The organism is bacterium, assembly GCA_036524115.1.
In the GTDB taxonomy this organism is placed as follows: Bacteria; JAUVQV01; JAUVQV01; order JAUVQV01; family DATDCY01; genus DATDCY01.
The window spans coordinates 1-57,671 of record DATDCY010000279.1 but is presented as its reverse complement, the minus strand read 5'-3'; the positions used below and the strand labels follow the sequence as shown (position 1 = coordinate 57,671).

Sequence of the window (57,671 nt, the reverse complement as noted above, 5' to 3'; positions counted from 1 at the left end):
CGCCAGCAGCGGCGCCTTCTCCAGGATGAGGCGGGCGCGCGGCGCGGTCGAAGCGGCGCGCAGCCGCCCCAGCGGCCACCAGTCCAGCAGCAGCAGGAGCAGCGGGAGGGTGACCAGCGTCGGCTTGGCCATGAGCCCGAGCGCGAAGGCGGCGGTCACCGCGACCAGCCGCCGCGGCGAGGGGCGGCGCACGTGTCGCGCGTACAGCAGGAGCGTGGCCGCGCCGAGGAGGCCGGCGAGGACGTCCTTGCGCTCGGCGACCCAGGCAACGGACTCGACGCGCAGCGGGTGCAGCGCGAAGAGCGCCGCGGCGAGCGTCCCAGGCCAGACGCGGCCCGTCAGGCGCGCCAGTGCAAGCGCCAGCAGCGCCGCGGCAAGGGCGTGAAGCCCGAGGCTCGTGGCGTGGTGGCCCGCCGGCCGCAGCCCGAAGAGCCAGACGTCGGTCAGGTGCGAGGCCCAGGTGAGCGGGTGCCAGTTGGCCGCATCGAAGCCGGTCAGTGCCCAGCGCGCGGCCGCGGCGCTCCAGCCGTCCCGCACGTGCGCATTCTCGGTCACGTAGGTCGGGTCGTCGAGGTTGATGAAACCGGCGTCGAGCAGCGGCAGGAACGCGGCCAGGGTCGCCGCGGCGAGCAGGGCAGCGACGGCACGAGCGCTCGACAGGGGCCGTCCGGGCGCCGTCGGGCGCGGCCGGGTCATCGGTGCGCCGCCTCCCGCAGTCGCTGCAGCACGGCGGCATCGCCGGGGAAGCGCTCGCGCGCCGCGCGCAGGGTCGCCACGGCGTCGGCCGCCCGGCCGAGCCGCTCGTAGGAGCGCGCGAGGTTGAGCCAGGCGCCGGGCGCCTCCGGCTTGAGCGCGACGGACCTCTCGAAGGCGGCGGCGGCCCGCGCGTGGTCGCCCTGCATGCCGCGCGCGACGCCGAGGTTCTCGTACGCCTCCGCGAAGTACGGGTTGAAACGGATCGCCTGGTCGAAGTCGCGGGCCGCCCCCGCAAGGTCCCCTTCGCGGCCGACGATCATGCCGAGGTTGTGCCAGGCCTGCGCGAAGTCGGGCTTGTCGACCAGCGCCAGTTCGAAGTGGCGCCTGGCGGCGGCCAGGTCGCCCGCGGCGAAGCGCAGGTTCCCCAGGCTCAAGTTCGCGAGCGGCGAGCCGGGGTCCTTCGCGACGGTGTCGCGCCAGAGCGTCTCCTCGTCGCGGTAGATCCCGGCCTGCCGCCAGGTGAGGGTCGCGAGGACGGCCAGCAGCAGTGTCGCCGCGGCGGCGGGCAGGCGCGGGTGGCCCGGCGCGCGGCGCTGGAGCAGCCAGGCGGCGCCGCCGACGAGCAGCGCGATCGGCCCCAGGCTGGCGAGGTACTGGAAGTGGTCGGCGACGAAGGAGTAGCGCATCGGGTAGAAGTTGACGAAGCCGAGAGCCGGAAGCAGCGTCCCGCCGAAGAAGAGGGCGGCCGCGAGGGGCCCGCGGCCGATGCGCCCGCGCAGGCGCCAGAGGGCGGCCACCAGGGCCGCCGCCGCGGCCGGGTAGAGGTACCACCACCACGCCGGGGCGGCCACCGGCCAGCGCGGGTAGATGAACGTGAGCGGATGGGGCCAGAGGAGCTTGCCCGCGTAGAACCAGACCGCGCGGCCGGCGATCAGCGTGCGCTGGAGGGCGGAGAGCGCCCACTCCGGTCCGTGGGTGCCGACCTTGTACTTCTCGAGCCAGGCCGTGTTCGCGCCGAGGAGCGCCCCGGCGAGGAAGAAGGGGACCAGGGGAAGCACGTCGCGCGGCGCGAGACGGCCGCGCTTCCACCACAGCGCGAGCAGGATCGCCGCGGGCAGGGTGCTCGTCACGCTCTTGGCGAGCAGCGCGCCGAGAAAGAGCAGGAAGGCGAGGGCGAAGAAGCGCCAGCGGCGGGCCGGCGGCGCTTCCTCCCGATCCGGCGGCGAGAAGCGCAGGTAGGCGAGGAAGGAGCCGAAATAGCAGAGTCCCGAGAGGACGTTCTTGCGCTCGGTGACCCAGGCGACGGACTCCACCTGCACGGGGTGCAGCGCGAAGACCGCCGCCGCGACCCAGGCCGCGGGCAGCGAGAGGCGCCGGAGCGCCAGCCAGGCGAGCACCGCGGCGGCTGCGTGGATCAGGACGTTGACGGCGTGATAGCCGGCGGGCGCGAGCCCCCAGAGGCGCTTCTCGACCCAGAAGGTCGTGAAGACGAGCGGGTAGTACTGGGGCGTGGAGCGGCGGTCAAGCCAGATGTCGGCGAGGCCCGCCGCCCCGTCGAGGTGCTCGTTCTTCGTGACGTAGAAGTCGTCATCCCAGATCCATCCGCCCTGGACGATGGCGGGCAGGTAGACACCGACGGCGAGGACGCCGAGCAGGACTCCGGCCAGCCAGCGGGATCCGCGCATGCCCCGGCTATGTAGCGGTCCGCCGGCGGGCTGTCAATGGCGGCACGAGCGCCGCGCGGTCGCCGTCATGGCGTGGGCAGGTCGGCGCGCAGATAGACGCCCTCCCGGAAGCCGGACAGGCGCGAGCTGGGGAACGAGGCGAGCAGCCGGTACCGGACCGGTCCGAACTGGACGACCGGGGCCATCATCGCCTGCTCGTCGGGGACCAGGTGGTTGAGGAACCACTCCGGTGCAACCGTCACCAGGTCGCGGCCGCGCACGAAGCGCGGCTGGCGGTGCGGCGGCAGGTAGCGCCGGTAGTACCCCACGAGCACCTCGGCGCGCGTGTCACCCATCGAAGCGAAGCGGAAGGGAGCCCCCGGGCTGCGCTCGTCCATGTAGCGCACGGCCTCGAGATAGTGGCCGCGGCCGTCGCGCGCGAAGACCCAGGTCTGCCAGGCGTTTGCGGCCACCCACGCCACGGCCAGGAGGACGAGGGCCGGCCGGACGTGCCTCCGGTCCCAGGAGCGCGCGATTTCAGTGCCGAGCAGCACGGACAGAAAACCGGCGGGAACGAGGTAGTAGCGGGGGAAGCGCAGCGACTGCTCGTTGAGGGCCGCGACGATCGCGGGACCGATCGCGCAGGCCCCGGCGTAGAGCAGCCAGCGCAGGTCCCGCGCCAGGGCCAGGCGGATGAGGGCCGCCAGGGTCGCGACGCCGAGCAGGACGGCAGCCGCCGTCTGGAGCGCGGGCAGGTCGCCGACCCCGAGCAGGTCGCCGGCGCGCCCGCGCAGGGCGTCCCAGAACGAGACGGCGACGCCCCCCGCATCCGAGACCTGGCGCAGCTCGAGCCAGTACCAGGTCGCGGCGAAGAGCGCCGGCACGCCCTGCAGCGCGACGAACCGGAGCGCGCCGCGCCAGCGTCTCTCCGGCAGCATCAGGACGGCGGCCGACCAGAGCGCCAGGCCGACGGCGGCCGAGAGGAACGTGGGATGCGCCAGGGCGCCGAGGATGCACGCCGCCCAGTACCCCGCCAGGGCGGCGACGGAGTGCCTCTCGAAGTATGTCTCGAGGCGCTCCCACGCCAGCAGCGCGAAGAAGCAGGCCAGGGCATAGCCGCGGGCCTCGGTCGAGTAGAGGATCATCACGTGCGAGAAGGCGAGAATCCCCGCGCACCACAGGGCGGCCCGCGGCGAGCGGCGCAGGCCCAGGCGCGCCGCCAGCAGCACGGCCCCGACGCCGGCGACCAGCGATGGGATGCGGTAACTCCACCACGCGCGGTCCGGCCCGAGCAGCCAGAGCCAGAGGGAAACGAGGTGGTGATTCGTCGCGCTGGGGAAGTTCGTGAAGACCTCCGCCGGGGAGCGGAAGGACGCGACACGCAGGAGCGACCAGAGTTCGTCGAACCACAGCTCGGTCCGGAGCCCCGGGAGGCGCAGGAGCGTCCCGACGGCCACGATCGCAAGCAGCAGCCAGGGCAGGGAGCGACTGAGCGGCCGCTTCTCCGGCATCGGGGTCAAGGTGCGTCGCCGATCACGGATGGATTCAAGGAGCCGGGACGCCCCCGTCGTCCCGGCGCGGAAAGGCCCGGCGCAGGAGCTGCTCGTATTCCCCCTTGCGCGCGATGAGGCCGGGATCGCGGCTGAAGGCCTCCCGCAGCTGCGCCGACGCCTCCTGCGCGATTCCGGCGGCCTCGAGCGCAGTCCCGAGGGCCAGGCGCCCCTCGGCGTAGGCGGCGTCCAGGCGCACCGCCTCGCGCAGCTGGACGAGCGCCTCCGCGCCCCGGCCCTTCCACGCCAGGGCGAGCCCGTAGTTCAGGCGCGCCTTGGGGTACTTCGGGTCCGCGAGCATCGCGGCCTGGAAATAGCCGTCGGCCTCCTGCACGCGGCCGGTCCGCGCCAGGATGATGCCGAGGCTCACCAGCGACTCCGGGCTGCGCGGCTGGAGCCCGAGGGCGCGCCGGTACTGCCGCTCCGCCCGCGCCAGGTCGCCCCGCTCGTACCAGGCCGTCGCGAGGCTGTTGACCACGATCCAGCTCGGCGGGGTGACGGCCAGCGCCCGTTCGTAGAGGGTGACGCTGTCGCGCCAGTACGACGCCTGGCGCCACGTCAGCGCCGCGCACCCGAGCAGGGCGGCCGCGACGGCCGGCGCCAGCAGCCTTCCGGCGGCCGGCGCCCGCCCCGGCAGCCCGCGGACGCCCCAGACCGCCGCGACGAACAGACCCGTCAGCGGGACGTAGGTGTAGCGGTCGGCCATTCCCTGCCCTCCGGCCTGGACGATGCCGATGACGGGCGCCAGCGTGACCAGGAACAGGCACCACCCCCAGGCCAGGTGCGGCGCGCGCCGGGCGCGCGCGAGGACGAGCGCCGTCACGGCCGCCAGCGCGACCGCCGCCGCGAGGGCCTTCCCGAAGTCGAGCCCCCCCATGGGGTGTGGATAGAACACCGCCAGGTCCCGCGGCAGGAGCGCCTGCAGCGCATAGCCGGCGGTGCTCACGGCCGCGTTCGCGACGCGCAGCCCCAGCGGGAGCCTCTCCATGGAGCGGATGGCCCCCGAGCCGGACTGGACGAGGTAGGTGACGATCGCGGCGGCGCCGGCGAGCGCAAACAGCGGCGCCTTCTCGAGGAGGAGGCGTGTGACGCGTTGCCCGCGCGGATTGCCCTGCGCCAGTCCCGCGAGGCGACCCAGGGGCCAGAAATCGAGCAGGAGGAAGACAAGGGGTGCCGTGACGGCCATCGGCTTGGCGAGCAGCGCGAGCGCGAGGAGTGCGAACGCCGGCACACCGCCGAAGGGCCGCGGCCGGCGCACCTGTCGCACGTAGGCGCCGGCGGCGAGCAGCCAGAAGAAGGTGCAGAGCAGCTCCTTGCGCTCGGACGTCCAGGCGACGGCCTCGACGTGGAGCGGGTGGAGGCCGAAGAGCGCGGCGACGACCGCGCTGGCCCGGGTCGCCCCCGTCAGCGAGCGCAGCCCGAGGAAGAGGAGCACGGCGTTGGCGGCGTGCAGTGCCAGGCTGGCCCCGTGGTGCCAGCGCGCGTCCATGCCGAAGGCCTGCACGTCCGCCATGTGCGAGAGCCACGTGAGCGGGTGCCAGTTGCCCGCGTGGGTGGTCGTGAACGCCCAGACGAGGCCCCGGGCGCTGAGGCCGTCCCTGACGAGGCTGCCGTCCCAGAGGTAGGCGTAATCGTCGAAGTTGACGAAACCGTTGCCGAGGACCGGCAGGTAGGCGAGCAGGATCGCGCCGGCGAGGCCGAGGCCGATCGCCGCCACGCGCCGCTTCGCGGTCATCTCCCGCTCACGACGCGCCGCCTCCGCGCCGCTCACCCCTGCGCGGAGCTCGGCGCAGGGGCGAGCGGCGCCTCGCCCTTCGCGCGCCCGCCCTCGTCCGCCCCCGCGGCCTTCACCCGCCGGCGCAGGCGGTTGATCGGCCCGTCGATCGCGCGGATGAACAGGAAGGAGAGGAGGAGGACGGCGGGAATCGCGACCAGGAGGTTCTGGAGGCCTCTCCCGCCGAACCCGTGGAACGGCCGGCCCACGACGGCGATCGAGGTGAGGAAGCCCGTCTGCCAGTGGAGCAGGTAGACCGGGTAGCTGAAGTCCCCGATGGCCTTGTCCCAGCGCGCCGAGGTGCCCGCGTACCCCTTGCCGTGGAAGAGGCTCAGCGTCAGGAGCAGGACGATGGCCAGGTTCACGTACAGTCCGTGGGTGAAGCCGAGCATCGTGTAGGACTTCTTCGCGCGCGCCAGGGCGGTGAAGAGCGTCATGTTGGCGAGCAGCGCGACCGTCAGCGCCTCCGGGCGCAGCAGCAGGCTCCTGCGGAAGAGCCCCTCGAACCTGCGCTCGCGCGCCACGAAGTACAGGAAGCTCCCCAGCGAGAACGGCAGCGAGCCCGCGAGGATGCTCGAGTAGGTCAGCGCCGGCAGGCTGCCCCTCTTCGCGAAGGCCAGCGCGCCCGCCGTGTACAGGACGCTGGCGGCCGCCCACGCGCCGGCGCGCCTCCTGGTGGCGCTGATCCCCAGGCAGATCAGCAGGTAGTAGGTGAGCTCCACGGTCAGCGCCCAGGTCGCGGGGGAGAGGCGGGGCAGCGAGTCCTTCTGGAAGACCAGGAAGACGTTGCGCAGGATCTCCCCGGCCGTGCGCGGCAGATAGATCGCCCGGTGGAAGCGGGTGAGCGCGCCCTCGCCGAAGACGAGGATCAGGACGACGGTGAGCGCGATGGCCGCCCAGTACGGCGGGAAGATCCGCAGGAAGCGGTTGACGAGGTACCGCCAGCGCCCCGGGAGGGTGTAGCCGTAGGTCTCGTGCATGATCATCGTCATGAGGAACCCGCTGAGCAGGTAGAAGCCGAAGACGGCGTAGATCCCGTTGAAGAACAGGCCGTAGAGATGGGTGGTGACGACCAGCAGCGCGAGGAGCGTGCGGTAGATTCCAAACATTATCGGTATATTTTATCACGATGTGCGTCAGTCATTGCGCTGCCCCTGCGGCTCGCGAGGCTTGAGGGTCGTCCCGGGCGGTGCCACAATGGGCGCATCGGGCGCACGGCAGATCCGGACGGGGCAACGAGGGAGGGACGTGGGATGAAGAGAGCCATGGTGATCCTCGCGGCGTGCCTCGCGCTGGCCGCCGCGCCGGCCGCCCGGGCCGCGGAGACCCTGCACTTCGTCGTCATGGCGCCGCTCGACGCCGAGAAGGAGCGGCCGAGGTACGAGGCGCTCGGCGAGTACCTGCGCTCGGTCAACCCCCTGCTCGGCGACATCAAGCTGCGCATCGCGAAGGACTACCCCGAGGCCGCGCGGCTGTTCAAGCAGGGCGACGTCGAGGGCATGTTCTCCGGCTCCTTCGTCGCCGCGGTCTTCATCGCCAAGGGGCTCGCGAAGCCGGTCGCCCGGCCGCTGGCCGCGAACGGCGGGTCCACCTATCACGCCTCCATCGTCGCGAAGGAGGGCACGAAGCCGTTCGGCGGGGTCGACGATCTCAGGGGCAGGCGCGTTGCGTTCACGCCGCTGGCCTCCGCGGGCGAGGTCTTCCTCCGCGGCCTGCTCGCGCCGGGGGACGCGCCCGAGAGCGTGTGGACGCCGGTGCCGGTGGCTTCGCACCAGGCGGCGCTGGAGGCGGTGGCCGCCGGGACGGCCGACTACGCGGTGGTCAAGAGCACGGTGTTCTCGCCGACGGAGCGCCCGGGCCTCGCGCTCGTCGGCTCCGGCGCCGAGGAGCACCCGGACAACACGTTCATCATGCCGCCGGTGGTGTTCGAGAAGGTCGGCGCGCTGATCGCGAAGGCCCTCCTCGGACTCGAGGCCGACACGGGCGAGAAGGCGGAGGCGGCGAGGCGCGCCTTCGGCTGCAAGGGCTTCGTCGCCACCACGGGGATGGACTTCGCCCCGACTTTCGCGGTGCTGCGGAAGGCGCGCGTGGACCCGAAGGCCTTCGACTTCAGCTTCTGACCCGCCGTAGCGACCGTGGAACAGAAGTCGGCCGGCGTCCGACGGGAACTCGACCGGATCGTCCAGGAGTGGGCGGCCCGGACGGCCTTCATCGGGGCCGCCATGTGCCTGGCGCTCGGCCCGCTCGATTTTTACGCCGTCCCGGGGCGCGCGCTGCGCTTCCTCGCCTACCGGTGCGCGGTCTCGGCCTGGCTCGTCGCCGTGGGGCTCTTCCTGCGACGGCCGCGGCCCCGGGCGACGGTCCGGGCGGCGATCCTCCTGGGAGTGCTGGCGTCCGTCGCCGTCCTCGAGGCGATGATCCTGGAGTTCGGCGGGCATGAGTCGCCGTACGTGATCGGCCTGGTGCTCGTGGCGGTCACGGTCCTGGGGCTGGTCCCGGCCGGCCCGGCGGTCGCCTCCGCGGTCGCCGGCGCCACGTTCGCCGCGTATGTGGGCCCGATGCTCTTCCCCGGCGCGCCGCTTCCCGGCGGCTCCACCGCCGTGGAGGTCGTCCTGTTCGCGGCGTTCCTCGGCGCGCTCGTCCTCGTGAACTGGCTGAACCGGCGGCGCATCGCGCAGGAGATCGCGCTACGGCACGACCTGACGCTCAGCCATGCGCGCCTGGAGGCGGAGGCCGCAGGACGCGCGCGGGCTGACGCCGAGCTGCGCGAGAGCCAGGGGCTGCTCGCGTCGATCGCCGCGGCGGTGCCGGACGCGATCGTGATGCTCGATCCGGAGGGACGGGTGCGCTACTGGAACACGGCGGCGGAGCGGATATTCGGTCACCCCGCGGCGGACGTGCTCGGGCGCGAGGCCATTGCGTTGCTCGTCCCCCCGGACAAGGCCGGGGACCTGGCCGCAGAGCACCGCGCATGGCTGGGCGGCGGGCGGGGCGTGCCCGCCGGACGGCGCCTCGTCACCCAGGGCAGGCGCAGCGACGGCGAGAGCTTCCCGATGGAGCTGGCGATGTCGGCCGTGGAGCGCGGCGGGCGGCTCTGGACGTGCGCCCTGCTGCGCGACGTGACGGATCGCACCCGCAACGAGGACCGCCTGCGCCTGTTCGCCGCGGCGGTGGAGGGCGCCGCGGAGGGCTTCTACATCGTCGGGCTCGACGGCCGGATCCTCTACGTCAACCCCGCGGGCCGCACGACGTGGGGCCCCGACCCCGGCGCGTACATCGGCAGGGGGGTGGCCGAGATGCACCAGTTCCCGGAGCGGGTCGCGAGCATGATCATGCCCGGGATCATGCGGGCCGGCTCCTGGGCCGGCGAGGTTACCGGGACGAAGGACGGGCAGCGCGCTGCCTTCTGGCTGACCGCCTCGCTCGTCCGCGACGACGCGGGCCGCCCCATCGCGATGGTCGGCATCACCACCGACCTCGCGGCGCAGCGCCGCCTCGAGGAGGAGCGGATCCGGGCGCAGAAGCTCGAGTCCATCGGCGTGCTCGCCGGCGGCCTGGCGCACGACTTCAACAACCTGCTCACGATCATCCTCGGGAACCTCGACCTGGCGCGGCTCTTCGCCGGGACGATTCCCGACGCGGCGGAGGCCCTCGACCACGCCTCGGAGGCGGCGCTGCGCGCGGGGGACCTCACGCGCCAGCTGATCACCTTCTCCAAGGGCGGGCACCCCGTCAAGCGCGTCGCCAGCATCGCGCGCACGCTGCGGGAGACCGTCTCGTTCGCGGCGACCGGGTCCAACGTCTCCTGCGTCTTCGATCTGCCGGAGGACCTTCCCGCGGTCGAGTTCGACGAGGGGCAGATGCGGCAGGTGATCCACAACCTCGTGCAGAACGCGCGCGAGGCGATGCCCGGCGGCGGGGAGCTGCGGGTGGGCGCGCGTGCCCTCCAGGTCGCCGAGGGCGGGATCGAGGGGCTCCCGGCCGGCCGCTACCTGCGCCTGGACTTCCACGACTGCGGCAGCGGCATCGAGCGCGACCACCTCTCCCGGATCTTCGATCCCTACTTCTCGACCAAGGAGATGGACACCGTGAAGGGCCGCGGGCTCGGTCTGGCCGTCAGCTTCTCGATCGTGCGCAACCACGGCGGGACGATGACCGCGGAGTCCAGCCCCGCCACGGGCACGACGGTCTCGGTCTACCTGCCGGAGTCTGCCCGCGAGCCGGACGAGGAAGAGGAGGAGGACGAGGAGCCGGCGCCGGAGGGCGCGGGCGGGCCGGGGGGGCAGTCCATTTCCGGGCCGGAGGAGCGCGCGCCGGAGGGGCCCGCGAAGGGGCGCGTGCTCGTGATGGACGACGAGCCGCTGGTCCTCGACATGGCGGGCGCGGTGCTCCGGCGCCTGGGTTACGCAGCGACGCTGGCGCGCTCGGGCGCAGAGGCCATCGTGCAGTACCAGATCGCGCTCGAGGCGGGGCGGTCGTTCGACGCCGTCGTGCTCGACCTGACGGTCCCCGGCGGCCTCGGCGGGCCCGAGGCGCTCGCGCGGCTGCGCGAGATCGACCCGGGGGTGCGCGCGGCGCTCTCGAGCGGGCACGTGGACCACCCCGCCGTCGCCGACTGGCCGGGGGCGGGCTTCGCCGCGTTCATCCCCAAGCCCTACACCATCAGGGCGTTCGAGGAGGCCCTCGCGCGGCTTCTCTGAATCGCGGCCGCCGCGGCCGCGCCGTCGCCGGTTACTTCTTCGGCGGGGCGGCCGGCTTCTTCGGCGCCGGGGGCGCCCCCTCGGCGGGGGGCTTGGGCGCCGTCGCGAGCCCGAGGCGCTGGCGCAGGCCGTCAGCCTCGAGCACGCCCGACTGGTAGCGCCCGTCCGCAAAGAGGTACGTCGGCGTCCCGGAGACCCCCTTCGACGAGAGCAGGGCGATGGTGTCGTCGACGAGCTTCGCCCCCGCCGCGCACTGGTTGTCGGACGTGTAGCCGTTCTCGAGCTCCTCGAAGCTCTTCTTGTCGCAGTACGCCGCGACGCACTGCTCGCGCGCGCCCTTGTGCATTGCCAGCGGGAAGAGCAGCACCTTCACCTGCACCTCGCCCTTGTCGGCCAGCTCCCTGAGGGCCGCACCGGCCCTCTTGCAGTACGGTCACTGGGGGTCGGTCACGAAGTAGACGACCGGCCCCTTCGTGCCGACCGTCATCGCGACCAGGCCCTCGACCTTCTTCATGTCCTCGGGGGAAAGGCTGTTGAGCGCGGAGAGCGTCTCCTCGGTGACGTCCCTGCCGTTCTTGACGTCGATGAGGTGGCCGGTGACGAAGAAGCCGCCGGCCGCGTCGACGTAGAGCGCGTTCGGTTTGCCCTGGAAGTAGACGATGACCTCGCACAGGCCCTTGGCGGGCGAGGGGGAGACCTTCCTGACCTCGATCCCCGGGCGCTTGAAGACCTCGAGAATATTGGCGTTCACCTGCTCGGCGGACGGGCACTGGGCGGCGGCCACGGCGGGCATGGCCAGGGCCGGCAGGAGCGCGATCAACGTGCGTCGCGCGGCGGGGCGAGTCTCAAGCATGGTCGGTTGCCTCCTTCGTTGTCGGAAAGACACTGCCCGTACCGTAGCACAGGCGCCAGGCGAAGACAAAGCGGAAGCGGGCCCTCACCCCCCGGGTTGCGGCACGTCGCCCCCGCCGATGACCTCGGACGGCTCGCCGTGGTCCCGCGGCGTGACGCGGTAGACGCCGACGGCTTCCTCCCTGCCCTTGACGGCGACCTGCACGGGGCCCTCGAGGACGACGTGCCCGAAGCCCCGGCCTGCGAGCAGCGGTCGCAGGCGTTCGAACGTGCCCGCCGCGATGAGGATCCGGGCGCGCAGCGGCTTCGTCAGCTCCTCGACGCGCGAGCAGAGGTTCACCTGGTCGCCGATGACGGTGTAGTCCATCTTCTTGCCCTCGGCGCCGATGTTGCCCACGAGCACGGTGCCGCTGGTCACCCCGATGCCGATCTCGAGCGGAGGCCGTCCCGCCGCGGTCCACGCGGCGTTGAGCCGGTCGAGCCGGGAGCACAGGTGCAGGGCGCAGCGCAGCGCGCGCTCGGCGTGGTCCTCCTGCGGCAGCGGCGCGCCCCAGAAGGCGAGGATGGTGTCCCCGATGAACTTGTCGAGGGTCCCCTCCCAGCGGAAGACGACCTCGGTCATGGCCCCGAGGTACTCGTTGAGCGTCGCGACGACGCGCTCGGGCGGGTGTTTCTCGGAGAAGCCGGTGAAGCCCCGGATGTCCGCGAAGAGGATGGACACCTCGCGGCGCTCCCCGCCGAGCCGCGCCATCGCCGGGTCCGCGATGAGCCGCTCGACGACGCGCTCGGTGACGTAGCTCGAGAACAGCCCCCGCATGCGGCGCGCAACCCGCCGCTGCGCCTGGAACTGGCGCGCGACGGTCGCGCCACCGGTGGCCAGGACGAGCGCGAGCGGATAGCACAGCGCCACGTCGACCCCGCGCAGGAAGAGCCCGGTGGCGCCGGCGGCGAGCGCCGCCGCCAGCGCGGCCAGGGCCAGCAGCGAGAGCGCGCCGCGGCGCCCGCGGCAGAGCAGGGGGACAGCGGCGCCCGCGGCGAGCACCACCAGGACGTTGAGGCCCGGGGAGGCCTCGCGGCGGAAGTCGCGGCGGAGGATGTTCGCCGCGACGGTGGCGCTGCGCTCCACGTCGGGCAGCTCGTCCGTGAACGGGGTCCCGACGAGGTCGTACGAGGCGATGCCGGTCGTGCCGACGAAGACGACCGCGCCCTCGAAGGCGCCGGGGTCCGTGTCGCCCTCGAGGACCGCCGTCGCCGCGTATCGCGGCAGCGACCCCTCGGGGCCGTAGTAGTTGACGGTGAGCCGCCCGCGCCGGTCGGCGGGGATCGTCGTGCCGCCCAACGAGACAGACCCGTCTCCGCGGATCCCCACCGCGCCGGCCGGCAGCCCCTCGGCGAGGCGCGCGGCCTGCAGGGCGAGCGACGGGACCAAGGCGCCGTCGTAGCGCAGGTAGAGGATCTCCCGGCGCGCCACGCCCCTGCCGTCGCGCTCGTAGCGCGCGTGACCCACCGACGCGGCCCGCGCGGCCGGCCCGTACCCCGGCAGCGGGCCCGCGGCCTCCAGCGGCTCGAGCAGCCGCGGCTGCTCGACGCGCGTGATCACCGACTCGCCGAGCCATGCCGGGTCCTCGCCCGCGCGCGCCGTCCCGGTCCTGAAGTCGACGCCGACCGCGATCCGGCCGCGCAGCCCCGAGAGCGCCTCGACGAAGCTGCGGTCCTCCCACGGCTCGCCCTCCCCGGGCGGGGCGAGCGCGAGCGCGATCGCCCGCGGCCCGCCGCCGGCGATCCTCTGGAGCAGCGCGCTGATGCGCACGGAGTGCCAGGGCCAGGCGCCGTAGCGGTCCTCGCTCGCCTTGTCGATCGCGACGACGACGACGCGCGGGGACTGGGTCGCCGAGCCGCCGCCCGCGCGCGGCCGCCGGCGCCAGTCGGCGTCGGCCCCCGTGAGCTGCCACCAGGCGTTGCGCGCGTGGAAGCGCAGGTCGAGGAGCGGGCCCTCGATGCGTTCCTCGACCGGCGCGGGTCGCCAGAGGGCGAGCACCGCCGCCACGGCGACGACGAGGCAGTGGGCGGCGACGGCGACGCGCGCCAGGCCCGACGGGCCAGAGGGCGCTCTCGCAGGCTTCTTCGACGGAACAGGCACTCTGAAGGATCACCTCCCGGCCGGCGGCGGACCTCCCCGGAAGGTAGAAGCCGCCGGTGCATTCGTCAAGCGTTCCGCCGCGGCCGTTGGCGTCAGCGGCCCGGCGGGGCAGGCGAGACGGGCGGGCCGGCGGGCGCATGCCTCAGTGCCGTCGCGCGCGCCACGACCATGAGCTGGCGGACCTGGTCGTCGCCCGGCAGCATGCGCTGGGCGATCCCGAGGGCCTCCACCGCCTCCGGGTACAACCGCTGCCCCATCAGCGCGCGGGCGAGGTCCAGGTAGCGCCCCGGCTCCCGGTCGGGTCGGATGCGCTGGGCCTGCAGGGCGTGGAGCAGCGCCTCGCGCGTGCGCCCTGCCTCGGCGAGGGCGACGGCCAGGTTGTCGTGCGCCACGTAGTTCTCGCGCGTCGCGACCAGGGCGTGCTCGAAGAGCGTGACGCTCGAGCGCCAGACGCCGACCTGGCTGCGCGCCTGGGCGCCGAGGACGAGGAGGATCGCCGTGCACGCCGCGGCGGCCAGCGCTTCGCCGTGCCTGCTGCGCCGCACCGCGGCGGCGAGCCACCAGGCGGCGGCGATCGCCGGCCCCGCGAGCGGGATGTACATGTAGCGATCCGCCATCGCCTGCGCACCGACCTGGACGACGCCCAGCACCGGCGAGAGCGTGACCAGGTACCAGAGCCATCCGGCGGCCAGGTGCGGCCGGCTGCGCGCGCCGCGCACGGCCATGAGCGTGACGGCGACGAGCGCCGCCGCGGCCGCAAGGACCGCCGCCGTGCCGAGCGCTGCGCCCGGGTGCGGGTAGAAGACGGCGAGGTCGCGCGGCCAGAGCGCCTTGTCGAGATAGCGCGCCAGGCTGACCAGCGCGTTGCCGGCGCGCTGCGCGAGGGGGTACTCCTCGAGGCTCTTCATCGCCCCGCCCCGGGCCTGCGCCACGAGCGTCACGGCGACCGACGCGACCGACAGCGCGAGGAAGGGGAGCTTCTCCGCGAGCACCCGTGCCGGCGGCTCGCGGCCACCGGCGCCGCCGCCCGACGCCGCGCCCGGGCGCAGCCTCCCGAGCGGCCAGAAATCGAGCAGCAGCAGCACGGCGGGCAGGGTCACCAGCATCGGCTTCGCCATCAGCCCGAGCCCGTGCAGGAGCAGCACGGCGAGGTAGCGCGGCGCGCTCTTGCGCGCCAGATAGCGCCGGTACGCCAGGAGCGCCAGCCACAGGCAAAGCCCGGCGAGCAGGTCCTTGCGCTCGGCCACCCAGGCGACGGACTCGACGTGCAGCGGGTGGACGCCGAAGACCCCCGCCGCGAAGGCGCTGCTCCAGACCGCCCCGGTCAGCCGGCGCAGCAGCAGGAAGAGCGCCAGCGTGTTCGCGACGTGGAGCAGGAGGCTGACGAGGTGGTGCCAGCGCGGCACCCTGCCGAAGAGGGCGACGTCGAGCGCGTGCGAGAGCCAGGTGAGCGGGTGCCAGTTGGACGCGGTGAAGCCGGTGAACGCCCAGCGGGCGATGTGCGCCGCCCCCGCGTCCAGGTTCGCGTTGGCCGTGACGTACTTGTCGTCGTCGTAGTTGACGAAGCCGTTGTCCAGGACGGGCAGGAAGCAGACGAGCACCAGCACCAGCAGCAGCAGCGCCGCGCCGGCGGCCGGCGCGGCTCTCACGGCGCCCCCCCCGCGCCGACGAACGGCGCGAGGCGCTCCGCGGCCTCGGGGTCCACCGCGCGCAGCTCCCGCCAGACCGAGAGCGCCTGCGTCCGCTCGCCCAGCGAAAGGAGCGCCGTCGCGAGGTTCAGGTACGGGTCCGCGTACGTCGGCGAGAGCTCGATGGCGCGCCTGAACGCCGCGACCGCGGCCGCGCGGCCTCCCGTGCGCGAGAGCGCCACCCCGAGGTCGTTCTGCGCGTGCGGGTCCGCGGGGTTCAGCTCCACGGACCGCGTCAACTGGGCCAGCGCCTCGGGGAACCTCCCCTGGCGCAGCAGGGCCTGCCCCAGCTGGTAGCGCGCGTCGCCGTTGTCCCGCGTGACCGCGAGCGAGCGGGTGAAGAGTGTGACGCCGTCGTGCCAGTAGCCGATCTGCGCCCACGAGGCGGCGGCCCACGCCGCCAGCAGGGCGCACGCGGCGGCGGCGACGGCGCGGCCACGGCGGAATCGCCGCGCGACGCCGCCGCAGCCCCACGCGACGGCCAGGAAGACGCCTGTCAGCGGCAGGTAGGTGTAGCGGTCGGCCCTGGCCTGGTTGCCGACCTGGACGATCCCGATGACCGGCAGCAGCGTCACCAGGTACCAGCCCCAGCCCGTGGCCATCCAGGGCGCGTCGCGCAGCCGGCGCGCCGCGGCCGCCGTGACCCCCGCCAGCAGGAGGGCGGCGCCGGCGGCGCCCCACCACGGGATGCCGTCGACGGGGTAGGGATAGTGGACGGCGAGGCCGGCGGGCCAGAGCGCCCCGCCGAGGTAGGCGACGAGCGAGACCAGGGCGTTCTCCGCCCGGAGCGACGCCGGGTACAGGCGGTTGATCGACCCGCCCGCGGCCTGGGCGCGCAACGCCAGCAGGGCCGCCGCCGCGGCGAGCGCCGCGAGCGGCGCCTTCTCCAGGACGAGGCGACCCCAGGCCGGGCAGCTGCCGTCCCCGCCGGCTCGCGCCCGCGGTTTCGGGAAGCCGGGCGCGCGTCCAAGCGGCCAGAAGTCCAGGAGCAGCAGCACGAGCGGCAGCGTCACGACCATCGGCTTCGAGAGCAGCCCCAGCGAGAAGAGGGCAACGGCCGCGAGGTAGCGCGCGAGGCCGGGCCGGCGCGCGTAGCGTACCCAGGCGAGCAGGGCCGCGAACCAGAAGAGGGCCGAGAGCACGTCCTTGCGCTCGGCCGCCCACGCCACCGACTGGACGTGCAGCGGGTGCAGGGCGAACGCGCCCGCGACGAAGGCCGGCGCCGCCAGCGCGCCCGTCGCCGCCTCCAGGGCGAGGAACAGCAGCACCGCCGCGGCCGCGTGCAGGCCGGCGTTGACGAGGTGCGGGCCGCGCGGGTCGCCGCCGAAGAGCTGCGCGTCGAGCATGTGCGAGAGCCACGTCAGCGGGTGCCAGTTGTAGGCGTGGAATTCCGTGAAGGCCCAGCGCACTCCCGCCGCAGAGAGTCCGCCGGCGACGCGCGGGTTCATGACGACGTACTGGGCGTCGTCGTAGAGGAGGAACTCGTTGGCGCCGGTGCGGGAGAAGATCGCGAAGGTCGCCGCGGTGAGGACCAGGCAGAGGGCGCCGCGACGCACCGGCAGCCCTCGCCCTAACGGGCCCGGGGCGCCTGCGCCTGCTGCAGGTTCCACCGGTAGAGCGGGGAGCCCGGCTGCAGGCGCACCGCCTGGCTGAACGCGGCCTCGGCCTCGGGCAGCGCCCCGAAACGGAAGGCCGCGTTGCCCAGGTCGTTCCAGACGTCGGCGCGGTCCGGCATCAGGCGCGCGGCGGCGCGGAACGTCGCGAGGGCCGCCGGCACGTCGCCGGCGAGCGCGAGGGAACGCGCGAGCAGGAGCGTGGCCTCCGCCTTCGCGGGGTTGAGGTGCAGCGCCATGCGCAGTTCGCTGATGGCTTCGGCCGTGAGGCCGGCCTCGGCGAGGGCCAGCCCGAGGTTGTAGCGCATGTCCGCCGAGGCGGTGTTGCCCCGGACCGCCTCGCGGTAGTGCGCGACCGCGGCCTGCGCGTCGCCCCGCTTGCGCGCCTCCGCGCCGAGGAAGCTGTGCGCGAGCCAGTTGTCCCGCGTCACCGCCAGGGCGTGCCGGAAGAGCGTCTCGTTGGAGCGCCAGTAGCCGGCCTGGAGCGAGCCGGCGGCGGCGAGGGCCAGGAGCGCAACCGCCGCAGGCGCGGCCAGCGCCGTCGGGGCGCGATGCAGGCGCGCGGCGAGGGCCGGCGCACCCCACGCCGCGACAATCGCCAGGCCGATCATGGGCAGGTAGAGGTAGCGGTCGGCGCGGGCCTGGCCGCCGACCTGGATCAGGCCGATGACGGGCAGGAGCGTGACGAGGTACCAGCCCCACCCGGCTGCCAGCCAGGGCGCGCGGCGCGCGAGCGCGAGCGCCGCGGCGGACAGGCACAGCAGCAGGAGCGCCGCCGCCGCCGTCTCCGAGGCCGGCGGCGCCTCGAGGCGGAAGGAGTAGTAGGCGGCGAGGCCGGCGGGCCAGAGCGTCTTGCCAAGGTAGACGGCGTAGGAGATCGCCGCGTTTGCCGCGCGCCAGGCCAGGCGGTAGACCTCGCCCGAGGCGAGCGCGCCGCTGTCGCGCTGGGCGAAGATCGCCAGCAGGCTGCCGGCGGCGGAGATCGCCAGCAGCGGCACCTTCTCGAGGAGCGGCGCGCGCCAGCGGCCGCCGCCGCGCGCGGCGGGCCCGAGGCGGCCCAGCGGCCAGAAGTCGAGCAGCAGCAGGACCGCCGGCAGCGTGACCACCATCGCCTTGGCCGCAAGCCCGAGGGCGAAGAGCAGGCAGACGAGCAGGTACCGCGCCACGCTCCGTCGGGCGGCATAGCGGACGTAGGCCGCGGTCGCGAGCAGCCACAGCAGCGCGCTGAGCACGTCCTTGCGCTCCGAGACCCACGCCACGGACTCGACGTGGAGCGGGTGCACCCCGAAGAGCGCGGCGGCGAACGCGCCCGGCCAGAGCGTCCCCGTGAGCCGGCGCAGCACCAGGAGCACGAGCACCGTGTTGACCGCGTGGATGACCACGTTGACCAGGTGCGGGGGCCCGGGCCGGAGGCCGAAGAGGCTGACATCGAGCAGGTGGGAGAGCCAGGTGAGCGGGTGCCAGTTCGCGGTGTAGGTCGCCGTGAGGGCCCAACGGGCGCTCTCGACGCTCAGGCCGCCGGTGACGCGGGGGTTGCCGAGGATGAAGCCGCCGTCGTCGAACACGAAGGCGAATCCCCCCGCGTGCCGGTAGACGCCGGCGACCGCGAGCGCCAGGACCGCCGCAACCGCCGCGGGCAGCGCGAGCGGGCGCGGGCGCGTCGGAGAAGCGTCCTTCACGTCCATGGTCTGCCCGAGGCCCTCGCCCGCGGGGTCGCGCCCTCGCCGGTCACCGGGGCCGAAGGCGGTCAGGGCCGCGTCGCCGCGGGCGCACCGGACGTCAGCGCCTTGCGGCGGAGCGTCTCGCCGAGGGCGGCGCTGGCGCCGGGGTAGCGGGGGGCGATGGCGAGGGCGGCGCGCAGGTGGCTCTCGGCCTCGGCGTACTTGCCCATGCCCGAGAGGGCGACCCCGAGGTTGTAGTGGGTGTCGGCGATGTAGATCCCGACCCGCCCCTCGTCCTCGTAGCACTTCAGCGAGCGCAGCAGCGGGATCACCGCTTCCGTGAAGCGGTCCTGCTTGACGAGGGCGACGCCGAGGTTGTAGTGGGCGTTGCAGTGCTCCGGGTTGACCCGGGCCGTTTCGCGCAGCCACTTGATCGCCTCGTCGATCCGGTTCGCCTGCATGAGCGCAGTGCCGTAGTTGTTCAGGACCAGGTAGTTGTCGCGGGTGCGGTCCACGGTGTAGGCGAAGAGCCTGAGGCTGTCCCTCCAGTACCCGGTGTAGGTCCAGGCCACGGTCCCCAGCAGCGCGAGCACGAGGAGGAATCCGGCACCCAGCGCGCGCCGCAGGCCGGCACGACGCGGCCAATTGGCGGCCGCCAGCCAGACGAAGGCGATCGCGATGCCCGTGGTCGTGAGGTACGTGTAACGGTCGCTGCGCTCCTGGCCCCCCACCTGGACCAGCCCGATCACCGGCACGAGCATGCCCGCGTACCAGAACCAGCCCATCGGCAGAAACGGCCGGCGCTTGGCATACACAATCACCACGGCGGTGATGGCGACAAGGATGGCCGCGGCGACGATGGAGGCCGCCGGGGATACGGCCACGGCGCCTCCCTCGGTCGGGTACGGATAGAGGAACGCAAGCTGCGCGGGCCAGACGAAGCTCCCGAGGTACTTCACGTAGGAGAGGGCGGCGTTGCCGAGGCGCGTCAGGAACGCCGGCTTCACGATCGGCAGCACGTCCGTCGTCTGCGCCCACACCGTCAGCAAGCTCCAGGCGGCCGAAAGCAGGAGCAGCGGCAGCTTCTCGAGCGCCGGCCGAACCCACGGGCGCTCCCGGAAGGCCGTGGCCGTCGCGCCGCCGGTCCCGGCGGCGCGGAACCGGCCGAGCGGCCAGAAATCCAGGAGCAGCAGCGCGAAGGGGAGCGTCACGAGCATCGGCTTCGCGAGCAGGCCCAGGAAGAAGAGGCCGAGCACCGCGAGGTGCCGGGGCGCGAGGCCGAAGTCCGCAAGCGTCCTGCCGATGCCGGGACGGCGCACCGCGCGCACGTACGCCGCCAGCGCGAGCAGGCCGAAGAGCGTGGAGAGCACGTCCTTGCGCTCGGAGGCCCAGGCGACCGACTCCACGCGCAGCGGGTGCAGGGCGAAGAGGGCCGCGACCGCGGCGCCCGGCCGGAACGCGCCGGTGGCCGAGATCAACACCCCCGCGAGCAGCACCGCGTTTGCGGCGTGGAATGCGACGTTCATCACGTGGTGCCCGCCCGGGCGCAGGCCGAAGAGCGAGACGTCGAGCATGTGCGAGAGCCACGTGAGCGGGTGGTAGTTGCCGGCGTGGGCGCCATCGAAGGCCCAGCGCAGGCCGTGGAGGGTGAGGCCGTCCTGCACCTCCGACACGGTGTAGATGTAGGAGTCGTCGTCGTAGGCGATGAACTGGTGGTCGTAGACTTGGCCGTAGATGGCGAAGACCGCCACGACGAGCGCCGCGGCGAGCAGGAGAAACCGCGGCGTCCTCAGGGCGCCCGCCACGGCCGGCCTCACGCGGGTTGCCGCCGCAGACGCGCCGAGATCTCGAGCGTCAGTCGCAGCGCCGCCTCGGCCTGCGCGGGCGAGAGGCTCCCCAGGCCGCAGGAGGGCGTCACGATCCCCTGCCGGACAAGGGTCTCCCGGGCGATCCCGGCCGCCCCGAGCCGGGCGAAACCGCCCTCGAGCCGCTCGATGAGCCCCGCGGCGGTCTCGGTTCCCGTGGAGCCGCTGGTCGGCACGATCCCCCACGCCAGCGCGCCGCCGCGCGCGAGGAACGCGGCGACCTCCGCGGGGAACAGCAGCACCCGCTCGAGGTAGTCGAAGGCGTCGAAGTTCACGATGTCCACCTGCGTCCCGAAGAGCAGGGGCCAGTCCGCGTTGCCGCAGCAGTGGATGCCGGCGATGCCGCCGCCCTCGTGGATCGCCGCGATGACCTCCTCGAGCTTCTCCGCGACGAGCTCGGGCGCGGCCGCGGAGAACGCCGAGCCGAGGGTCTCCATCGCCGGCTCGTCGATGAAGACGATCACCGGCCGGCCGAAGCGGCCGAGGACCTCGACCTGCCAGGCCGCCTTCAGCGCCAGGTTCTTGACGACGACGTCGAAGAGCAGCTCGTTGTGGATGATGTCGCGGCCCTGTTCATCCTTGAGCGAGAGCCCCGCGGTCAGCGGTCCGGTGACGTGGCCCTTGAGAAAGCGGGCGCCCGGCGGCGGCCCGCCCGTCTCGAGCGCGCGCAGCAGCGCGTGCAGCCCGGCGGCGTGTGCCTCCGAGATCGCGAAGTGCCCGAGGTCCCGCGCGAGGTAGCGCTCGAAGAAACGCTCGAGCTCGCCGGTGAGATCGCGGGAGGAATCGATCGAGAAGCTCTCCCGCGCGGGGTCCTCGACGAGGCCGGGGAGGCCCTCGGCGTACTGGCCGCCCATGTGCTCGCGATATCCGCGCTTCGGCAGCTGCGGCCAGATCGGCGCTTCGGGGAGGTAGCGCAGTGCGAGCGCCACGGCCGCAGCCGGGTCCGTCAGGGGCAGGCTGCCGATCCCCGTGGCCAGGAAATTGAAGTCGTGCGTCATCCCGCGGGCCCTCTCTTCAGTCGTCGAAACCGTTGATCGCCCGCGGATTATAGCACCGCGGCCGCTCGTCCCGCCGGCCCGCGTGCTATAGTCGCGCCGTCATGGGCAAGGGCGCACCGGGCCTCGCGGAGATTCTGCGCCGGGCCCCGATCTTCTCGGGGCTCGACCCCGAGGACCTCGCGGCGCTCGCGGCGATGGCCACGCTGCGGGAGGTGCCGCGGGGCGGGGCGCTCTTCGCCGAGGGCGACGAGGCGAAAGGCTTCTTCGTCTGCGCCTCGGGCAAGCTCAAGGTCTTCAAGACCGCGCCGGACGGGCGCGAGCAGATCCTGCACTTCATCTTCCCGGGCGAGACCTTCGCCGAGGTCGCCCTGTTTGTCGGGCGCTCCTATCCCGCCTCGGCGCAGGCGCTCGAGGCCAGCGGGGTGGCCTTCATCCCGCGCGAGGAGCTGTTCCGCCTGGTCAAGAAGCGCACGGACATCGCGTTCAAGCTGCTTGCCGGCTCGGCGCTGTGGGTGCGGCGGCTGACGGACCTGATCGCGGAGTACTCGAAGGCCGTGCCCTCGCGGCTCGCCGGTTACCTGCTCGCGGAGGCGCTGCGGCAGCGGCCGACCGCGCTCGCCGACGGGGCGCGGGTGCGCCTGGCGGTGAACAAGGGGGAGCTGGCCGCGCACCTCGGGACGGTGGCGGAGACGCTGTCGCGGGCGTTCGCGAAGCTGCGCGACGAGGGCGTGATCGAGGTCGAGGAGCGCGAGATCACGATCAAGGACCTCGCCGCCCTCCGCGACCTGGCTTCCTGACGTTTCCGTCCCGTTCCCGTGCCGGGCCACGGCCCGGGGTCGCCTGTTCACTTCCGTCTCGCCCTGGCGCTGTCGGGCGAGTGCGCGAGGCGGCGGGCCCGCTCCCTCGGTCGTGGGTTTCCGCGGCCTACCGGCGAATGGTCCGGGGGCTCGCGGGCTGTAACTCGCCCTGCGGGCTCAAACAACAGCCCGCGTCCCTGCGGGACCGCCCTCGGCCCGTTCGCCGGCTTCACGGCCGCTCCACTCTATCTCCCTGCGGGAGCAAACCCGCCGCCTCGCTGAAGCCAACGCTAACAGCGGGCACGTTCACTGAGCGGGGGCGGGGCGGTGACGGGCGGACGCATGGTGGAGCGCGAGGGAACCTGGGCGGCCGGACCGGAGCGGCCCGTAGGGCGAAACGCATTGTTTGAGCCCCGCAGGGGCGAGTTATGCGTTTCGAGCGGAGGACCGGACAGGCCCAGGTCGAGCGCGTAACGAAGCGGCCGCACGGCACCGCCCCGCCCCCGCGGGCACGCGGACCGAACGGAACAGGCGTCCTCGGGTCGTGGCCCGGCCTGGGAACGTCCGGACCGCGTTGCGGCGGGTGCGGTGCGCGATTCGCGGACAGGACCTATGTTTGACCCAAGTCAAAGACCCGTTCCGGGACGGGTGCTACGTTTCCCTCCGACAGCGACACCGCAACGACGCGGCCGCCGCGGGCGGCAGGAGGAGACGGAAGATGAAGCGCAAGATCGTCCACATCGACGCGGAGAAGTGCAACGGCTGCGGACTGTGCGTCCCGAACTGCGCCGAAGGCGCGATCCAGGTGATCGACGGCAAGGCCCGCCTCGTGGCCGAGAACCTCTGCGACGGCCTCGGGGCCTGCCTGGGCGAGTGCCCCGAAGGGGCGATCACGATCGAGGAGCGCGACGCCGACGCCTTCGACGAGACGGTGGTGGAGAAGCACCTCAAGGCGATCGGCCGCGAGCCGGCGCCCGCCCACGGCGGGCACCACCACGGCCACCATGGGCACCACGAGGGGCACCACGCGCACCGCGGGCACGGCCACCACGGCGGCGGGTTCGTCTGCCCATCCTCGCGCGCCATCGTCCACGAGCGTCCGGCGACGGCGGGCGCTCCCGCCGGCGAGGTCCGCTCCGAACTCGGCCACTGGCCGGTCAAGCTGCAGCTGGTCGGCCCCGGCGCGCCGTTCTTCCGCGGCAAGGAGCTGGTCGTCGCCGCGGACTGCGCGCCGGTGGCGTTCGGCGACTTCCACCGGCGGTTCCTCAAGGGCGCGTCGGTCGTCATCCAGTGCCCGAAATTCGGCGAGCAGGACTTCGTGATCCCGAAGCTCGCCGGGATCATGGCCGAGGGCGGCATCACGGGCGTCACGGTCGTCAGGATGGAGGTCCCCTGCTGCGGCGGCCTCTCCTGGGCGGTGCAGAAGGCGATCCAGCTCTCGGGGCGGGCGGACCTGCCGGTGCGCGAGGTGGTCGTCGGCGTGCGCGGCGACGTCGTCTCCGAGCGCGCCCAGACCACGGGCGTCCCCGTCTAGCACGGCGCAAGGGTCCCGTCAGGCGTCTTCAAGGTGGGGGCGGGCAGCGGCCCGCCCCCGTGTTCGCGGGCAACCGCAGTCCACCACCACACGCAGGGAGGGAAGGGATGAAGAAGGCAGCGGCATTGACCATGGCGGCGATCGGCCTGCTCGCGCTCGCGGCGGGACCGGCGGCGGCCGCCGACAGCGCGTGCATCACCTGCCACGAGAAGGTCAGCCCGGGCATCGTCGCGGACTGGAAGAAGAGCGCGATGAACGACGCGATGGGTTGCGAGGAGTGCCACGGCACCGCGCACACCAGCGAGAAGGACGCCACCAAGGCGGCGCTCCCGACCCCGGAGACCTGCAAGAAGTGCCACGCCAAGCAGTACGACGGCTACATGGCCGGCAAGCACTCCAAGGGCTGGGTCGCGATGGCCGCGATGCCGACCAACAGCCTCCAGCCGCACCCGTACATCTCGGGCCTCAAGGGCTGCGGGGGCTGCCACCGCGTCGGGGTCAAGCCGGAGGCGGAGAAGCAGTACAACCGCTACGGGATGGGCTGCAACTCCTGCCACACCCGCCACGTCTTCTCGAAGGCCGAGGCGAGCAAGCCGCAGGCCTGCCAGACCTGCCACATGGGCTTCGACCACCCGCAGTGGGAGATGTGGTCGACCTCCAAGCATGGCTCGATCGCGCTCTCGACCAACGATACCGGCCGCGCCCCCGTCTGCCAGACCTGCCACATGCCCGGCGGCGACCACGGCGTGAAGACCGCCTGGGGCTTCCTCGCGCTGCGGCTGCCGGAGGACGACGCCGAGTGGATGGGCTACCGCGCGACGATCCTCAAGGCGCTGCGGGTGCTCGACGTCGACGGCAAGCCGACCGCGCGGCTCGACGTCGTGAAGGCCGGGGACGTCGCCCGGCTGACCAAGGAGGCGTTCGACGCCGAGCGCGGGAAGATGGAGAAGGTCTGCTCGCAGTGCCACAGCGCCTCGTTCTACAAGCAGAACCTCAAGGAAGCCGATGCGATGGTCAAGGAGGCCGACAAGATCATGGCCGAGGCGATCGAGATCGTCGCCGGGCTCTACAGGGACGGCATCATCAAGCCGGCCGAGGGCCAGCCAGCCTACCCGGACCTCCTGACCTTCTACGACGCGACGACGCCCGTGGAGCAGACGCTCTACGTGATGTTCCTCGAGCACCGCATGCGGGCGTTCCAGGGCGCGTTCCACATGAACCCCGACTACGTGACCTGGTACGGCTACGCGGAGCTGAAGAAGGACCTCGTCGAGATCAAGGCCGACGCCGCCTCCATGCGGGCGGAAGCGAAGAAGTAGCGCCGTCCCCGCTCGCACCGGCGCGGGCAGGAAGGCACAGGACGGATCCAGAGGGCGGGCCCCGGCAAGGGACCCGCCCTCTATCCGTTTGTCCGTTGCCGCGAAGTCCGTAACTCTCGTGTAACCTTTCCGTCAATTTCTGGTAATATCAGTCAGGATTAGGCGAGTATGACTATGGCGGATACGGTGCAACAAGGACCGCCGCCGCGAAGCCTCCTGCTCCTCGCGGGGTGCTTGGTGACGCTCGTCGCCCTCGCCGCGGCGCGCCCCCCCGCCGCACAGGCCGCGCACGACGCCGGCGAGGCTTGCTACGCCTGCCACACCCTGGATGAGACCGAGGGCGCTGCGGGCACCAGCTTCATCAACAGGCTGGTCCGCACCTTCCCGCTGATCGCGCAGTACGCCGGGCTGCCGGCCGGCCAGAGCCCCCCGAGACTCGGCTGCACCTTCTGCCACAACGACAGCGGCCGGACGGGGACGATGAAGCCGGCGCTCAGCGACTTTCGGAGCCGGACGTCCTTCCACCCCGTGGGGTACGACTTCCGGGGCGCGGGCAGCGATACGCGCAACGAGTTCCTCAGCACCCTCGATTCCGCGACGAGCTACGAGCTCGATTGCGTCGATTGCCACGATCTCGTCAGCTGCGCGGATGGCCGCGACGACCCGGCGACCACGACCGTCGACGAGGGCAGCGATGGCAACGCCGCGACCTCGCGTGGCGGGCCGGCGGACAAGTACCCCGAACACGGACCTCCGGCGGACCCGGTGGGCAACCCGTTCATGCTCAAGAGCGTCACGGCGGCCGGCGAGTACGACACGCTGTGCCGGACGTGCCACAGCAGCGACGCTGCGCAGACGATCAAGGGCGTGAGCATGCGGCTGCTGGCGCACGCGGACGGGCGCGCGGGGCGTCCGCTCCGCGAGAACGACAGCACGGTGCTGCGCACCGCCGACCTGGACGCGAACGGCGCGGCGGACGTCACCGGCCTGGCGATGACGGCGCAGTGCACGGTCTGCCACGATACGCACTACTCCTCGAACCGGCGGCTGTTCAACGACGGGCACGAGCAGCACAAGACCGGGACCGGGATGACGGCGGACACGCCGGTGGTCAGCGGGGACTGCACGAGCGTGTGCCACTACGCGGGCGACTGGAACAACCTGGCCGACGGGGGGAACTACTACAAGCACGGCCACGGCATGGCGCAGAGCACCTACCGGTACAAGAACGCAGCGCCTGACGCGAGCGGCACCGAGGTCACGATGGGCTACACCTGCACCGCGTGCCACGTGGGGCTGGACCCGGCGCAGAAGCCGCACGCGAACGACACGTCGGGGTCGACGGACCAGGACCGGTACCTCCGGAAGTTCAACCTCAGCGGCACGCTGCAGGCGTGGGACACGGGCTCGGCGATGGGCAACCCGCTGGTGGGCATCTGCATCTCCTGTCACCAGAGCTACCAGGCGCACCAGACGGCGAGCGCCGGCGGGGTGGGCTGCCAGGACTGTCACGACGAGCACGCCGAGGGGGTGGGAACCACCTCGAACGTGATGATGATCCCGGAGAAGGCCAAGAGGGCCGGGTACTACAAGGCGCCGCTGTCCCAGTTCGCGAACAGGGCCGGCACGGAGACGGTCGTCTACGACACGCCCAAGTGGGACCTTGCCTCGACGGGGGACTACCACGCCAACTCCACGACCATCCTCGACTTCTTCCGCACCGGCGACGCGAACGGCGTCTGCGACGTCGCCGATTGCCATGGGAGCGGGTACTCGCCGCTGTCGGCGTGGATCAACTCGCCGAGCACCACGCACAAGGGCGGGCAGCAGGCTCCGGGGACCGACTGCAACACGTGCCACAGCCACAACAAGGATGCGCTGGGGGGCTGGCGGGCGCAGTCCTCCTGCAACGACTGCCACGCGGCCAACGGCCGCAGCCACCTCGGGACGACCAAGAGCCAGGCGACGCACGACGCGCACGTCGCCTCGGGCTACGTCGCAGGCTGCCAGGTGTGCCACCCGCACGACGGCCGGTCGCAGCCGCCGGGGACGGGCATCCACGGGACGGGCGGGACGGTGAACTTCGGCGGTTCGTACATGACGGCGGCGTTCGACTACACGAGCGCCTTCGACACGGAGGCGAACTGCGACGGCGCGGCCAACGGCTGTCACAACAGCTCGGGCGGCGCGGGCGCGTGGAGCGCGACGACGCTGGCCTCCTGCGCCGACTGCCACGCCGCGAGCGGCAAGATGCTGTACGCCAGCGGGATCCTCAGCGGCTGGCCGCTGACGTCGGGCGAGCACACGCCGCACCTGAACAACAGCGCGTACGTGTCCGGGGGCTGCAGCGATTGCCACGGCGCGGGGGCGGCGGCGGGACGGCACGCAGCGCACTTCAACGGCAGCCACGACGTTGCGTTCCCGTACACGCCGGCGACGGGCGTGTGCGCGAATACCTGCCACGCGGTGACGGACGGGCGCGACTGGACGAGCGCGACGACGCTGGCCTGCCTGGACTGCCATGACGGCAGTTACATCGGCGGCGGCGCGAACGCCCCGGTGAGCGGGCTGCACGCCGTGACACCCAGCGTCACGGGCAACAGCCACGACGGCTCCTGGGACGCCGACGGCGCGGACGGCCCGGTCGTGGGCGACTGCGCCACGTGCCACACGACAACGCCGACGGAGCCGGCGGCCAACCACATCGACGGCGTGTTCGACGCCAGCGTCGGGTCCCTCGACGGCAGCCTCCCGAGAGTCCATCTCGACTCGAGCGTCGGCTTCGTCGACGCCGCTACGCCCACCTGCGGCCCGAACGGCGGCGCCTTCGCGACGTGCCACGGCCCGACGGTGAACAACGGCGACGCCGGGAGTTGGAGACGTCGCTGGGACACGAGCGCGGCCAACACCGACGGGACGGAGTGCGCCAATTGCCATGGCGGGTTCGCAAATGACTGGACCTTCGGCGGCGGCGCGCACAACGGCGCGGACAACTCCGTCGAGCACGGGTACAACTGGGACGGCGACGCCTCGTCCGAGCTCCTGGCGGCCGGGACGCACCAGACCTGCAGAACCTGCCACGGGGCGAACTCCCGCAGCGACAGGCACGCCGGTTACACGGCGGGGGCGAACTTCTGGAACCCGCGGGATGGCTCGGGCATGCACGGAGATGGCGCCATCCAGATGAACGGCCCGCAACCCTCGACCGGCACCGGGTACGACGAGGCGAACTTCGGCTGCAGCAACGCCGCGGTCTGCCACGGGAACGACGCCGGGCACCGGCTCGAGAACTCGAACTGGAGCGTGTCCGCGGTCAATTTCGGCGGGGCCTCGTGCACGAGTTGCCACGGCTACCCGCCGACGGGTGCCGCCGACGGGGGCGCGAACTACAACCTGCACGCTGCCGGCGCCGAGGCGGTCTATCACGACTCGATCACGCCCGGGAACACCGCCGCGCTCAAGGGCAACCACAACGAGTGTGGGATCTGCCACGGCGTGAAGGCCAACGGCACCCTGGACGGCTTCGTCGTGCAGGACCCGGCCGTGCTCAACGGCAGCTACACCTACGTGCCGGCCACGGACCACCGGGACGGCAGCGTGACGATGAACGACGACGGCAACGCCGCCTCGACCGACGACGCGAACTACAACCCGTCCAGTGGCGGCTGCGCCAACGCCGCCTGTCACCTGGACGACGCCAGCCACCGGATCGGCCCGGCGGCCGGGACCATGCCGACCGTCAGCCCGCTGCGCGCCCGCGACATCGGTCCGGGCAGCTGCAGCGCCTGCCACGGCACAAGCGGCGCGAACGTCTACCCGGACGGCGGCGTGCAGAACGGTTCGGGTTACGAGAACCGCCCCGGCGCGCACCAGAAGCACGTCGCGGCGATCGTGGCCGGCAACCCGGGGACGAGCGCGGACAACGCCAGCACGTGCAACTGGTGCCACCCCGGCGGCGCTCACTCGGGCGACCAGTCCGCCCCGCCCGCCGACGTCATGGACGGCGTGAGCAGCAGGTTCAAGACGATCACGGGCGGCACCGACGCCGACGGCGCCTTCGTCGCGGCCTCGAGCACCTGCACGAACGTCGACTGCCACGCCGGCTCGACGACGCCGGGCTGGTACTACACGCCGGACACGGCGCCTCCGGCCTGGTCCCCGAACTCCGGCATCGCCGCCACGAACCCCAACCTGGGCGGGGTCTTGAACGTGACCTGGAACGCGGCCACCGACGCCTACCCCTCGAACCCGGTCAGCTACGATCTCTATGCCTCAACGACGAACTCCGCGGCCGCGGTCTTCGTCGGGCCGCCCATCGCCACGGACTTGACGGGGACGAGCACCACGGTGACGGGACTCACGGTCGGCACGACCTACTACTTCGGCGTCCGCGCCAAGGACAACTGGGTCACCAGGAACGAGACCACCAACACCGACATCTCCGCCGGCGTGGCGCCGGGGGCGGCAACCCCTCCGACGAGCTCACAGACGGTCTACTACCTCACCAAGCCCGCCGGCGCCACCAACCTCTGGGGCTCGGTCAACACGAACCTGAGCCTGACCTGCGGGACTGCCACCGCCAACCTCGCGGTCAGTGGCGCACCCCTGTGGAACGCGGTGCCGACGCCCGCGGCACCGCCGGCGGGCCTGGGGCTCCTGACCACGGCGAAGAACTGCGGAACGGAAAGCACCGAGAACTACATGGCATCGGACGCCACGCCGTGGAGCTATCAGTGGCGCAACTTCGCCGGGTTCTACAGCGCGCCGTACGCGAACAAGACCCGGGTCACCGGATCGGCCACCGGGAACACTTTCGGCTTCCAGGGTGAGCTCAACCTCTCCTACCTCGAACAGGTGCTTGTGGTCTTTGCCGCGGTGGACGCCAGCGGAAACCACACGGCGGACATGACGCGGTACGTGCAGACGGGGGGGCTCACCACCGCGATGGCCGCCTACTCGCTCAATCTGAGTCCCCTCGCGGTGACGGTGCCGGCGGGCAGCCGTCTGGCGATCCTCTTCTACTACTACAACTACTTCTACGGTTCCGTGAACCACCGGATCGCCTACGACAGCTACCCGGGAATCGCGAACCAGGTCACCCTCAACGAGACAATCCTGGACACCTTTCCGCCGACGTGGAACGGAGGCGTCTCCGGGATCGCGGCGCAGGACGCCAGCACGGACGGCGTGGTCCAGGTCTCCTGGAACAGCGCCACCGACCCCGGGCTGGCAACCACCCCCCCGGTCTTCTATGATCTCTACCGCGTCCAGAACGCCTCCTGCGCCGGGCTCTGGGACGGCATCAACCTGTATCGGCCCGGCCTGGGCTCGACCTCCTTCCAGGACACGGGGCTCGCGAACGGCCTCACCTACTGCTACGGCGTGCGCGCCAGGGACAGCGCAGACCCGTTGAACGCCACCAGCAACGACGCCCAGTCGGCGACGGCGACCCCCTCCCGGGGCCCCGCCTTCGGCTGCGAGAGCTGCCACGCCTCCCCGCCGACATCGGGGCCCAGCGCAGGCAGCCACGCCGCGCACGCGAACAGCGACACGGACTACACGGAGTGCAACTCGTGCCACCCCGGGACGACCTCCTACACGAACAGCCACCAGGATGGCGCCGGGCAGCTGGCCTTCGACGGCACGGCCGCCACGGCCGCATACAACGGCAGCCAGCTTTCCTACACCGACAACGCAGTGGTGATCTACAACGACCCCGACGGCTTCGGCATCCTCACCGGCAGCGCCGGCGACGGGATCGACGACGGGACCTGCGCCGGCACGCCGGCCAGCACCTGTCATGGCGCGGCGACGCCGGCCTGGGGAAGCACGACGGTGGCCTGCTCCTCCTGCCACAATGGCGGCGGCGGGACCCTCGCCCCGGTCGTCACGATGGCCAGCTCGCACATCACGGCACCCGGGGGGTCGGGCACCTGCAAGGACTGCCACGCCGGTCACTACAAGGGAGTGCGGATTCCCCTGCCGCCCACCAGCTGGAGCAATCCCAACCTCGGCTCCACGAACATGCGGACCCAACTGGGCATCGCCTACGCCGGGGGGATCGGCCTCGGCGGCCCGGGCACGGTGGCCTCCATCAACGGAAGGGCCAACGAGGCCGACATCTGCTGGGGGTGTCACGAGGGCGTGGCGACCCCCGTCAGTGAGTGGGGCTACAACACGAAGACGACTCCCGTCGGATTTCCGGTCGCCACCTTCCCAACATCGGACGGCAACCAGGAGTCCGAGGACCACGGCTGGCTCTACACCTCGTCGTCCTACGCAACCAAGGCCTCCGATTGGACGCAGGGCTTTTGGATGTCCGCCTACGACTCGCGCCTGAAGCGTCGCGTCGCGTCGGTGCACACCGCGAGCTTCGACGCCGCCGGGCAATCCTCGAGCGTGGCCGCCAACGTCCGCGGGAACGGGATGGTCGAGCGGACCTCCCCGACCCTGGAGCCCAAGGGGACGATCCGCTGTTCGTACTGCCACGACGTCCACGACACCTTCGGCCCCAGTGGGAAGCCCTACCTCCGGGGCACCTGGGTGGGCAACCCCTATCCACCCGAGCTTCCGCCCCGCAGCACGTACACGTACACGACCCAGGTCGGCAGATACAGCACGACGCCCCGGGGCCTGAGCACGTCGCGGGACAAGGGCGGGTACTTCATCGACCAGAACAGCAACTGGCCGACGAAGAACGCGGCGATGGACACCGTGGACGAGACGGCGGGGCTCTGCGCCCTGTGCCACGGCGCGAATGTGGACACGATGGACTACTACGGCAGCTCCAAGCTCTGGCTTCCCGGGATGACCAACGGCCACAGCAACTCCTGCCTGGGGGGGACGGGTGCGTCCAAGGTGGACCTCTTCTCCGGCAACCGCGACCCGGTCAATGCCGTTTGCGGGATGGGCCTGCAGATGGGCTGCTCGAGCGGCTGCGACAACGGGAATTATCCCTTCTCCCAGTCGTGCACCTCCAAGCAGTGCCCGCCCTCGGGCTGCGGCTGGGTCGTCGCGAACAGCGGGTGGTACGGCGCGGACTACGCCAACTGGTACGGCAGCGGCACCGTCGGCGGCGCCGACGGGCCGGGCAGCAAGGCCCACGCGTTCACCTGCTCCAAGTGCCACAGCCCGCACGCCAGCGGGCTGCCGGCGCTGCTCATCCAGAGCTGCATCGACACGGGCCTCAGCACCTGGGGGGTCAGCGGCGCCAACCTCGCGGCCAACAACTGCCACCGCAAGACCTCGACGACGGACGGCTGGCATATCCTGGCCCCCGGGCAGTGAGGGGAGCATCAGCCATGGGAAAGAAATGGTGTTCTCTCGGGGTCCTCGGCATCTGGCTGCTCGCGGGCGCGAGCGCCGTCCCGGCCCGTGAGGTCGCGGGGCGGACGTTCGGGGGGAAGGGCTGGAACCAGTCGGAGGTCGCGGACTCCCTCGCGCTGCCCGTCTCCTTCGCGGGGGCGAGCCGGGGAGCCATCTCCTTCGACCTGCAGCGCACGGGCGACACCCCGGCGGCGGCGGGGGAGACCGTCTTCTCCCTGCTGGACCGTTCCGGCGTCCAGGTGCTGCGCCTGCAGGTGAGCTGGGCGCCGGCTGCGGGCCGCAACCCCACGCTCACGTTTCGCGGCCCGGGAAAAGGCGATGAGTATCGACATCACGGGATCGGCCTCTGGGGACCGGTCGTCGAGCTGGACCGGCCGGTGGCCCGCGGCGAATCGATCCACGTGGACCTGACCTGGGACGATGGGGCCAGGAAGTACGCCGTCTCGGTCGACGGCAAGGAGCAGACCAGGAAGGCCGGGGACGACGAGCCCGGGAGGTCCCTGAGCCCGGCGGAGCGAGAGCGGGTCAACAGCGACCGCGAGCGGCTGGGCCAGCCCAAGGCCTTCGATTCCAGGCCCCTCGGCGCCTTCCTCTCCGGCGTGGTCTCGGTCCAGCTCGGGAGCTACGGCCCCCCGGTCCCCGACCCCGACGGCGCCCGCGCTCTCCCCCCAGGGAAGAGGCGTCCCTATCTCCGCAGCGCCCTCGTCGAGAGCTTCACCGCCTCCGTGGACGACGTCCCGGCGTCCCAGCCCCCCGCCATCTCGTCGGTGGGCCACGACGCGGCCAAGGTCTCCGGCTTCTCCGGCAAGCTCGTGGCCGGCGACACGCTTCACGTGACCCTGGAAGGGAACCCCGGCGCGACGGCAACCTTCGACCTCGTGCACTACCCCGACCTCGGCGGCAGGATCACCCTCGACTGGCGCGGCTGGGGGGTCTATCTCGAGGAAAAGGCCTTCTACGAGCCGGGCGAGGTCAATCTGCGCGACGTCGAGAGCTACCGCGTCTACGCGAGCACGGTGCCCTTCGACCCGGCCGCCCCGGGGGTGGAGCCCGTCGAGCAGCTGGAAGCCGGCGTGCAGTCCTACACCTTCGAGTATTTGCAGGTCGACACGCCCTACTACCTGGCTGCGGTGGCGCTCATGCGCGACGGGACGACCCGGACGGTTCTCGCGCCGATCACACGGCAGCCGCTGACGGAGACGGAGCCCGGGGTCTATGGCGGCTCCTATCGAGCCGGGTGGCAGGACCGCTACCCCCGGGCCGTGGTCGTCGGCCGTCTCGAGCGTCTGGGCGCCGAAACCACGCTCACCGACACGACGGTGCTCGCGATCGACCCTGGCCTCACCGTCGCGGTGGCCGCCGAGCCGAACGAGCTGAAGGCGGATGAGGTCTCCAGGTCCAAGGTTGCCGTGACGGTGACGGATGCCAATGGCAAGGCCGTTCCCGGCCACAAGGTGAAATTCCTGCTGGCCACGACCTCGACGTACACCGGCGTGGTCGGCGGCGGGGACTTCGCCGACCAGGTCGGCGGCAGGATCACGCAGGACCGCTGGCTCGAGACCGACCTGTTCGGCCGGGTGGAACTGACCTATGTCGCCGGCTTCGCTGCGAAGACGGCGATCATCGTGGCGCGCGACATGGTGAGCAACAGCACCGGCTCGGCCTGGGTGAAGACCTACATCACGGCGGCCGCCCAGCTCGAGCTCGAGCCGGCGCAGGAAACCGCTGCGATGGCGGCGGGGTACGAGATCGCGGTGACCTCCAGCGACGAATGGCTGACGGCGGATGGCAGGAGCCAGGCGCGGATCACGGCGCGGGTGACCCTCGGCGGCGCGCCGGTAGAGGGCCACACGGTCGACTTCGGCGTTGCCTCCGGAGCCGGCTCGATCCGGACGGTGAAGGACATCACCGACAGGAAAGGCGAGGCGCGCGCGGTCTACACCGCCGGGAAGAAGATCGGCATCGTGCTGATCACGGCGACCGACAGGACCGCGGAGATCAGCGGCACGGTGTCGATCGAGCTGCGCAGCGATGCCCCGGCGAAGATCGCCATCACGCTCAATCCGGAAAAGCTGCCGGCCGATGGCCGGAGCCGCGCCGAGCTGTCGGTGCTGGTGACCGACATCAACGACAACCCGAACGACAACACCGAGGTCGAGTACGCGATCGCCAGCGGCGGCGGAGAGTTGCGGGACGACAAGGGGTTGACCGGCAAGAACGGCGAGAGCGCGACGCACTACACGGCGGGGCGCACCGCCGGGACGGTCACGTTCGAGATCACGGTGCGGTCGACTGTCCCGACCGAAGCCGAGCTGGCAAAGGCCCGGAACCTGGCCGTGGCCGTCACCGACTACAACTTCTTTTAGCCAGAGGCGCGGCAGTTCGGGGAGGTTGTGGACAGCCAGCTCTTCTTCGGTCTCGTGGCGTTGGCATCCTCCGCCTCCTGGGCCCTCGGCACCGTGTTGTGGCGCAAGATCGGGGAGGAGATCTCCCCGTTCAGCATGAACCTGGGCAAGGGCGTCATCGGCAGCCTCTTTCTCGCCGCGGCCTTTCTCGTGATCCGCCTGGAGCCGATGAGCCTGCACGACTTTCTCTACCTCGGGATCAGCGGTCTGCTCGGGATCACCCTCGGGGATACGTTTTTCTTCCTCTCCCTGATGCACCTGGGCCCGAGTCTCTCCTCGCTCATGGGAACCCTCGTCCCTGTCTGCGTGGCCGCTTCCGCCGTCATCTTCCTGGGCGAGCGACCATCCATCGCCGCGTGGGCCGGCATCTGCCTCACCGTGGGCGGCGTCGCCTGGGTCGTGCAGGCGCGCCAGGCGCGCGTGGGGCTGGCAGGCGGCACGTCGCGGGGGGTCGTGCTCCGGCTCCTCTCCGTCCTCTTCATGACCGCCGGGATCATCTGCGCCAAGATCGGCGTCCGCGCCGTCCCCTCGGTGCAGGCCACCCTGATCCGGATGCTCTGGGGCGTCGGCGGACTGCTCTGCTGGGGATTCCTCAGTCGCCAGCTGCGGGGCTGGGTGGCTCCCTTCGGAGACCCGAGGCTCCTGCGAAAGGTCTCCCTCATCGTCTTCATCGTGGTCTTTGGCGGCTTCTGGCTCTCCCTGCTGTCGCTGAAGCATCTCGACGCTTCTCTCGCCGGCGCGCTCGGCTCCACGGCGCCCTTGTTCATCCTGCCCATCGCAGCTATCCTGCTCGGGGAACGAATTTCCCTGAAGGCCGGCCTGGCGACGGCCGTGGCGGTCGGCGGCGTCGCCCTCCTGCTCGTCAGCAGGTAAGTCAACAGGAGACCGAGTGATCGTGAAGCCCGTGCTCATCAGAGATTCCACCCTGCGCGAGGGGCTGGAGCTGCCCGGCGTCGAGCTGTCCCTCGCGCAGAAGCTGAAGATCGTTCTGATGCTCGAGGAGATGCGGGTCCCGGAGATCGAGATCGGCATGCCCTACGGCATCCGGGGCTGCCTGCCCCTGGCGGCGGCGATCAAGTCCCGCGGCCTGCGAATCCGGACATCGGCGCTCGTCCTCGCCCACCGCGCGAGGTGCAGGGAGGATATCGACGTCGCCGCGGCATCGAGCCTCGATCGGGTCGAGCTGCTGGTTCCCACGTCCGACACCCTCCTGAATCTCAAGGACTACTACAAGATCAGCAAGGGCGGCCTGCCCGGGCTGCTCCGGGACGGATTGGCCCACGCGAAGAGACGCCGGGTGCGGGTGGGGCTGGGCTTTGTCGACGCCACGAGGACGGATCTCGCATTTCTCGTCCGGCTGATGCGCGAGGGCCAGGGAGCCGGCGCGGATCGGGTCATCCTCTACGACACGACCGGCGTCGCCACACCGGAGCTGATGACGGCCATGGTCTCCGGCGCGAAGAAGAAATGCTCCCTGCCGATCGTCGTGCATTGTCACAACGATTTCGGCCTCGCGACGGCGAACACGCTCGCCGGCCTCGCCGCCGGCGCCGCCGGCGCGGACGTCGTGACGAACGGCCTGGGGGACCGCGGGGGCAACGCCGCTCTGGAAGAGGTGGTGCTCGCGCTGGAGGTGCTCCACGGCGTGCGGACCGGGCTCCGGCTGGAGAAGGTGAGCGCCCTCTCGGGGCTCGTCGAGAAACTCTCCGGGATCGACAAGTGCCGCGTGAAGGCCGTCGTCGGGGAATTCACGTTTCTCCACTCGCCGGTCCAGCACATCCGCAACGCGGCGTCCGGCAACCGCCGCGGTTTCGAGCCCTTCGAGCCGGAGGCGATCGGCGCGGCCAGGAAGTTCGCCTTCACGCTCCCGGTGGATTACACCGACGCGCTCGAGCCGTTCTGCCGGAAGCTCGGGCTCGCCCCGGGGAGGCGCGAGAGCGCCGCGATCCTCCGCGCCCTGCGTGCCGCAAGCCGGGAGCGCGGCGTCTCCGAAGCCGAGATCCTCGCGCTCATTCGGAAGACCGTGCGCTCCCGGCCGAAGAGTCCGAGCCGTGGATAGGCACGTCGACCCGGCGTTCGCCCCGGGAGAGAGCCTGATCCTTCGCTACCATCGGGCAATCGGGTTCGATGAATTGAGCGAGGACGATTATCGTCGGGTCAGCCTCCGGGAAGGGGCCCGGATCCTGGAGTTCCTCGAATACAAGGGCGTCCGGGTCTATCTCGACGACGAATCGACGCTGATGGCGTCCGGCACCTTCAAGTCGCTGGAAGCCTGTTTCGTCATGGCCCTGTGCCGCAAGAGGGGTTACCGGGCGGCGGCCTTCTCCTCGGGGGCCAATCTCGGCGCGGCCCTTTCGCTGTACGGCCGCAGCGCGGGCGTCGAGACCTTCTTCTTCCACCCGGACGCCACTTCCTGGAAGCTCGACGACGCCTCCTTCGCGTTCCCCGGCGCGCACGTCATCTCGGTCGACAGGCCGGAGAGGGACGTCAAGAGGGCCGCCCTGCTCTTCGCGGAGATGAGCGGGATCCCGCACGTTCCGGCGCTGGAGTGGCGCTTCGCCGCCACGGGCCTGCGGGCGCTGTTCGTCTTCGAGACCATGGTGGAGCGGCGGCTGCGCTTCGACTGGGTGAGCCAGACGATCTGCGCGGGGTTCGGCCCCATCGGCTTCTACGACCGGGTCGGAGCGCTGGTGCGCGAAGGCGCCATGGGCGTCGAGGGCGTGCCGAAGTTCCTCGGGATTCAGCAGGAAGCGCGCTCGCCGATGGCGCGGGCCTGGCGGAAGGGGCACCGGCGGATCGAGGCCGAGGACGCCGAGTGCGTCTCGGACGACCTGCTGGATCAGGCGCTGTACAACACCAACCCCGAGGGGAGCTATCCCCTGCTTTGCCGGCACCTGGAGCGCTACGGCGGCGAATTGCGCGCCCTGCGGCGGGAGGAGTACGAAAGGCGCCTGCCGCTGCTGCTGCGAGAGCTCGCGAACAACGACATCCCCGTGAAGACGAGGGAGGTGAACGGCCGGGAGGAGATCATGGAGAAGGCGGGGATCATGGCCCTTGCCGGCACGCTCCAGGCGATCGACGAGGGTACGATCCGGGAAGGGGAAACGGTCCTGTCCTTCTTCACCGGGGGCGCCGGGGGGTTCTCCGGGCGCGAGGCGGTCCCCGAGTGTCTGATCGGGCGGGAGGAGGACCTGGCGGCCGCGGTCGAGCGTTACTGGAAAGGGGTCGAGGGCCGCTCGTTCACCACATCGCCCTAGGGATATGCCTGTTTCGCCGAAGGAAGTAGCCGAGGTGGCCCACCGGGAGCAGGTGCCCGTCGAGGCGCTCGCCGCCGCCCACGCCGCCGGCGAGGCGGTGATCATCACGTCCGGGCGGGCGGGGGTGCGGCCGGTCGGCATCGGGAAGGGCCTCAGGGCGAAATTCGCCTGCATCGTCGGCACGTCCACGGCGGAGCCGGACATGGAGACGGTCGTCAGGAAGGCGAAGATCGCCGTCGAGCAGGGGGCGGCCGTCGTCCACGACGGCAGCGCCGGCGGCGACGTGCGGGAGATGCACCGGCGCCTCCGGGACGCCGTGGCCGCCCCCCTTGCGTTGTGCCATCCCATCGGTGTCATGGCCGACGCCTGCCTCCGCCAGAGGCCCTTCGTCGATCTCGCCGAAGGCGAATTCATCGAGGCGGCCAGGAGGGACATCGAGCAGGGCATCGAGGTGCTGCTGCTGCCGCTGGGCATTTCCCGGTCGATCGTGGCGGGGCTGAACGACAGCGGGCGCGTGATGCCCTGCTGCAGCAAGTCCGGCTCGATCATGAGCGCCTGGATCGCGCACAACGACCGGGAGAACCCCTACTGCCGCCATTTCGACGAGATCCTCGCGCTGGCAAAGGAGCACGGCACGACCCTGTCCGTCGTCGGCTCCTTCCGCTCGGGCTGCATTCACGACGCGCTCGACGGCCCGCAGTACGAGGAGCTGAAGACGATGGCCGAGTATGTCGGCCGCGCCAGGGCGGCCGGCGTGCAGATCATGGCCGGCTCCGGGGGGCACCTGCCTGCCGACAGGATCGGCCCCTTCATCCGCTATCAGAAGGAGCTGCTGCGCGTCCCCATCACCTGCTTCGGCCCCCAGGTCACCGACATCTCGCTGGGGTTCGATCACGCCAGCGCCGCCATGGGGCAGATCATCGCCCTCCTCGCCGGGGCCGACGAAATCTTCGCCGTGACGCCGGCGGAGCACCTCGGCATGCCGGACGAGGAGCAGACCAGGGAGGGCTGCATCGTCGCGGCGCTGGCCTGCCACGGCGCCGATCTGGCGCGGGGAAAGGACCGGGAGATGGATCACGCTCTTTCCGTCGCGCGTGAGGCCGGCTCCTGGAAGGACCAGCTGCCGTTCGCCCGGGACGAGCGGGTGAGGACCGTGCTCAGGCAGGCCGGCGAGAAAGGAGCGGGGTGCAGCGTCTGCGGCGATGTCTGCGCCTACCGCGTCATGAGCCGCGTCGCCGGCAAGAGGACGGACGAGCGATGAAGAACCACGGAACGGCCGCCTTCCGGCTCCTGTGCCTGGTGCCGGCGCTGCTCGTCGCGGCCGGGAACCCCGCGGCGGCTGCGCATTCGGGCACCCAGAGCGGCGTCCTCGTCCCCGGGAGGATCGAGCGCGACAGCCGGCGCTTCGAGATGCTGAACACGGCGGCGCTCTGGGACGTGCTGGCGATCAGGCCGGGGATGACCATCCTGGATCTCGGCACCGGCACCGGCCAGTTCGCATACGCCTTCGCCGATCGGCTCCACGGGCAGGGAAGAGTGTACGCCACCGATGTCAACGAGGGCTGCGTGCGGTACGTGCAGGAGCAGGCAGCGGCACGGGGGCTTCCGAACATCGTCCCCGCGTTGGTGAAACGCGACGGCCTCGACCCCTTCTATCGATCGGACACCTACGAGCTGATCGCCATGTTCCACGTCCTCATGGACTACGGGAAGGAAGCCGAGTTCCTGAGATACCTCCTGGGGTCGTTGGCGCCGGGCGGGCGGCTCGTCCTCATCCTCCAGAAGAGCGTCCCCGACTTCTCCGCGGCCGATTTCACCGACGACCACGAAGCGCTTGCCAGGGAGATCCTGCGGGAACGCCTCGACTCCCCGTTCTCCCGGGTCTTTCGGGAATCCACCCCGGAGGTGATGAGGGCGTCGGCGGGATCGGGCGCTGCTGCGGGTCTGGCCGCTGCGGTTGCCGGGGATTTCAACGCCACGCTGGCGGACGCCAACTTCGGCATGGCCTTCCTCGACGGCGAGGCCCTCAGGAAGGATCTGGCATTCAGCCCCGGAGAGCGGGAGTTCGTTCAATGGCTCGCCCTCTCCAACAACCGGCAGAGCGTGGTGCGGGGGACACCGAACGCAACCTGGGTTTCCGGTGAAAAGGCCAGGATGATCAACAAGCTCCTGATCGTCCAGCGATTCCGGAAGTTCCTGAGAAGCGACGCCTTGTTCACGTCGGGGCTGTCGCAGGCGGGCAGGGAGGCGTTTGCACGCGCGGGGTATGCCCTGCAGCGGGAGTACGCCGATCTCGTCCCCCTGGAGGATGTCCTTGTCTTCACCCGGGCGGCCCCCAGGCCGGACAAGAGCGATGCAGCACGCTGAGATGTTGGCACTGGCGAGCGCGAGGATTCGATCCTTTGCCACGGAGGAGCTGCGCAAGGCCGGGTTCCTGCCGCTGGACGGCGGCTACTTCCCCGCCATCTATTACCCGCCGATCACCAAGTATCCCGAGGCGACCCAGGAGGACATCTTCCGCGGCTTCTCGTTCGCTGCGGGAGGCCGGAATTCGCTGTACTTCCATCTCCCCTTCTGCCCGAGAAGGTGCGCCTACTGCCACTGGGTGGTCTGCGTCGGCAATTCGAGCGAGGAGGTCGACCGCTACCTCGACGCCCTGCGGCGGGAGGTGCGAATCTACCAGGGCCTCCTCGGGGGGGCGGTCATCTCCCCGACGTCCATCCTCGTCGGGGGCGGCACGCCCTCGATGCTCTCCCCGGCCCAGACGGAGAGGTTCCTGCGGGGGATCGCCGAGGACTTCGACCTCGGGAACTGCCGTCAGATCACCTGCGAGACGGAGCCGACGACCATCCTCGGCCCGGAGGGAAGGGCCAAGCTGCGGGCGATGAAGGCTGGCGGCGTGAACCGGATCAGCCTCGGCGTCCAGTCCTTCGACGACGGCATCCTGAAGGGCACGGGGAGGCTGCACACCGCCCGGGATGCACGGGACGCGCTCCAGGCGATCCGCGACGCCGGCTTCGAAAGCGTCAGCATCGATCTGATCTACGGCTACCCGGGGTCGACCCTGAAGAACTGGGTGGAGACGCTGATGACCGCCGCCGCCCTCGGCGTCGACGCCTATCAGCTGTACCGCCTGCGCATCGTCCCCCACGGAGCACGGCCGGGCTCGATCACGAAGATGTACGACACCTCCCCCGAGATCTTCCCCCCGCTGGAGGAGATCTACCTCATGAAGGAGCTGGGACTGCTGATCTCGGAGCGGAACGGCTATCGGGAGACCTCGAGGCGGGTGTTCGCCCGCGGGCCGGAGCACAACTCGGAGTACCTGCAGGACCACACGGACCGCCTTGCCAACGTCCTGGGATTCGGCATCTCGGCCTGGAACAACCTCCAGGACCGCTTCTTCATCAACACCGGCAGGGGCCTCGACGATTATCACGCCGCCGTCGACCGGGGGAGGCTGCCCGTGGCCCGCGGCAAGATCAAGACCGCGGACGACGTGCGCCGGTGGGCGGTCTGCGTCTCGTTGAAGCACGCCGGCGTCGACCGCAGGCGCTACGAAGCCGTGACGGGCACGCCGCTGGAGAGAGAGTTCGGCGACAGGATCGAGAGGCTGGCGCGGTACGGCCTGCTCGAGGAGCGGGAGGGGCTGGTGACGCTCACCGAGAAGGGGCGGTTCTTCGCGGACGAGGTCGTCATCCAGTTCTATCACCCCGACTACATCCCCTTCCCGCGGTCGGCCTATGCCGACGGGGAATTGAGTCCCTACCGGAGGTGACATGAAGGGCGTGAGGCTGGTCTGCGCTGCGCTCGCGGTGACCGGCGCGGCCATGCTCGGCCGGGCCCTTGCGGCCGAAGTCCCGGTGCCGCCCGCCCAGCAGCAGGGGCTCCTGCAGGCGGGTCCGCCCTCTTCGCATCCTCCCCTCGAGGTGGCGGTCCGGCGGCAGAATTCCCGGCAGGAGAAGATCAATCTCGAGGCGTTCGTCGACACCCTGGGCATCGCGACGGGGATGTCGATCCTCGACATTGGCGCCGGCCCGGGCTACGCCTCCTTCCTGTTTGCCGAGAGGCTCCAGGGAAGCGGCGCGGTCTACGCGACCGACATCCGCGCGGACTTCGTCGAGCACATTACGGCGGAGGCGAAGCGGCGCGGCCTCGGCAACCTCTCCGCGGCCGTGGTTTCCGCCAACGGCCTGGACGAGTTCTACGCCAGGCACCGGTATGACCTGGTGTTCCTCTCGAACGTCTATCACGCCCTCGACGCCCGTGTCGACTACTTCACGAAGCTGCGCGCCTTCCTCAAGCCGGGCGGCCGGCTGGTCGTCATCCTCTACAACCAGACGCCGCTGTTTTCCGAAGACGATCTCGCCCGCCCCGAAGAGTTGGCGGGACGTCTCGCCCAGGAGCCGCCCGAGAGCCCCTTCGTCTCGCGACTGTCGGACGCCACGCGGCAGCTTCTCAGGAGTCCCGGGAAGGACGCGGCGCTCAAGGACGCCCTGGTCCGGGACTTCAATCGGATGCTCCTGGACCCGCAGTTCTACCGGCACTTCTACCGGGACTCGTATTTCACCCGGGGCATGTTCTCGCCGGCGGAGCGCGATCTCGCCAACTGGCTGCTCATGACGCTCGAAGAGGACGGCGCGCTCGACGACACCTTCGATCGGGGCGACCAGAGGAAGCTGCGCGCGGTGATCAAGCTGAACCGTCTCTTCTTCAGCGCGCGGTTCGGCGACTGCCTTGCGGAAGGCGGGAGGGGCGCCTACTTCCCGGCTGGCGACGCCAACCGCCACACCAGCAAGTACGTGATGCTCAGGGAACTCGCCGTCGCCGGCTACCGGCTCGTCGAGGAGAAGCCTCTCCCGCCGTTCTTCGACGCCGTGATCATGGCGCCGGAGGCACGGTAGGGGAGGGATTCCTCCGCTCGCGGGCCGGCTGCCCGCCGCGGACCGGCCAGACCCCGAGGGCGCTTTCCTCCTTGTCCGAGACATTGCTGGAGCCGAACCGGCTGGGCAGCTTGTCGGTGACGTGGATGCTGCCGCGGCTCATCCCGACGTTGAACGCGCCGGCGGTGTAGACCGGGTTCGACGTGGACGACCAGTACCACAGGGGTTGAACATTGCGGAACGGATGACCGCCGGGCAGGTCCGGGTCGTGTCGCGAGTGGTCGACGAGGCTCTTCAGCTCGTTGATGTTGGGGAGGCGCCAGTCGCCGGCCACGGAGTTGTCGGCGAGGCCGCATCTGCCGTGCGCCAGGCTGTTGCACCACGTGAGCGCCGAGGGCCAGTTCAGCAGCCCGCCGGCCCGCGGAATCCCCCCGACGGTGTCGGTGCAGTTGGCGTCCCTGAGCCAGATCAGCCCGGTCAGGTTGTCGGTGACGGTGCCGTCCCCGTTGTCCGTGAAGCGGGGGGAAGGCCAGGGCACCCCGGTCTGCGTGTCGCCGTCCTGGCCGGTGTTGGCGCAGTCGATGATGACGCCGGTCGCGTCGTAGCAGGTGCTCTGCCCGGTCCGCGGAAGCTGGATCGTCCCGGCGCCGGCGGGCAGGGGCAAGGCCAGCAGCACGAAGAAGATGGCGGCGAACCGTGCCGGCATGGTCGTCACTCCCCGCCGCGGACCGGCCAGACGTTGATGCCGTGTCCCCTGGCGTAGGTCGTCACGGCGCCGTCGTGAAGATTCACGCTCCACCAGTTGCCGGGGTTGTAGACGAAGGCGCTCGAGGACCAGTAGCTGGCGGACTGCACCCTCGAGAATCCCGACGTGTTCAGCCACGCGGAGCTGTCGGCCTGGCCGCGGTCCACCAGGGTCGCGAGTTCGTTGCGGTTCGGCAGGCGCCAGTCCTTCCAGCCCAGATAGCTGTTGGCGTTGAGACACGTCACGAATTGTAGCGCAGCTCGCAGGGTCATGCGCGTGCCGGGCCTGCAGACTTCGGGGCCGGGCGCCTGGCCTTCCCTGCTCCACACCAGCCCCGTCAACCTGTCGGACACGGTCCCGTCGGCATTCGCGACAAAGCGCGGGCTCGGCCAGGGGACGCCGGCCTGCGATTCGCCGTCCTGACCGGTTCCGGCGCAGGCGCTCACGGTTCCGGATTGATCATGGCAGGTGTTCTGGCCGGTCTGCGGCAAGGAAACGGCACCCGGCTCCCTCCGGCGCACCGGCCAGACGAAGTAGAGGTCCGCCTTGTCATGGCCGGCCACGATGCCGCCGTAGATGTCGACGCTCCAGGCGTATCGCGGGTAGCTGGCGTAGGTGGTGGACGTCCAGTAGTAGTCCACCTGGAGATTGCGAAATCCCTGGGCCTGCAGCCACTCGGCCAGATTGGCCTGCGCGTTGAAGAGGCTCCCGAGTTCGTTGACGTTGGGCAGGCGCCAATCGCCGTGACCCAGGTGGTTTCCGGCGTCGAGAGTCCTGACGTACGCAAGCGCCTCCTGCCAGGTCCTCGGCCCGCCGGCTGCGTTGGCGTCCCTGGTCCAGACCAGTCCCGTCAGCCGGTCGACGATCATCTGATCGCCTTCCGCCGCGAAGCGCGGCTCGGGCCAGCGCGCACCGCTCCTGATCTCCCCGTCCTGGCCCGTCCCGGCGCAGACGGCGTCGCTCGCGCCCGTCTCGCCGTAGCACCTGGTCTGGCCGGTCTGCAGGACCGGAGCGGGCGGCGAGGCCGCGCGGGCGGAGCAGCAAAGACCGACGCCGGTGAGCAGAGCGGGCAGCGCGCGCCGAGCGAGTCTCATGGATTGACGACGATGGGCCCGAAACGGAGAGTGACGATCATGACGAGATTATCGGGGAGTGCAACTTCAGCGGCAAGAGACAGTATGTCGATGCATGGCACGCTCCAGCCGGCTTGTCGCCCGGAACGCGTCCTCCCGCCCCGGGGGCGGCTCGGCGTGTGCGGCAACCATCGACAGCCCCGTCGGCCCGCTCGTTCTCGCGTTCGAGGGGGGTGCCCTCGTCGCGCTGCACTTTGCGCGCCGGGGCGCCGGGGGCGCGGGCGCGTCCGCCGCCGCGCCGGGAGGGGCGGCGCTCGCGCGGGCCCGGCGCGAGCTGGCCGCGTACTTCGCGGGAACACGGACCGCCTTTGATCTCCCGCTCGCTCCGGCGGGGACGCCCTTCCAGCGCCGGGTCTGGGAGGCGCTCCGGCGGATCCCCTACGGCGCGACGGCGACCTACGGCGAGATCGCGCACGCCGCGGGCTCGCCACGGGCGGTGCGCGCGGTCGGCTCCGCCTGCGCCCGCAACCCGCTCGCGATCGTCGTGCCCTGCCACCGGGTGGTCGGCGCGGACGGCACGCTCACCGGCTACGCCGGCGGCCTCGCGCGCAAGCGGGCGCTGCTGGCCCTCGAGGCCGGCGCGGCGCTCAGGACGCGCGGGCGCTCTCACGGGCCACGTGCACGATCCGCGCGACGATCGCGGGGCGCAGCAGCAGGCCCCTGAGCCCCGGCAGCCGCAGCAGCCCGTTGACCGTCCGGCGCGCGAGCGCGTGGGCGGCGCTGCGCTGGTCGTCGAAGAGGAAGTTGCCGAGCTTGCCCGCGTCGATGCCGGCCATGACCATCTTCTCGACCAGGTCCTCGGGCACGAAGGGCCGCTCGGCGCGCGGCCGCATCCGGCTGGCGCCGCCCGGGCAGAAGCGGGCGCACACGCCGCAGCCGAGGCAGACCCCCGCGTCCACGACGGCGCGCCCGTCCGTGAGCCTGACGGCCCCTGCCGGGCAGCGGGCGGCGCAGGTGCCGCAGCCGGTGCACGCGCCCGCCTCCACCGCGGCCACGAACGCCGACGGGCTCACCAGGCCCGTGCCGCCGAAGCGCCGGTGCCCGCGCAGGACCTCGCAGCAGCAGCCGCAGCAGTTGCAGATGACCGCCAGGGCCCCCTTCTTGTTGTCGCCGACCTGCACGAGCCCGCGTTCCATGCAGTCGCGGGCGATGCGGTGCGCCTCGTCGCGCGAGATCTCGCGCGCGATGCCGTAGTCGGCGAGATAGGCGGCCACGTCGTTGAAGGTCAGGCAGACCTCGTCGGGCGCGCCGCAGCCCTCCCCCAGGTGGCGCCGCTTGGTCCTGCAGAAGCAGAGGCCGACGGTGACGCGCGAGGCGGCGTCGATGCCGGCGCTCACGCGGTCCCAGCTGAGGACCTCCGAGGCGACCTCCTCGCCGAGCATCGCCTCCTGGGCGAAGACCCGGGCGAGCGCCGGGTGCGCCGAGCCCTGCAGGCGGATGAAGTCCTCCTCGACGTCGCAGTACTGGTGGTAGAGGCGCGAGAGCAGGCCGGCGTCGAACTTCCCGTCGGTCCGCATCAGCGAGAACTCGACGAAGCCGAGCACCGGCGCCGCCAGCAGGTAGCGCCGCGCGCCGGGCGGGCCGGAGGCGTAGACGACGCCCTTGCCGGCGGCCGACTCGAGCACCGCCCGGGCCGCCCCGGGGTCCGTGTCCCAGATCGCCGCGGCGCGCTCCGCGGAGACGTCCCGCAGCGGCAGCAGGGCCAGGAGGCGCGCCTCCTCCTCCGTCACGAGGACCCGGAGAATCGCGCACAGGGTCTCGGACGGGAACGCGCCCGGCACATACTGCCCGAGCCGTTGCGCGAGCCTGGCGTGGCCGTGGCGGCCGAGATGACCCACGGGCATTCCCTCCCCCGGACCGAAGGCGGTGGCGGCCCCCCGGCGGAGGGCCTCAAGGGGGAATATAGGACAAAAAAGGGCACCCGGGTCGCCCCGGGTGCCCGATGCCAGCGCGGGCGCGCCGCTACTTCTTGGCGGCCTGGCTGCGCTTGGAGGCCTTCAGCGGGTTGAGCTTCTTGTCATCCTTCTTGACCTCGAGCTTGACGTGCGTCGCGAAGTTGCAGCGGCCGAGCGTCCACTTCGAGGCCGGGTTGGCGAACACCGTGCAGTAGGTCCCCGACGGGAACTCCTTGACGTTGCTGCAGCCCTCGCACTTCTCGACCACCGTCAGGCAGCGGCCGCCGCTGAACGTGCAGCCCGTCTTCGCCATGAAGGTGCACCGGGTCCCTTCCTTGATCGTCGCGCATTCCATCTCTGCTTCTCCTTCTTCCCTAGTGTCCCGAACCGTGAATAATATGGCGCCACCGGCGCGGCTGTCAAGGTGTGCGCACACGGGCGCGTTAACCCGGTGAAAATGTCATCCCATGACTGCCCGTTCCTTGACACCGCCTGGAGCGGACGGTAGATATCGGGGCGGGTTTCGCATCCGGACCGACTCCGGGAAACGGGGGTGCCGTGCGGGCGGGAAAGAAGTCCGCTTCAAAGGCGGGGCGCGGCCGGGCGGTCGCGAAGGCGCGCCCCGAGGATGCCGAGCTTGCGCGCGTCCGCGCGGAGCGCGACGAGCTGCGCGAGCGGATGGGGCTGCTCCTGCGTCTCGCCGACGACTCGGCCAGCGTCATCTTCCTCTACGACCTGGCGGCGGGGCGTCTGGTCTACGTCAACCGCCGGTTCCACGAGCTGCTCGGGTACTCGCCGGAGGAAGCGTGCGCGCCGGGCTTCGACTTCTTCGCGACGATCGCCCCCGACTCGGCGGAGAAGGTGCGCGCCAGCCGCGAGATGCACCTGCGGGGCGAGGAGCACCTCCCGTTCGAGTTCACGGTGCTCGCCCGCGACGGCCGGCCGATCGACGTGCTCCAGAGCTCCTGGCTCACGACGTGGGCCGACCACCCGGCGTTCATCGGCGTCATCACGGACGCCACACCGGTGCGGCGCCTCGCCGAGGAAGCGCGCAGCGCGTCGGAGCGCGCGGCGGGGGAGCACGAGCGGGCCGAGTCGGTGATAGCGGCGCTCGGTGACAGCATCATCATCCAGGACCGCGACTTCCGCATCACGTACCAGAACGAGGTCAACCGCAGCCGCTTCGGCGACCACATCGGCGAGCTCTGTCACCGCGCCTACGAGGGGCTCGACCACGTTTGCCCCGGCTGTCCGGTCGAGCGGACGTTCGCGGACGGCCAGGTGCACCGGCACGTCACCAGCGTCGTGCATGGGGGGAAGACGCTGCACATGGAGCTGGTGTCCTCGCCGCTGCGGGACGCTTCCGGGAAGGTGGTCGCGGGCCTGAAGCTGGTGCGCGACATCACCGAGCAGGCCGAGGCGGCGCTGGCGCTGCGCCGCGCCAAGGAGGAGCTCGAGCGCCAGAACATGGAGCTGCGCGCTCTCGACCGGATCAAGGACGGCCTCGTCCGCGATGTCTCCCACGAGCTCAAGACCCCGGTGGCCAAGCAGGCGATGCAGCTGGAGATCCTCCGTCTGCAGCTCGGCGGCGCGTGCACCGGCGCGGTGGCCAAGACCGTCGAGGTCATGGCGGAGACCGTCCGCCGCCAGCAGCGGGTCATCCGCAACCTGCTCGACCTGGCGCGCCTGGAGTCGGGGCATCGCGTGTACCGCCTCGAGCCGGTGCGGGTGGACGAGGTGCTCGCGGGCGTGCTCGAGGACTACCGGCCGGCCCTCGATGCAGCGGCGTTCGCCGTCGATGTCGCGGCCGGGCCTCTCACGGTCACGGCCGACGCCGAGATGCTCTGGCACGTGGTCTCGAACCTGGTGAACAACGCCGTGAAGTTCGCCGCCCCCGCTGGCCGGCGCCTCGAGCTGTCGGCGCGTGCCACGGGGGGGCGCGCCGTGGTGCTCGTCGCGGACAACGGCATCGGCATGGCCCCGGAGGAGCTGGAGCGCGCCTTCGAGCGCTTCTACCAGGCGTCGGCGTCAATCGAGGGCAGCGGCGTGGGCCTGAGCATCTGCCGCTCGATCATGGAGGGCATGGGCGGGACGATCGAGCTCGCCTCGCCGGGCCGCGGCCGCGGCCTCACCGCGACCCTCACCTTGCCCCTGGCGCATCCGGTCTTGTTCGGGGGGTGACAGCGGCGAAGCCGGGCCATCCCGCCGTGAGCCCCCCGGGGAAGCGCCCGCGAGAAGCCGCTGGGGCGGAGAGGACTTCGCCGGTGATGAGGGGCCGGAGTCGGCGCGCGCCTACGTTCCGCGGGGTTCGGCGGCGAAGAAGGCGGGCAGCAGCACGATCCGCCGCCGGTCGAACTTGATCAGCTCGTCGCCCTCCATCGCGGCGAGCGTGCGCGTCACGGTCTCCCGCGAGGAGCCGACCATCTCCGCCAGCTCCTGGTGCGTCGGCGAGCGCTCGATGACGCCGCGTCCTTCCTTGAGCGGCACGCGCCGCCCGAGGTGGCCGAGCAGGTGCGTCAGCCGGTCGCGTACCGAACCGAGCGCCAGGTTCTCGATCGCCTGGTCGGCGGCGCGCAGCCGCTTGGAGAGCTCGCGCAGCAGCTTGGCGACGATCCGCGGCTGCGCCAGGACGTAGCGCTGGAAGTGCTCCCGGTCCAGGACGAGCAGGCGTGTCGCCTGGATCGTCGTGGCGGACGCCGAGCGCGGCTGGCCGTCGATGAGCGACATCTCGCCGAAGAAGTTCCCCTCGCCGAGCACCGCCACCGTCACCTCGCGCCCGTCGCGGCCCGTGCGCGCGATCTTCACCGACCCGGCGAGGATCAGGTACAGCCCGCCGCCGCTGTCGTACTGGTGGAAGACGGTCGTCCCCCGCGGGACGGACCGCTCCCGCATGACATCGAGGATCGTGTCGGCCTCCCGGTCCGTGAGGTCGGCGAAGAGGTCGATCCGGCGCAGCAGTCGCCGCTTCTCCATGGGGGGATTCTACTCCCCGCGGCGCCCGGGGGAAAGCCCCGCCGTCAGCCCCGCGACAACGCGCACCCAAATCCGTGCGTACGCGCGGATCAGAAGAGCAGACTTGTCATCGCGCTTTGCTTCGCGTGGCTCCCGTGTCAACGTGCGACGAACCCAGCTTGATCCAAAGCAGATCAACAAGTGTTGCCTGCTGGATCCGCGCGCAGGCGCGGATCGTGCCCGCGCCGCGGTTGACCGGCCGCCGCGCGCTGGCATACCATCCGACGCGGACCGCGCGACCGCCCGGCCGCGCCACGCGAGGAGGCAGGCAGATGACGACGCTCGACCCCGGGCTCCCCCTGGTCCAGAACGCCGATCTCGACGGCAAGGTGGTGCTCGTGCGCTTCGACCACAACGTCGTCAAGAAGGGGGTCGTCAAGGACCCCTACCGCATCGACCGCACGATCGGCACGCTCTACAGCATCGTCGAGCGCGGCGGCCGCCCGATCCTCATGACGCACATCGGCCGGCCGCGCGACAAGAAGAGCGGCGCCATCCGCTGCGACGCCGCCGACGCCGTCGAGTCCATCGTCGCCTACCTCGAGCAGAAGCTGCACGCGCGCTTCGCCGTCCCGCAGCTGGCGCCCGACGGCGAGCGGGGCATCCTCGGCATCGACACCTCGATCAACCTCGCGGTGCGCGAGCTGCGCGCGCGGCGCTACGGCGGCATCTACCTGCCGAACGTGCGCTGGTTCGCCGGCGAGGAGGTCGACGGCCCGGCGCGCGTCTCCTTCGCGCGACAGCTCGCCGGCCTCGCCGACGTCTTCGTCAACGACGCCTTCGGCTCCTGGCAGCCGCACTGCTCCACGGTGGACGTCACGCGGCACCTGCCGTCGTTCGCCGGCTACCTGATGCAGGAGGAGATCGCGAACCTCGGGCGGGTGCTCGAGCCCGAGCGGCCGTTCGTCGCCGTCGTGGCCGGCGCCAAGTACGACACCAAGATCGGGCCGCTGCACGAGATCTACAGGAAGGTCGACCACCTCATCCTCGGCGGCGTGATGTACAACGCCTACCTCGGCGCGAAATACGGTGTGACGATCGAGGGGGTGGCGCCGTCGGACGTCGAGGCCGCGCGCCAGCTCGTCGAGATGGACCGGACGGGACGCAAGGTCGTGGAGCTGCCGTTCGTCGTGGAGTCGGATTTCGCCGACCGGCGCGACGCCGCCGGCTGCCGCAGCCGCGCGCTCGCCGACTTCAAGGCGGGCGAGCGCCTGCGCTACGTCCTGGACATCGACCCGCGCTCGTTCCGCGACCCGCAGGTGGCGGCGGTCCTCGGGCAGGCGAAGACGATCTTCGTCAACGCGGTCATGGGCTTCACGCCGCACTTCACCGAGGGCTCGGCGGCGCTGGACGAGACGATCGACCAGAACCGCGCGGCGATGAAGCTCTACGGCGGCGGCGACACGCTGCAGGAGTTCAAGAACCTCTGCCCCGGGCTCTACCTCTCGGTCATGGACAACGCCCGCTACTACTTCTTCACCGGCGGCGGCACGGTGCTCACGGCGATCGAGAAGGGCAGCGCCTACGGCCTGGCCCCGGTGCGGGCGCTCATCGACAACGGCGGGCGGAGCCCGGCGTAGGGACGGCGGCGCGATGGGAGGGCTCGTCCGCTTCGGCATCTCGATACCGGGGCCGCTGCTCGAGAGCTTTGATGGGCTCATCGAGGGCGCGGGGTACGCCAACCGCTCGGAGGCGATCCGCGACCTTATCCGCAACCGGCTCGTCGACGCGGCCTGGGAGGGCGGCGCCGGCGAGATGATCGGCACGCTGACGCTCGTGTACGACCACCACGTGCACGAGCTGGGCGATGCGCTGACCGGCATCCAGCACCAGCACCACGCGGCGATCCTCTCGACGCTGCACATCCATCTCGACGCGCACCTGTGCCTGGAGGTGCTCGTGCTGCGCGGCCCGGTGCCGGTGATCAAGCGCATCGCGGATTCCCTGACCGGCATCCGCGGCGTCAAGCACGGCAAGCTCACCGTCACCAGCGCCGGCCACCTCTAGCAGGCCGCTGAACAGCGCCCATCTGCGGCGTCGGACTCCTCCCGCCTCCCTGCGGCGACCACGAGGTCGCCTCAGTCGCCGGATCGTCGTCCGCCTTGCATCTGGACCCTTTTGAGCGGCCTGCGAGACTCGAGGCGATCAGATACGCTCTCAGCGGGGTGCGGCTGTGCCCGGCGGGGACATCCCGCGCACGGCCCTGGCCGCGAGAGGGGCTGGACGCCGCTGCCCGGCGCGGTCTGCACGCCCGTAATCCACGCCATTTCGGGCCTCCGAGGCGTTGGCACGCTTGATGCTCTCCCTCCCGGCGCACAACATCCCACGGGAGGGGAGAGCCATGACGACAGGCACCAACGCGTACCGGATCGAGAACCTCGACGTGTACCGCAAGTCCATCGCGCTCGGCACGCGCCTCTACCAGGAGGCCGGCAACGGGACGGCGCATTCCGCGGTCGGCGAGCGCGTCCGCGAGAACACCCTGGCGCTCGTCCTCAACCTGGCGTCGGGCCTCGGCTTCTGGGAGAAGCAGTGGAAGACGACCCACTTCGCGGCTTCCAAGCGCGCGCTCATGGAGCTGACCCCGCTGCTGGAGCTCATGGTCGCGCTCGGGGAGATGAAGGCGGAGACCGAGGCGCAGTACGCGAACGAGCTGCAGGATCTGTCGCGGATGGTCGGCGGCCTGCTGCGGCAGGCGCAGCGGCGCGACGGCGGCGAGGATCCCGGCCCGCCGCGCGAGGGCGACGCCTGCGAGCGGGCGACCCGCTACCACTAGGGAGCTTGGCGGTGGAAGCGCTCGGGACGGCGGAGTTCGAGAAGGGCAGGGCGTACACCCGGGGGCAGATCCACGCCGCCGTCGGCGGGAACCGGCGCGCGGCGCTCCCGACGCGGGGGGGCAGGGTCGTCTGTCTCTGCCTGACGCGCGCCAGGAACCCCCGCGCGCCGGAGGAGGTCGTGATCGGGCCCGGCGCGGGCCAGGCCCGGGTGGCGCGGGAGTTCGCGGCCTCGGGTGCCGCCGTGCCGGTCTTCGTGCGCGCCCCGCGCGGCGGCTGGGAATACGCGGGCGAGCGCCGGGTGCGCGCCCTGATCGAGGACCCCGGGGCCATCCTGGCGCTCGTCGCCGAGGGTGCCCCCGCCGACGCCTCGCTGGCGCTGCTGCTCGAGGAATCCCCGGGCGCGCCTGCCGCGCCGGGACCGGCGGTCATCACCGCGGCGGGTGCCGCCGGCTGAGGCGCGCGATGGCGAGCATCACGGTCGAGGGGATTCCCGACGCCCTGCTCGCGCGGCTTCAGATGGCGGCCGCGGGCAGCGGGCGCAGCCTCAACAGCGAAGTTATCGTCCAGCTCGTCCGCTCCATCGGCTGCTCGCAGCGGGAGGGTGCGAGGGGTGAGCCGACGCGCATGGGCGCACGCTGCGTGACCGGCGACGGCTGCCGCTGCATCCTCCGGCGGACCGAGGCGCGGGACGTCGGGTGGGGCGGGCCGGCCCGCCCGTGAGGCGTCGCGTCAGCCGACGCGGGCGGCGAGCTTCTCGGCCGTCGCCCGGCCGAGGGCGGCGCACTCGCCGAGGCACTTCGCGTCCGGCACGAAGCGCTGTCGCAGCCCCTCGTGGACGAGCTCGACCTTCATCGCCTCGAGCAGTTCCCTGACCTGCGCGACCGCCTCGCCGCTCCAGCCGTAGGAGCCGAAGGCGGCGCCGATCAGGTTCTGCGGCTTGAGACCCTTGAGGTACGTCAGGAAGTCGGCAAGGGACGGGTACATGTTGTTGTTGAGGGTCGGCGAGCCGACGAGCAGCGCGCCCGCGTCGAGCACCTCGTGCAGGATGTCGCTGCGGTGGTTGCCCTTGAGGCTCATCAGCTTCACGCTCGCGCCGCCGGCATCCAGGCCGTCGGCGACCGCGTGAGCCATCTGCGAGGTGCTGTTCCACATCGTGTCGTAGACGACGAGCGCCTTGCGCTTCTTCTGCTGGCGCGTCCAGGCGTCGTACCAGCCGAGGACGGTGCCGAGGTCCCGCCGCCAGATCGGCCCGTGGTCCGGCGCGATCACCTTCGGCGCGATGCCGAGCGTGGGCAGTCGCGCGATGACCTTCGCGACCAGGGGCGCGAACGGCAGCAGGATGTTCGCGAAGTAGCGCCCGCCCTCGTACTCCATGATGGAGGCGTCGATCTGGTCGGCGAAGCGCTCGCTCGTGGCCAGGTGCATGCCGAAGCCGTCCTGCGAGAACAGTACGCCGTCGGCGGGGAGCCAGGAGACCATGCTGTCGGGCCAGTGCACCATGCGGGTCTCCGCGAACGCCAGCTTGAGGTTGCCGAGGTCGAGCTGCTCGCCGTCCTTGACCGGGGTGACCGGCACCGGCAGCTGGAAGTGCTCCGCGAGCGCCTTCGCGCCGAGCTGGGAGGCGAAGACCTTCTCCGGCCTGACCGCGCCGATGACCGTCGCGAGGCCGCCCGAGTGGTCCATCTCGGCGTGGTTGGAGACGATGTAGCTGATCTCGGCCGGGTCGACGACCGAGGCGATGCGGCTGAGCAGCTCGCCGCAGAACGGCGCCTTGACGGTGTCGATCAGCGTGATCTTCTCGCCCATGACGAGGTAGGCGTTGTAGGTGCTGCCGCGGCCGGTGACGTAGCCGTGGAAGTCGCGGATGTTCCAGTCCACGGCCCCCACCCACCAGACGTGCTCGCTCACTTGTGTCGCGCGGTACGGGTGCATCGCTTGCCTCTCCTTGTCGGTGCGGGTGCGCCGGGCGCCCCGCGTCGTCCTCGTCGTCGGCCGCTCCGCGCCCGCTCGAAGGGCGACGGGAAGCTCATTGAACCGCACAGGATCAGGGGTGTCAACGGCTCGCGGGGTTGAAGAAGCCGCGGCGGGATGCTACAAGTCCCTCGCCGATCAGACGCGAGCCGCAAGGGGGAGGGTGCCGATGAGCCGAGAGAAGGCGATGGAGCGAAAGTACCTGCGGGGACGCAGCATCGAGCCGATCCGCCTGCGCCGCGGCATGTCGGTCAAGGACCTCGTCGAGGTCTACGCCGGCATGGGCTTCAACGCGCGCCGCCTGGCCGAGAGCTGCCAGGTCTACGAGAACATGCTCCGCGCGAACGCGACGGTCTGCCTGACGCTCGCCGGCGCGATGACGCCCATCGGCATGTCGGGCGCGCTGATCACCCTCATGGAGAACGGCTGGGTCGACTGGGTGATCGCCACCGGCGCGAACCTCTACCACGACCTGCACCGGGCCTTCGACTTCCCGATGCGCCAGGGGCACTTCGCGGTGGACGACAACGAGCTGAAGGACGCCGGCATCGCCCGCATCTACGACGTCTTCATCCAGGAGGGCTCCACGATGATCGAGACCGACCGCGCGATCGTCGAGGCCTTCATCACCCGGGAGTTCACGCGCCCGGTCTCCACCGCGGACGTGCACGCGATCCTCGGGCAGGAGGTGAACCGGCGCGCCGCCCAGGCGGGGAAGTCCTTCGTCGGCCGCGCGGCGGCCCTCGGCGTGCCGGTCTACGTCGCCTCGCCCGGGGACTCTTCGATCGGGATGAACCTGGTCATCAACTACCTCGAGGGCAACCGCGTGCCCATCGACCCCTCGCTGGACGTGCTCGAGACCGCGGCGCTCGTGCGCGCCTCGAAGAAGAACGGCGCGCTCATGGTCGGCGGCGGCGCGCCGAAGAACTTCTTCATGCAGACGCAGCCGACGCTCTGGCAGATCCTCGAGGACGACCAGGGGGGGCACGACTTCTTCATCCAGTACACGGCGGACGCGCCGCACTGGGGCGGCCTCTCCGGGGCGACGGCCTCGGAGGCGCGCTCCTGGGGCAAGGTCAAGGACGCCACCATCAACAACGTCACGGCCTACTGCGACGCCTCGATCGCGCTGCCGCTGCTCACGGCCTGGCTGCTCGCGACCCAGAAGCCGCGCCGGCGCAAGAACCTGCTGGTGCGCAAGGAGGCGGCGCTGCAGGAGCTCGTCGCGAAGTACCGCGGCAACCGGGCGCTGCACGCGCGGATCGGGCGCCTCAAGCGGCGCGAGGAGCGCGCGTCCGGCGCGTCCCGGCGGGCGTGCCCCGGCGGCGGCCGCGGCGTTTGACACGGGGAGGGGCCGGCCATACCATCGGCCCCGCGCATAACGGGGGGGGGTGAGCCATGTACGTGCCGACGAAGGTCTTCTTCACGAAGGGCGTGGGGACCCACAAGGAGAAGCTCCAGTCCTTCGAGAAGGCGCTGCGCGACGCGCAGATCGAGAAGTACAACCTCGTGCGGGTCTCGAGCATCTTCCCGCCGCACTGCAAGGTGGTCTCGCGCACCAAGGGCAACACCATGCTGCGGCCCGGCGCGATCGTGCACTGCGTGCTCGCCGAGCAGGCGACGAACGAGCCGAACCGGCTCATCGCCTCCTCGATCGGCGTGGCGCGCCCCTCGAACAAGGCGCGGTACGGCTACCTCTCCGAGCACCACTGCTACGGGCTGACCGAGGAGATCTCCGGCGACTACGCCGAGGACCTGGCGGCCTCGATGCTCGCGACGACGCTCGGCATCGAGTTCAACGAGAACGTGCACTGGGACGAGCGCAAGGAGCTCTGGAAGATCAACAACCAGATCTACAAGACGGCGAACGTCACCCAGTCGGCGATCGGCGACAAGCGCGGTTTCTGGACCACCGTCGTCGCCGCCGCCGTGTTCGTTCCGTAGGCTACAGCGACGCGAGGTACTCGCGGCAGGCGTCCGGGACGTCGGTGAACTCCACGCCCATTCCCGGGTTCGTGAACGTCGCCAGGCTCGGCGGCGCCTTGAACGCGTGGCGCACGACGCCGCGGGCGACCCAGGCGTCCGCCGGGCCCCTGATCTCGATCGCGATCGGGCTCCCCACCGAGTAGACGGCGCCGTTCGTCAGGAGGAACAGCCCCTTCGTCGTGATCTTCTGCGCGACGGCCTGGTGCAGCGGCAGCGGGTGGCCGTAGCGCACGTAGATGCGCCTGAACTTGCGCACCTCGCGGCGCTGGTTGCGCCTCGCGGTGCTCAGGGCCCGGCTCTCGCGGGCGAGCGCAGCCGCGACGCCGCGTCGAGCACGGTCGCCGCGTAGAGCTCGCTGTTGTTGTAGCGCCGCACGACGGCGAGGCGCTGCTGCTCGGTCAGCCCCTCCTTCCAGCCGAAGCTCTTGAGGTAGTTGCCGACCGAGAAGACCGCGTCCGCCGCGGTGTAGAGGTCGGCGCGGCCGTCGCCGTTGCCGTCGATGGCGTAGCCCCAGTAGCTCGAGGGGATGAACTGCGACCAGCCGAAGGCGCCGGCCCACGAGCCTTCGAGCGCCGGCAGGTCGATCTTCTCGCGCTCGCCGATGCGCAGCAGGTACGTCAGCTGCTCGTAGGCCCACTTCGCCTTTGTCCGCGAGCGCTCGCGGATCTTCTCCGCGGTGGCGTCCGGCACGCGGCTGCGCACGGCGCCGCGCACCGCCTCGAAGTTCGCCGGCTCGGCCGCCCAGAGCAGCGTCACGAAGACGCCGAAGACCGGGTGCAGCTTGCGGTAGGCGCCGAAGTCGGACTCGATCATCAGGATCGAGGCGATGACCTCGCCGGGGACCCCGGTGCGCGCCGTGGCCGCGGCGAGGGTCGCGCCGTTCTCCGCGATGAACGCGCGGGCGCGCCCGAGGCGCTCCTCGGTGAGGAACTTGGAGTAGTCGGCCTTGGACTCGCGGTAGACGATCGCGTAGGCGAGCGTCGTCTGGTTGAGGGCCAGCCGCGGGTCGGCCAGCAGCGCCTCGACGCGCTTGCGCTCGAAGCCGTCCGCGACGAGGCGGTTGGCGAGGTGGGTGCCGAACGGCGTGTGCAGGAGCCCGCCGTCGGGGAGGCCCTCGCCGCGGGCTGCTGGCGCGGGCGGCAGCAGCACGGCGGCCGCGACCAGCGCGCGCAGGAGATGGCGGCTCACGCGTCGAGCCTCCCGCCGGGGAAGAGCACCGCGCCGTCGAGGTCGGTGCCCGCTGGGACGTCGGCGCCCTCGAGGACCACGGAGCGGCGGATGCGCGCGCCGGCACCGATGCGCGCCTCCGGCCCGATGACCGCCTCCGGGCCGATCTCGACGCCAGCCCCCGCGAGCACGCCCCTGCCCACAAGCACCGGCGGCGAGCAGACGGCGCCGGCGAGCGCCGGCGATCCCGAGCCCGGGCGCGG

45 protein-coding genes (1 of these 45 running past the window's edge) are annotated in these 57,671 nt (G+C 71.5%); 23 read left to right on the top strand and 22 right to left on the bottom strand.

Annotation, left to right across the window (positions count from 1 at the left end; genetic code table 11):
• From VI078_13500 to VI078_13480, 5 genes are all read right to left on the bottom strand, one after another.
• Positions 1-696: part of a hypothetical protein coding region (locus VI078_13500; protein HEY6000299.1), annotated on the bottom strand (this coding region is incomplete at its 3' end). 475 nt of the annotated region lie to the left of the window's left edge; the window shows 696 of its 1,171 annotated nt.
• Complete coding sequence (locus tag VI078_13495; GenBank protein HEY6000298.1) at positions 693-2,381, bottom strand: tetratricopeptide repeat protein; 1,689 nt, start codon at positions 2,379-2,381, stop codon at positions 693-695. The genes VI078_13495 and VI078_13500, both read right to left, overlap by 4 nt.
• Positions 2,382-2,446: 65 nt before the next feature.
• Complete coding sequence (locus tag VI078_13490) at positions 2,447-3,871, bottom strand: hypothetical protein (GenBank protein HEY6000297.1); 1,425 nt, start codon at positions 3,869-3,871, stop codon at positions 2,447-2,449.
• 34 nt (positions 3,872-3,905) lie between these two features.
• A complete protein-coding gene (locus tag VI078_13485; GenBank protein ID HEY6000296.1) occupies positions 3,906-5,645 on the bottom strand; it encodes a tetratricopeptide repeat protein in 1,740 nt (579 codons plus the stop codon).
• Between the two features lie 32 nt (positions 5,646-5,677).
• Complete coding sequence (locus VI078_13480; GenBank protein ID HEY6000295.1) at positions 5,678-6,793, bottom strand: acyltransferase; 1,116 nt, start codon at positions 6,791-6,793, stop codon at positions 5,678-5,680.
• Between the two features lie 144 nt (positions 6,794-6,937).
• On the opposite strand from VI078_13480, the gene VI078_13475 reads away from it, so the two are divergent.
• The gene (locus VI078_13475) at positions 6,938-7,804 is read left to right on the top strand and encodes a PhnD/SsuA/transferrin family substrate-binding protein (GenBank protein HEY6000294.1); all 867 of its coding nucleotides are present in this window, start codon (positions 6,938-6,940) and stop codon (positions 7,802-7,804) included.
• A gap of 15 nt (positions 7,805-7,819) precedes the next feature.
• Positions 7,820-10,384, top strand: a complete 2,565-nt coding sequence (locus VI078_13470; GenBank protein ID HEY6000293.1) for a PAS domain S-box protein — start codon at positions 7,820-7,822, stop codon at positions 10,382-10,384.
• A gap of 31 nt (positions 10,385-10,415) precedes the next feature.
• On the opposite strand, the gene VI078_13465 is transcribed toward VI078_13470, so the two are convergent.
• From VI078_13465 to VI078_13430, 8 genes are all read right to left on the bottom strand, one after another.
• On the bottom strand, positions 10,416-10,763 hold the full coding sequence (locus tag VI078_13465; protein HEY6000292.1) for a hypothetical protein: 348 nt from the start codon (positions 10,761-10,763) through the stop codon (positions 10,416-10,418).
• A 54-nt stretch (positions 10,764-10,817) separates the two neighbouring features.
• On the bottom strand, positions 10,818-11,237 hold the full coding sequence (locus VI078_13460; protein HEY6000291.1) for a disulfide isomerase DsbC N-terminal domain-containing protein: 420 nt from the start codon (positions 11,235-11,237) through the stop codon (positions 10,818-10,820).
• A gap of 84 nt (positions 11,238-11,321) precedes the next feature.
• On the bottom strand, positions 11,322-13,376 hold the full coding sequence (locus VI078_13455; protein ID HEY6000290.1) for an adenylate/guanylate cyclase domain-containing protein: 2,055 nt from the start codon (positions 13,374-13,376) through the stop codon (positions 11,322-11,324).
• 92 nt (positions 13,377-13,468) lie between these two features.
• Positions 13,469-15,025, bottom strand: coding sequence for a hypothetical protein (locus tag VI078_13450; protein ID HEY6000289.1), 1,557 nt, complete (start codon positions 15,023-15,025; stop codon positions 13,469-13,471).
• Complete coding sequence (locus VI078_13445; protein ID HEY6000288.1) at positions 15,022-16,620, bottom strand: tetratricopeptide repeat protein; 1,599 nt, start codon at positions 16,618-16,620, stop codon at positions 15,022-15,024. The genes VI078_13450 and VI078_13445 overlap by 4 nt, the downstream gene beginning before the upstream one ends.
• Before the next feature lie 14 nt (positions 16,621-16,634).
• On the bottom strand, positions 16,635-18,356 hold the full coding sequence (locus VI078_13440) for a tetratricopeptide repeat protein (protein HEY6000287.1): 1,722 nt from the start codon (positions 18,354-18,356) through the stop codon (positions 16,635-16,637).
• 68 nt (positions 18,357-18,424) lie between these two features.
• Positions 18,425-20,143, bottom strand: coding sequence for a tetratricopeptide repeat protein (locus VI078_13435; protein ID HEY6000286.1), 1,719 nt, complete (start codon positions 20,141-20,143; stop codon positions 18,425-18,427).
• A gap of 8 nt (positions 20,144-20,151) precedes the next feature.
• Entirely contained in the window at positions 20,152-21,201 is a 1,050-nt protein-coding gene (locus tag VI078_13430; protein ID HEY6000285.1) for a methionine synthase, read from the bottom strand.
• Between the two features lie 101 nt (positions 21,202-21,302).
• On the opposite strand from VI078_13430, the gene VI078_13425 reads away from it, so the two are divergent.
• From VI078_13425 to VI078_13370, 12 genes are all read left to right on the top strand, one after another.
• Positions 21,303-21,998 carry a Crp/Fnr family transcriptional regulator gene (locus tag VI078_13425; protein ID HEY6000284.1) on the top strand — a complete coding sequence of 232 codons (696 nt, stop codon included), beginning with the start codon at positions 21,303-21,305 and terminating at the stop codon, positions 21,996-21,998.
• A 718-nt stretch (positions 21,999-22,716) separates the two neighbouring features.
• Positions 22,717-23,532, top strand: coding sequence for a 4Fe-4S binding protein (locus VI078_13420; GenBank protein HEY6000283.1), 816 nt, complete (start codon positions 22,717-22,719; stop codon positions 23,530-23,532).
• Between the two features lie 107 nt (positions 23,533-23,639).
• Positions 23,640-24,851, top strand: coding sequence for a multiheme c-type cytochrome (locus VI078_13415; protein HEY6000282.1), 1,212 nt, complete (start codon positions 23,640-23,642; stop codon positions 24,849-24,851).
• A gap of 168 nt (positions 24,852-25,019) precedes the next feature.
• Positions 25,020-32,138, top strand: coding sequence for a hypothetical protein (locus tag VI078_13410; GenBank protein ID HEY6000281.1), 7,119 nt, complete (start codon positions 25,020-25,022; stop codon positions 32,136-32,138).
• A gap of 14 nt (positions 32,139-32,152) precedes the next feature.
• Entirely contained in the window at positions 32,153-34,543 is a 2,391-nt protein-coding gene (locus tag VI078_13405; protein ID HEY6000280.1) for an invasin domain 3-containing protein, read from the top strand.
• A 27-nt stretch (positions 34,544-34,570) separates the two neighbouring features.
• Positions 34,571-35,455, top strand: a complete 885-nt coding sequence (locus VI078_13400) for a DMT family transporter (GenBank protein ID HEY6000279.1) — start codon at positions 34,571-34,573, stop codon at positions 35,453-35,455.
• Between the two features lie 16 nt (positions 35,456-35,471).
• Positions 35,472-36,641, top strand: coding sequence for a hypothetical protein (locus VI078_13395; GenBank protein ID HEY6000278.1), 1,170 nt, complete (start codon positions 35,472-35,474; stop codon positions 36,639-36,641).
• On the top strand, positions 36,634-37,839 hold the full coding sequence (locus VI078_13390; GenBank protein ID HEY6000277.1) for a pyridoxal-phosphate dependent enzyme: 1,206 nt from the start codon (positions 36,634-36,636) through the stop codon (positions 37,837-37,839). Before VI078_13395 ends, VI078_13390 begins: the two co-directional genes overlap by 8 nt.
• Positions 37,840-37,843: 4 nt before the next feature.
• On the top strand, positions 37,844-39,100 hold the full coding sequence (locus VI078_13385) for a phosphomethylpyrimidine synthase ThiC (protein HEY6000276.1): 1,257 nt from the start codon (positions 37,844-37,846) through the stop codon (positions 39,098-39,100).
• A gap of 38 nt (positions 39,101-39,138) precedes the next feature.
• Positions 39,139-40,206 (top strand): class I SAM-dependent methyltransferase, encoded by a 1,068-nt coding sequence (locus VI078_13380; GenBank protein HEY6000275.1) that lies wholly within the window; start codon positions 39,139-39,141, stop codon positions 40,204-40,206.
• Positions 40,193-41,617, top strand: coding sequence for a coproporphyrinogen-III oxidase family protein (locus VI078_13375; GenBank protein ID HEY6000274.1), 1,425 nt, complete (start codon positions 40,193-40,195; stop codon positions 41,615-41,617). The genes VI078_13380 and VI078_13375 overlap by 14 nt, the downstream gene beginning before the upstream one ends.
• Before the next feature lies 1 nt (position 41,618).
• Entirely contained in the window at positions 41,619-42,743 is a 1,125-nt protein-coding gene (locus VI078_13370) for a methyltransferase domain-containing protein (GenBank protein HEY6000273.1), read from the top strand.
• Here VI078_13370 and VI078_13365 read toward each other — a convergent pair.
• Entirely contained in the window at positions 42,721-43,428 is a 708-nt protein-coding gene (locus VI078_13365) for a DUF1566 domain-containing protein (GenBank protein ID HEY6000272.1), read from the bottom strand. The two genes, VI078_13370 and VI078_13365, sit on opposite strands and share 23 nt — an antisense overlap.
• 5 nt (positions 43,429-43,433) lie before the next feature.
• Entirely contained in the window at positions 43,434-44,561 is a 1,128-nt protein-coding gene (locus VI078_13360; GenBank protein ID HEY6000271.1) for a DUF1566 domain-containing protein, read from the bottom strand.
• A gap of 94 nt (positions 44,562-44,655) precedes the next feature.
• Here VI078_13360 and VI078_13355 point away from each other — a divergent pair, with 94 nt between their 5' ends.
• Entirely contained in the window at positions 44,656-45,264 is a 609-nt protein-coding gene (locus VI078_13355; GenBank protein ID HEY6000270.1) for a methylated-DNA--[protein]-cysteine S-methyltransferase, read from the top strand.
• Here the strand turns inward: VI078_13355 and VI078_13350 are convergent.
• Together VI078_13350 and VI078_13345 are read right to left on the bottom strand one after the other, a co-directional pair.
• Positions 45,188-46,438 (bottom strand): 4Fe-4S dicluster domain-containing protein, encoded by a 1,251-nt coding sequence (locus VI078_13350; GenBank protein ID HEY6000269.1) that lies wholly within the window; start codon positions 46,436-46,438, stop codon positions 45,188-45,190. The two genes, VI078_13355 and VI078_13350, sit on opposite strands and share 77 nt — an antisense overlap.
• Positions 46,439-46,562: 124 nt before the next feature.
• Complete coding sequence (locus VI078_13345; GenBank protein ID HEY6000268.1) at positions 46,563-46,850, bottom strand: PxxKW family cysteine-rich protein; 288 nt, start codon at positions 46,848-46,850, stop codon at positions 46,563-46,565.
• A gap of 203 nt (positions 46,851-47,053) precedes the next feature.
• On the opposite strand from VI078_13345, the gene VI078_13340 reads away from it, so the two are divergent.
• The gene (locus VI078_13340; GenBank protein HEY6000267.1) at positions 47,054-48,676 is read left to right on the top strand and encodes an ATP-binding protein; all 1,623 of its coding nucleotides are present in this window, start codon (positions 47,054-47,056) and stop codon (positions 48,674-48,676) included.
• Between the two features lie 111 nt (positions 48,677-48,787).
• Here the strand turns inward: VI078_13340 and VI078_13335 are convergent, their stop codons facing one another.
• Positions 48,788-49,468 carry a Crp/Fnr family transcriptional regulator gene (locus VI078_13335; protein ID HEY6000266.1) on the bottom strand — a complete coding sequence of 227 codons (681 nt, stop codon included), beginning with the start codon at positions 49,466-49,468 and terminating at the stop codon, positions 48,788-48,790.
• 311 nt (positions 49,469-49,779) lie between these two features.
• On the opposite strand from VI078_13335, the gene VI078_13330 reads away from it, so the two are divergent.
• From VI078_13330 to VI078_13310, 5 genes are all read left to right on the top strand, one after another.
• A complete protein-coding gene (locus tag VI078_13330; GenBank protein HEY6000265.1) occupies positions 49,780-51,087 on the top strand; it encodes a phosphoglycerate kinase in 1,308 nt (435 codons plus the stop codon).
• Positions 51,088-51,100: 13 nt separating this feature from the next.
• The gene (gene nikR / locus VI078_13325; GenBank protein ID HEY6000264.1) at positions 51,101-51,514 is read left to right on the top strand and encodes a nickel-responsive transcriptional regulator NikR; all 414 of its coding nucleotides are present in this window, start codon (positions 51,101-51,103) and stop codon (positions 51,512-51,514) included.
• A 334-nt stretch (positions 51,515-51,848) separates the two neighbouring features.
• Positions 51,849-52,283, top strand: a complete 435-nt coding sequence (locus VI078_13320; GenBank protein ID HEY6000263.1) for a hypothetical protein — start codon at positions 51,849-51,851, stop codon at positions 52,281-52,283.
• 11 nt (positions 52,284-52,294) lie between these two features.
• On the top strand, positions 52,295-52,738 hold the full coding sequence (locus VI078_13315) for a hypothetical protein (protein ID HEY6000262.1): 444 nt from the start codon (positions 52,295-52,297) through the stop codon (positions 52,736-52,738).
• A gap of 8 nt (positions 52,739-52,746) precedes the next feature.
• Complete coding sequence (locus VI078_13310) at positions 52,747-53,004, top strand: hypothetical protein (GenBank protein HEY6000261.1); 258 nt, start codon at positions 52,747-52,749, stop codon at positions 53,002-53,004.
• A gap of 9 nt (positions 53,005-53,013) precedes the next feature.
• On the opposite strand, the gene VI078_13305 is transcribed toward VI078_13310, so the two are convergent.
• Complete coding sequence (locus VI078_13305) at positions 53,014-54,216, bottom strand: FprA family A-type flavoprotein (protein HEY6000260.1); 1,203 nt, start codon at positions 54,214-54,216, stop codon at positions 53,014-53,016.
• Between the two features lie 208 nt (positions 54,217-54,424).
• On the opposite strand from VI078_13305, the gene speY reads away from it, so the two are divergent.
• Positions 54,425-55,597 (top strand): deoxyhypusine synthase, encoded by a 1,173-nt coding sequence (speY, locus tag VI078_13300; protein ID HEY6000259.1) that lies wholly within the window; start codon positions 54,425-54,427, stop codon positions 55,595-55,597.
• 56 nt (positions 55,598-55,653) lie between these two features.
• Positions 55,654-56,199 (top strand): arginine decarboxylase, pyruvoyl-dependent, encoded by a 546-nt coding sequence (locus VI078_13295; protein ID HEY6000258.1) that lies wholly within the window; start codon positions 55,654-55,656, stop codon positions 56,197-56,199.
• A 1-nt stretch (position 56,200) separates the two neighbouring features.
• Here VI078_13295 and VI078_13290 read toward each other — a convergent pair whose 3' ends face one another.
• The 3 genes from VI078_13290 to VI078_13280 all read right to left on the bottom strand — a co-directional run.
• Entirely contained in the window at positions 56,201-56,497 is a 297-nt protein-coding gene (locus VI078_13290) for a hypothetical protein (GenBank protein HEY6000257.1), read from the bottom strand.
• 29 nt (positions 56,498-56,526) lie between these two features.
• Entirely contained in the window at positions 56,527-57,429 is a 903-nt protein-coding gene (locus VI078_13285; GenBank protein ID HEY6000256.1) for a lytic murein transglycosylase, read from the bottom strand.
• A partial coding sequence (locus VI078_13280; protein ID HEY6000255.1) for a hypothetical protein occupies positions 57,426-57,671 on the bottom strand: 246 nt, incomplete at its 5' end. The genes VI078_13280 and VI078_13285, both read right to left, overlap by 4 nt.

Excerpts from the sequence above, each read along its gene's own strand:
- VI078_13495 (HEY6000298.1), bottom strand. The coding sequence starts at position 2,381 with ATGCGCGGATCCCGCTGGCTGGCCGGAGTCCTGCTCGGCGTCCTCGCC.
- VI078_13490 (HEY6000297.1), bottom strand. The coding sequence starts at position 3,871 with ATGCCGGAGAAGCGGCCGCTCAGTCGCTCCCTGCCCTGGCTGCTGCTT.
- VI078_13485 (HEY6000296.1), bottom strand. The coding sequence starts at position 5,645 with ATGACCGCGAAGCGGCGCGTGGCGGCGATCGGCCTCGGCCTCGCCGGC.
- VI078_13480 (HEY6000295.1), bottom strand. The coding sequence starts at position 6,793 with ATGTTTGGAATCTACCGCACGCTCCTCGCGCTGCTGGTCGTCACCACC.
- VI078_13475 (HEY6000294.1), top strand. The coding sequence starts at position 6,938 with ATGAAGAGAGCCATGGTGATCCTCGCGGCGTGCCTCGCGCTGGCCGCC.
- VI078_13460 (HEY6000291.1), bottom strand. The coding sequence starts at position 11,237 with ATGCTTGAGACTCGCCCCGCCGCGCGACGCACGTTGATCGCGCTCCTG.
- VI078_13430 (HEY6000285.1), bottom strand. The coding sequence starts at position 21,201 with ATGACGCACGACTTCAATTTCCTGGCCACGGGGATCGGCAGCCTGCCC.
- VI078_13425 (HEY6000284.1), top strand. The coding sequence starts at position 21,303 with ATGGGCAAGGGCGCACCGGGCCTCGCGGAGATTCTGCGCCGGGCCCCG.
- VI078_13420 (HEY6000283.1), top strand. The coding sequence starts at position 22,717 with ATGAAGCGCAAGATCGTCCACATCGACGCGGAGAAGTGCAACGGCTGC.
- VI078_13415 (HEY6000282.1), top strand. The coding sequence starts at position 23,640 with ATGAAGAAGGCAGCGGCATTGACCATGGCGGCGATCGGCCTGCTCGCG.
- VI078_13410 (HEY6000281.1), top strand. The coding sequence starts at position 25,020 with ATGACTATGGCGGATACGGTGCAACAAGGACCGCCGCCGCGAAGCCTC.
- VI078_13405 (HEY6000280.1), top strand. The coding sequence starts at position 32,153 with ATGGGAAAGAAATGGTGTTCTCTCGGGGTCCTCGGCATCTGGCTGCTC.
- VI078_13385 (HEY6000276.1), top strand. The coding sequence starts at position 37,844 with ATGCCTGTTTCGCCGAAGGAAGTAGCCGAGGTGGCCCACCGGGAGCAG.
- VI078_13375 (HEY6000274.1), top strand. The coding sequence starts at position 40,193 with ATGCAGCACGCTGAGATGTTGGCACTGGCGAGCGCGAGGATTCGATCC.
- VI078_13370 (HEY6000273.1), top strand. The coding sequence starts at position 41,619 with ATGAAGGGCGTGAGGCTGGTCTGCGCTGCGCTCGCGGTGACCGGCGCG.
- VI078_13365 (HEY6000272.1), bottom strand. The coding sequence starts at position 43,428 with ATGCCGGCACGGTTCGCCGCCATCTTCTTCGTGCTGCTGGCCTTGCCC.
- VI078_13360 (HEY6000271.1), bottom strand. The coding sequence starts at position 44,561 with ATGAGACTCGCTCGGCGCGCGCTGCCCGCTCTGCTCACCGGCGTCGGT.
- VI078_13355 (HEY6000270.1), top strand. The coding sequence starts at position 44,656 with ATGGCACGCTCCAGCCGGCTTGTCGCCCGGAACGCGTCCTCCCGCCCC.
- VI078_13345 (HEY6000268.1), bottom strand. The coding sequence starts at position 46,850 with ATGGAATGCGCGACGATCAAGGAAGGGACCCGGTGCACCTTCATGGCG.
- VI078_13335 (HEY6000266.1), bottom strand. The coding sequence starts at position 49,468 with ATGGAGAAGCGGCGACTGCTGCGCCGGATCGACCTCTTCGCCGACCTC.
- VI078_13330 (HEY6000265.1), top strand. The coding sequence starts at position 49,780 with ATGACGACGCTCGACCCCGGGCTCCCCCTGGTCCAGAACGCCGATCTC.
- nikR (HEY6000264.1), top strand. The coding sequence starts at position 51,101 with ATGGGAGGGCTCGTCCGCTTCGGCATCTCGATACCGGGGCCGCTGCTC.
- VI078_13320 (HEY6000263.1), top strand. The coding sequence starts at position 51,849 with ATGACGACAGGCACCAACGCGTACCGGATCGAGAACCTCGACGTGTAC.
- VI078_13310 (HEY6000261.1), top strand. The coding sequence starts at position 52,747 with ATGGCGAGCATCACGGTCGAGGGGATTCCCGACGCCCTGCTCGCGCGG.
- VI078_13305 (HEY6000260.1), bottom strand. The coding sequence starts at position 54,216 with ATGCACCCGTACCGCGCGACACAAGTGAGCGAGCACGTCTGGTGGGTG.
- speY (HEY6000259.1), top strand. The coding sequence starts at position 54,425 with ATGAGCCGAGAGAAGGCGATGGAGCGAAAGTACCTGCGGGGACGCAGC.
- VI078_13295 (HEY6000258.1), top strand. The coding sequence starts at position 55,654 with ATGTACGTGCCGACGAAGGTCTTCTTCACGAAGGGCGTGGGGACCCAC.